Origin of the sequence: Pseudomonas sp. Pdm06, from assembly GCF_014851795.1 — a bacterium.
Lineage (GTDB): Bacteria > Pseudomonadota > Gammaproteobacteria > Pseudomonadales > Pseudomonadaceae > Aquipseudomonas > Aquipseudomonas fluorescens_AA.
Map to the genome: position 1 here is coordinate 110895 of NZ_JACVAH010000015.1, position 55312 is coordinate 166206.

At 62.2% G+C, this 55312-nt stretch carries 55 protein-coding genes, 1 other RNA gene and 1 pseudogene (2 of these 57 only partly in view); 32 read left to right on the top strand and 25 right to left on the bottom strand.

Annotated elements, in window-relative coordinates; all coding sequences use genetic code 11:
* Together IB266_RS22850 and IB266_RS22855 are read left to right on the top strand one after the other, a co-directional pair.
* A protein-coding gene (locus IB266_RS22850) for a cytochrome c/FTR1 family iron permease (protein ID WP_192262560.1) crosses the window boundary here: on the top strand, positions 1-474 show its final stretch. It extends 1425 nt beyond the left edge of the window; the window shows 474 of its 1899 coding nt (coding positions 1426-1899); its start codon lies beyond the left edge, outside the window; the stop codon is at positions 472-474.
* Between the two features lie 109 nt (positions 475-583).
* Entirely contained in the window at positions 584-1039 is a 456-nt protein-coding gene (locus tag IB266_RS22855) for a YaiI/YqxD family protein (RefSeq protein ID WP_192262562.1), read from the top strand.
* 123 nt (positions 1040-1162) lie between these two features.
* Here the strand turns inward: IB266_RS22855 and elbB are convergent, their stop codons facing one another.
* Entirely contained in the window at positions 1163-1831 is a 669-nt protein-coding gene (gene elbB, locus IB266_RS22860; RefSeq protein ID WP_192262564.1) for an isoprenoid biosynthesis glyoxalase ElbB, read from the bottom strand.
* Positions 1832-1954: 123 nt separating this feature from the next.
* Between elbB and IB266_RS22865 the strand changes: the two genes are divergently transcribed.
* On the top strand, positions 1955-3190 hold the full coding sequence (locus tag IB266_RS22865) for a sterol desaturase family protein (RefSeq protein WP_192262566.1): 1236 nt from the start codon (positions 1955-1957) through the stop codon (positions 3188-3190).
* Here the strand turns inward: IB266_RS22865 and IB266_RS22870 are convergent.
* The gene (locus IB266_RS22870; protein ID WP_072405987.1) at positions 3171-3794 is read right to left on the bottom strand and encodes a DedA family protein; all 624 of its coding nucleotides are present in this window, start codon (positions 3792-3794) and stop codon (positions 3171-3173) included. The two genes, IB266_RS22865 and IB266_RS22870, sit on opposite strands and share 20 nt — an antisense overlap.
* Before the next feature lie 204 nt (positions 3795-3998).
* Between IB266_RS22870 and hemB the strand changes: the two genes are divergently transcribed.
* Complete coding sequence (hemB, locus tag IB266_RS22875) at positions 3999-5012, top strand: porphobilinogen synthase (protein ID WP_072405986.1); 1014 nt, start codon at positions 3999-4001, stop codon at positions 5010-5012.
* A 17-nt stretch (positions 5013-5029) separates the two neighbouring features.
* Positions 5030-7246 (top strand): polyphosphate kinase 1, encoded by a 2217-nt coding sequence (gene ppk1, locus IB266_RS22880; protein ID WP_060740118.1) that lies wholly within the window; start codon positions 5030-5032, stop codon positions 7244-7246.
* Positions 7247-7324: 78 nt separating this feature from the next.
* Here the strand turns inward: ppk1 and ppx are convergent, their stop codons facing one another.
* The 5 genes from ppx to IB266_RS22905 all read right to left on the bottom strand — a co-directional run bounded on the left by ppx (position 7325) and on the right by IB266_RS22905 (position 11949).
* Positions 7325-8827, bottom strand: a complete 1503-nt coding sequence (gene ppx / locus IB266_RS22885) for an exopolyphosphatase (protein ID WP_192262567.1) — start codon at positions 8825-8827, stop codon at positions 7325-7327.
* Between the two features lie 278 nt (positions 8828-9105).
* A complete protein-coding gene (locus IB266_RS22890) occupies positions 9106-9840 on the bottom strand; it encodes an amino acid ABC transporter ATP-binding protein (RefSeq protein ID WP_192262569.1) in 735 nt (244 codons plus the stop codon).
* On the bottom strand, positions 9827-10477 hold the full coding sequence (locus IB266_RS22895; protein ID WP_053126442.1) for an amino acid ABC transporter permease: 651 nt from the start codon (positions 10475-10477) through the stop codon (positions 9827-9829). The genes IB266_RS22890 and IB266_RS22895 overlap by 14 nt, the downstream gene beginning before the upstream one ends.
* Positions 10474-11142, bottom strand: coding sequence for an amino acid ABC transporter permease (locus IB266_RS22900; RefSeq protein WP_192262571.1), 669 nt, complete (start codon positions 11140-11142; stop codon positions 10474-10476). Before IB266_RS22900 ends, IB266_RS22895 begins: the two co-directional genes overlap by 4 nt.
* Positions 11143-11163: 21 nt before the next feature.
* A complete protein-coding gene (locus IB266_RS22905) occupies positions 11164-11949 on the bottom strand; it encodes a transporter substrate-binding domain-containing protein (RefSeq protein WP_060740122.1) in 786 nt (261 codons plus the stop codon).
* 255 nt (positions 11950-12204) lie between these two features.
* Here IB266_RS22905 and IB266_RS22910 point away from each other — a divergent pair, with 255 nt between their 5' ends.
* The 6 genes from IB266_RS22910 (at position 12205) to IB266_RS22935 (ending at position 18416) form a co-directional block, all read left to right on the top strand.
* Positions 12205-12912, top strand: a complete 708-nt coding sequence (locus IB266_RS22910; RefSeq protein WP_192262573.1) for a FadR/GntR family transcriptional regulator — start codon at positions 12205-12207, stop codon at positions 12910-12912.
* Between the two features lie 121 nt (positions 12913-13033).
* Positions 13034-13363: a thioredoxin TrxA gene (trxA, locus tag IB266_RS22915; protein ID WP_003206727.1), complete on the top strand. Its 330-nt coding sequence runs from the start codon at positions 13034-13036 to the stop codon at positions 13361-13363.
* A gap of 241 nt (positions 13364-13604) precedes the next feature.
* Entirely contained in the window at positions 13605-14864 is a 1260-nt protein-coding gene (gene rho, locus IB266_RS22920) for a transcription termination factor Rho (protein WP_003206716.1), read from the top strand.
* Positions 14865-14988: 124 nt separating this feature from the next.
* Positions 14989-16455, top strand: a complete 1467-nt coding sequence (ubiD, locus tag IB266_RS22925; protein ID WP_024619800.1) for a 4-hydroxy-3-polyprenylbenzoate decarboxylase — start codon at positions 14989-14991, stop codon at positions 16453-16455.
* The gene (locus IB266_RS22930; RefSeq protein WP_060740125.1) at positions 16455-17423 is read left to right on the top strand and encodes a CDP-6-deoxy-delta-3,4-glucoseen reductase; all 969 of its coding nucleotides are present in this window, start codon (positions 16455-16457) and stop codon (positions 17421-17423) included. Before ubiD ends, IB266_RS22930 begins: the two co-directional genes overlap by 1 nt.
* 324 nt (positions 17424-17747) lie before the next feature.
* Entirely contained in the window at positions 17748-18416 is a 669-nt protein-coding gene (locus tag IB266_RS22935) for a gamma-glutamylcyclotransferase (RefSeq protein WP_192262575.1), read from the top strand.
* Here IB266_RS22935 and glpT read toward each other — a convergent pair.
* Positions 18392-19741, bottom strand: coding sequence for a glycerol-3-phosphate transporter (glpT, locus tag IB266_RS22940; RefSeq protein ID WP_192262577.1), 1350 nt, complete (start codon positions 19739-19741; stop codon positions 18392-18394). The genes IB266_RS22935 and glpT overlap by 25 nt on opposite strands.
* A gap of 216 nt (positions 19742-19957) precedes the next feature.
* On the bottom strand, positions 19958-20935 hold the full coding sequence (locus IB266_RS22945; RefSeq protein WP_192262579.1) for an NADPH:quinone oxidoreductase family protein: 978 nt from the start codon (positions 20933-20935) through the stop codon (positions 19958-19960).
* 150 nt (positions 20936-21085) lie between these two features.
* Here IB266_RS22945 and IB266_RS22950 point away from each other — a divergent pair, with 150 nt between their 5' ends.
* Positions 21086-21502, top strand: coding sequence for a flagellar basal body-associated protein FliL (locus tag IB266_RS22950; protein ID WP_060743112.1), 417 nt, complete (start codon positions 21086-21088; stop codon positions 21500-21502).
* A gap of 62 nt (positions 21503-21564) precedes the next feature.
* Here the strand turns inward: IB266_RS22950 and IB266_RS22955 are convergent, their stop codons facing one another.
* The 4 genes from IB266_RS22955 to IB266_RS22970 all read right to left on the bottom strand — a co-directional run bounded on the left by IB266_RS22955 (position 21565) and on the right by IB266_RS22970 (position 26901).
* Positions 21565-22683 (bottom strand): ABC transporter permease, encoded by a 1119-nt coding sequence (locus IB266_RS22955; RefSeq protein WP_192262581.1) that lies wholly within the window; start codon positions 22681-22683, stop codon positions 21565-21567.
* The gene (gene rbbA, locus IB266_RS22960) at positions 22683-25409 is read right to left on the bottom strand and encodes a ribosome-associated ATPase/putative transporter RbbA (RefSeq protein ID WP_192262583.1); all 2727 of its coding nucleotides are present in this window, start codon (positions 25407-25409) and stop codon (positions 22683-22685) included. Before rbbA ends, IB266_RS22955 begins: the two co-directional genes overlap by 1 nt.
* On the bottom strand, positions 25406-26371 hold the full coding sequence (locus IB266_RS22965; protein ID WP_192262585.1) for an HlyD family secretion protein: 966 nt from the start codon (positions 26369-26371) through the stop codon (positions 25406-25408). Before IB266_RS22965 ends, rbbA begins: the two co-directional genes overlap by 4 nt.
* A gap of 80 nt (positions 26372-26451) precedes the next feature.
* Positions 26452-26901, bottom strand: coding sequence for an EVE domain-containing protein (locus IB266_RS22970; protein WP_192262592.1), 450 nt, complete (start codon positions 26899-26901; stop codon positions 26452-26454).
* Between the two features lie 194 nt (positions 26902-27095).
* Here IB266_RS22970 and IB266_RS22975 point away from each other — a divergent pair, with 194 nt between their 5' ends.
* Positions 27096-27242, top strand: coding sequence for a hypothetical protein (locus IB266_RS22975; RefSeq protein WP_192262594.1), 147 nt, complete (start codon positions 27096-27098; stop codon positions 27240-27242).
* Positions 27243-27265: 23 nt separating this feature from the next.
* Here IB266_RS22975 and IB266_RS22980 read toward each other — a convergent pair whose 3' ends face one another.
* From IB266_RS22980 to IB266_RS22995, 4 genes are all read right to left on the bottom strand, one after another.
* Positions 27266-27883, bottom strand: coding sequence for a 5-formyltetrahydrofolate cyclo-ligase (locus tag IB266_RS22980; protein ID WP_103309018.1), 618 nt, complete (start codon positions 27881-27883; stop codon positions 27266-27268).
* Between the two features lie 117 nt (positions 27884-28000).
* A non-coding RNA gene (gene ssrS / locus IB266_RS22985) (6S RNA) lies at positions 28001-28180 on the bottom strand.
* Positions 28181-28210: 30 nt separating this feature from the next.
* Positions 28211-28528 carry a cell division protein ZapA gene (locus IB266_RS22990; RefSeq protein ID WP_039590276.1) on the bottom strand — a complete coding sequence of 106 codons (318 nt, stop codon included), beginning with the start codon at positions 28526-28528 and terminating at the stop codon, positions 28211-28213.
* The gene (locus IB266_RS22995; RefSeq protein WP_003177365.1) at positions 28525-28734 is read right to left on the bottom strand and encodes a TIGR02449 family protein; all 210 of its coding nucleotides are present in this window, start codon (positions 28732-28734) and stop codon (positions 28525-28527) included. Before IB266_RS22995 ends, IB266_RS22990 begins: the two co-directional genes overlap by 4 nt.
* Before the next feature lie 130 nt (positions 28735-28864).
* On the opposite strand from IB266_RS22995, the gene IB266_RS23000 reads away from it, so the two are divergent.
* The 8 genes from IB266_RS23000 to gcvH all read left to right on the top strand — a co-directional run bounded on the left by IB266_RS23000 (position 28865) and on the right by gcvH (position 37860).
* Complete coding sequence (locus IB266_RS23000; RefSeq protein ID WP_060740134.1) at positions 28865-29419, top strand: YecA family protein; 555 nt, start codon at positions 28865-28867, stop codon at positions 29417-29419.
* A gap of 25 nt (positions 29420-29444) precedes the next feature.
* Positions 29445-30779 (top strand): Xaa-Pro aminopeptidase, encoded by a 1335-nt coding sequence (gene pepP / locus IB266_RS23005; RefSeq protein ID WP_192262596.1) that lies wholly within the window; start codon positions 29445-29447, stop codon positions 30777-30779.
* Positions 30776-31963 carry a 2-octaprenyl-6-methoxyphenyl hydroxylase gene (ubiH, locus tag IB266_RS23010; protein WP_192262598.1) on the top strand — a complete coding sequence of 396 codons (1188 nt, stop codon included), beginning with the start codon at positions 30776-30778 and terminating at the stop codon, positions 31961-31963. The genes pepP and ubiH overlap by 4 nt, the downstream gene beginning before the upstream one ends.
* 67 nt (positions 31964-32030) lie before the next feature.
* Positions 32031-33248, top strand: coding sequence for a 2-octaprenyl-3-methyl-6-methoxy-1,4-benzoquinol hydroxylase (locus IB266_RS23015; protein ID WP_192262650.1), 1218 nt, complete (start codon positions 32031-32033; stop codon positions 33246-33248).
* 228 nt (positions 33249-33476) lie between these two features.
* Positions 33477-34481, top strand: a complete 1005-nt coding sequence (locus IB266_RS23020) for an extracellular solute-binding protein (RefSeq protein ID WP_192262600.1) — start codon at positions 33477-33479, stop codon at positions 34479-34481.
* Positions 34482-34569: 88 nt separating this feature from the next.
* Positions 34570-36186: an ABC transporter permease gene (locus tag IB266_RS23025; RefSeq protein WP_192262602.1), complete on the top strand. Its 1617-nt coding sequence runs from the start codon at positions 34570-34572 to the stop codon at positions 36184-36186.
* A 155-nt stretch (positions 36187-36341) separates the two neighbouring features.
* The gene (gene gcvT, locus IB266_RS23030; RefSeq protein ID WP_192262604.1) at positions 36342-37424 is read left to right on the top strand and encodes a glycine cleavage system aminomethyltransferase GcvT; all 1083 of its coding nucleotides are present in this window, start codon (positions 36342-36344) and stop codon (positions 37422-37424) included.
* Between the two features lie 52 nt (positions 37425-37476).
* Positions 37477-37860, top strand: a complete 384-nt coding sequence (gene gcvH, locus IB266_RS23035) for a glycine cleavage system protein GcvH (protein ID WP_103311393.1) — start codon at positions 37477-37479, stop codon at positions 37858-37860.
* Positions 37861-38025: 165 nt separating this feature from the next.
* Here gcvH and IB266_RS23040 read toward each other — a convergent pair whose 3' ends face one another.
* From IB266_RS23040 to IB266_RS23060, 5 genes are all read right to left on the bottom strand, one after another.
* On the bottom strand, positions 38026-38346 hold the full coding sequence (locus tag IB266_RS23040; RefSeq protein ID WP_170846005.1) for a DUF2388 domain-containing protein: 321 nt from the start codon (positions 38344-38346) through the stop codon (positions 38026-38028).
* A gap of 65 nt (positions 38347-38411) precedes the next feature.
* Positions 38412-38861: an NfeD family protein gene (locus tag IB266_RS23045; RefSeq protein WP_192262606.1), complete on the bottom strand. Its 450-nt coding sequence runs from the start codon at positions 38859-38861 to the stop codon at positions 38412-38414.
* Between the two features lie 9 nt (positions 38862-38870).
* Positions 38871-39791 carry an SPFH domain-containing protein gene (locus IB266_RS23050; protein ID WP_014340768.1) on the bottom strand — a complete coding sequence of 307 codons (921 nt, stop codon included), beginning with the start codon at positions 39789-39791 and terminating at the stop codon, positions 38871-38873.
* Positions 39792-39965: 174 nt separating this feature from the next.
* Positions 39966-41750 (bottom strand): GspE/PulE family protein, encoded by a 1785-nt coding sequence (locus IB266_RS23055; protein ID WP_060740144.1) that lies wholly within the window; start codon positions 41748-41750, stop codon positions 39966-39968.
* A gap of 145 nt (positions 41751-41895) precedes the next feature.
* Positions 41896-42234 carry a hypothetical protein gene (locus IB266_RS23060; RefSeq protein WP_060740145.1) on the bottom strand — a complete coding sequence of 113 codons (339 nt, stop codon included), beginning with the start codon at positions 42232-42234 and terminating at the stop codon, positions 41896-41898.
* Between the two features lie 126 nt (positions 42235-42360).
* Here IB266_RS23060 and IB266_RS23065 point away from each other — a divergent pair, with 126 nt between their 5' ends.
* A complete protein-coding gene (locus IB266_RS23065) occupies positions 42361-42831 on the top strand; it encodes an Lrp/AsnC family transcriptional regulator (protein ID WP_060743113.1) in 471 nt (156 codons plus the stop codon).
* Positions 42832-42962: 131 nt separating this feature from the next.
* Here IB266_RS23065 and IB266_RS23070 read toward each other — a convergent pair whose 3' ends face one another.
* On the bottom strand, positions 42963-44330 hold the full coding sequence (locus IB266_RS23070; RefSeq protein ID WP_192262652.1) for an inorganic triphosphatase: 1368 nt from the start codon (positions 44328-44330) through the stop codon (positions 42963-42965).
* A 158-nt stretch (positions 44331-44488) separates the two neighbouring features.
* Here IB266_RS23070 and argE point away from each other — a divergent pair, with 158 nt between their 5' ends.
* The 3 genes from argE (at position 44489) to IB266_RS23085 (ending at position 48870) form a co-directional block, all read left to right on the top strand.
* Positions 44489-45646: an acetylornithine deacetylase gene (gene argE / locus IB266_RS23075; RefSeq protein ID WP_192262608.1), complete on the top strand. Its 1158-nt coding sequence runs from the start codon at positions 44489-44491 to the stop codon at positions 45644-45646.
* A gap of 137 nt (positions 45647-45783) precedes the next feature.
* Positions 45784-47082, top strand: coding sequence for an amino-acid N-acetyltransferase (gene argA, locus IB266_RS23080; protein ID WP_053126389.1), 1299 nt, complete (start codon positions 45784-45786; stop codon positions 47080-47082).
* A gap of 465 nt (positions 47083-47547) precedes the next feature.
* On the top strand, positions 47548-48870 hold the full coding sequence (locus tag IB266_RS23085) for an OprD family porin (RefSeq protein ID WP_063323888.1): 1323 nt from the start codon (positions 47548-47550) through the stop codon (positions 48868-48870).
* A gap of 83 nt (positions 48871-48953) precedes the next feature.
* On the opposite strand, the pseudogene IB266_RS30790 reads toward IB266_RS23085, so the two are convergent.
* Together IB266_RS30790 and mntA are read right to left on the bottom strand one after the other, a co-directional pair.
* Positions 48954-49081, bottom strand: a pseudogene (locus IB266_RS30790) (toxin-antitoxin antitoxin component); the annotation flags it as partial.
* Entirely contained in the window at positions 49071-49466 is a 396-nt protein-coding gene (mntA, locus tag IB266_RS23090; protein ID WP_192262610.1) for a type VII toxin-antitoxin system MntA family adenylyltransferase antitoxin, read from the bottom strand. The gene mntA and the pseudogene IB266_RS30790, both read right to left, overlap by 11 nt.
* A 335-nt stretch (positions 49467-49801) precedes the next feature.
* On the opposite strand from mntA, the gene IB266_RS23095 reads away from it, so the two are divergent.
* The 7 genes from IB266_RS23095 to IB266_RS23125 form a co-directional block, all read left to right on the top strand.
* A complete protein-coding gene (locus tag IB266_RS23095) occupies positions 49802-50440 on the top strand; it encodes a peroxiredoxin (RefSeq protein ID WP_024617266.1) in 639 nt (212 codons plus the stop codon).
* A gap of 296 nt (positions 50441-50736) precedes the next feature.
* Complete coding sequence (ssuE, locus tag IB266_RS23100; protein ID WP_092203163.1) at positions 50737-51330, top strand: NADPH-dependent FMN reductase; 594 nt, start codon at positions 50737-50739, stop codon at positions 51328-51330.
* Positions 51331-51420: 90 nt separating this feature from the next.
* Entirely contained in the window at positions 51421-52386 is a 966-nt protein-coding gene (locus IB266_RS23105; RefSeq protein ID WP_060740149.1) for a sulfonate ABC transporter substrate-binding protein, read from the top strand.
* A gap of 25 nt (positions 52387-52411) precedes the next feature.
* A complete protein-coding gene (gene ssuD, locus IB266_RS23110) occupies positions 52412-53560 on the top strand; it encodes an FMNH2-dependent alkanesulfonate monooxygenase (RefSeq protein WP_060740150.1) in 1149 nt (382 codons plus the stop codon).
* A gap of 7 nt (positions 53561-53567) precedes the next feature.
* Complete coding sequence (gene ssuC / locus IB266_RS23115; RefSeq protein ID WP_060740151.1) at positions 53568-54350, top strand: aliphatic sulfonate ABC transporter permease SsuC; 783 nt, start codon at positions 53568-53570, stop codon at positions 54348-54350.
* The gene (gene ssuB, locus IB266_RS23120; protein WP_060740152.1) at positions 54347-55153 is read left to right on the top strand and encodes an aliphatic sulfonates ABC transporter ATP-binding protein; all 807 of its coding nucleotides are present in this window, start codon (positions 54347-54349) and stop codon (positions 55151-55153) included. Before ssuC ends, ssuB begins: the two co-directional genes overlap by 4 nt.
* A 25-nt stretch (positions 55154-55178) precedes the next feature.
* A protein-coding gene (locus IB266_RS23125) for a TOBE domain-containing protein (protein WP_003177394.1) crosses the window boundary here: on the top strand, positions 55179-55312 show its 5' portion. It continues 82 nt past the right edge of the window; the window shows 134 of its 216 coding nt (coding positions 1-134); it begins with the start codon at positions 55179-55181; its stop codon lies beyond the right edge, outside the window.

Genomic DNA, 55312 nt, shown 5'->3' on the forward strand with positions numbered 1-55312 from the left:
ATCAAGAGCAGCTTGGTGGGCGGCGGTGGTCGGTTTGGTTTTGCGATCCTGGCGTTCTTCTCGGTCTATCGCGAACTGTTCGAAGTGATCCTGTTCTACGAAACCCTGTGGTTGCAAGCGGGTCCTGCCGGGCATGACGCAGTGCTGGCCGGCGGCGCGACGGCGCTGGTGTTGCTGGTGGGGCTGGCCTGGGTGATCCTGCGCGGCTCGGCGAAACTGCCGCTGGCGCTGTTCTTCAGCATCAACGCCGCGTTGCTGTGCGCACTGTCGGTGGTGTTTGCCGGCCATGGCGTGAAGGCGTTGCAGGAAGCCGGGATCTTCGGCACCCACCCGGTGGCGTTCTTCGACTTCGACTGGCTGGGCATTCATGCCGATGCCTATTCGCTGGCCGCTCAAGTGGTGGCGATCCTGGCGATCGTGGTGCTGTATGGGCGCAGTTGGGTGGCGGAGAAGCGTCGGGTCCAGGTTTCCTGATAAACATTCGCTGCGCTCATAGTCGCGGGCAAGCCTTGCTCCCACAGGTAATTGCTGGCTGTGGGAGCAAGGCTTGCCCGCGATGCTCTTATTTGGAGGAAACAACACAATGCGCGTATGGATCGACGCCGATGCCTGCCCCAAGGCGGCGAAGGAACTGGTGGTCAAGTTCGCCCTGAAGCGCCGGTTCGAGGTGGTGCTGGTGGCCGGTCAACCGCAGATCAAGCCGGCCCTGGCCTGTGTGAAATTGATCGTGGTGCCCAGCGGCCCCGACGCGGCGGACGACTACCTGGTGGAACACGCCGTGCCGGGTGAGTTGGTGATCTGCAGCGACGTGCCCCTGGCCGACCGGTTGGTGAAGAAGGGTGTCGCGGCCCTGGACCCGCGAGGCAAGGAGTTCGATGCGCAAAATATGGGCGAGCGACTGGCGGTGCGAAACCTGTTCACCGACTTGCGCGAACAGGGCCATATGGGCGGCGGCCCGGCGGCGTACAGCGAGCGGGACAAGCAGGGGTTTGCCAATGCTTTGGACCGGATATTGACGCGCTTGGCCCGAGCCTCTTAAATCTTGCCTGGAGCCCCTTGTGGGAGCGGGCTTGCTCGCGAAGGCGGTGTGTCAGCCGACAGAGATGCCAACTGAACCGACGCCTTCGCGAGCAAGCCCGCTCCCACAAGGATGGCGCTGGTGTCAGGCGTCATTCTCGTGCGTCAGCTCCAGCACCCGGTCCACTAGCTTGTTGATGCCTGAGGCCGCTTCGCTGATGTTCTGGGCCAGCATGTAGGCCGGGGTGCTGACCAATTTGCGCGCGCGGTCTTCGACGATGTCGGTGACTGCGCAGTCTTCGTGAGTGCCACCCATTTTGCCCACGGCTGCCGCCGTGTCCGGGTCGTTGCCGATGGTGCACGTCACCCCCGGGCCATAGATTTTGGCCGCCAGGGCCGGGGAGATGCAGATCAGCCCGACCGGTTTACCCGCCTCGGCAAAGGCCTCGGTCAAGGCCAGGACCTCTGGCTGGACGGTGCAGCCGGCGCCTTCGACGGCAAAGTTGGAGAGGTTTTTCGCCGAGCCAAAACCACCGGGTACGATCAAGGCGTCGAAATCCTCGGCCCTGGCTTCACGCAAATCCTTTACGTTGCCCCGGGCGATCCGCGCCGACTCCACCAACACGTTGCGGCTCTCGGGCATTTCCTCGCCGGTCAGGTGATTGATCACATGCAACTGGGCAATGTTGGGGGCGAAGCACTGGACCTGCGCCCCGCGCTGGTCGAGACGCAGCAAGGTGATCACGCTTTCGTGGATCTCGGCGCCGTCATAGACGCCACAGCCGGAAAGGATCACTGCAATTTTTTTGCTCATGGGCTTTTCTCCAGATTCATGGCGTTAAATGTCTACTAATTTGTCACTCGTTGCCATAGGGGGATCGGGCAGCTACACCTAATCTGCCGACTATCTCCTTGCCTCGCGTGCCTGGGTTGCGTCATGAACTTCATCCTGTATGCCGTGCCGTTCTTCTTCGTGCTGATCGCCGTCGAGTTGCTGGCCGATCGCTGGCGGGGTGTGAGCCACTACCGCGTGGCGGACGCGATCAACAGCTTGAGCACCGGCGTGCTGTCGACCACCACGGGGCTGTTGACCAAAGGCGTGGGGCTGCTGACCTATGCCTTTGCGCTGAAACACCTGGCCGTTATCGAACTGCCTGCCGACCGGGTCTGGACCTGGGTGTTCGCGTTCGTGCTCTACGACCTCTGTTACTACTGGCTGCACCGCATGGGCCATGAGCGCAACATCCTCTGGGCCGCCCATTCGGTTCACCACCAAAGCGAGGACTACAACCTGTCCACCGCGTTGCGCCAGACCAGCACCGGGTTCCTGTTGAGCTGGGTCTTCTACGTCCCGCTCGCCGTGCTGGGCGTGCCGCTGGTGGTCTTCGTCAGCGTCGCGGCGTTGAATCTGCTGTACCAGTTCTGGGTCCACACCCAGCACATTCCCAAGCTCGGCTGGCTGGAGTGGTGCTTCGTGACGCCGTCCAATCATCGTGCCCACCATGCACAGAACCCTCTCTACATGGATCGCAACTACGGCGGGGTGTTCATTATTTGGGACCGTCTATTTGGCACCTTCCAAGAAGAAGACGATAACGAACCGGTGATTTTTGGCGTGACCACGCCGCTGGCGAGTTGGAATCCGTTGTGGGCCAACCTGCAGTTCTATGCACAGCTGTGGGCCGATGCGCGGCGGACCGGGCGCTGGTGGGACAAGCTGCGGATCTGGTTCATGCCCACCGGCTGGCGTCCGGCGGACGTCGCGGCCCAGTACCCGCTGAACAAGCCGGACCTGAGCCAGTTCCGCAAATTCACCGTGCCGCTGGACCCGCGCCAGCAGTGGTACGTGGGGCTGCAGTTCTGCGTCTACATTGCCTTGGGCAGTTATTTGATGAACCTTGAAAGCAGCCTGCCGGTCGCCGCCCTGGTGCTGGGGTGGGGCGCGGTGGCGTTCGGTCTGTTCGTGTTGGGCGTGGCCCTGGAGAATCGCCCGTGGGCGCTGAAACTGGAGCTGTTGCGGCTGGCCTCGAACCTGCCGCTGGTGTGGCTGGCGCCCTTGGCCGGGTTGTGGCCGGCCAGCGCTGTGGCCTGGGTCGGGCTGCTCAGCTACAGCCTGCTCAGTGGCATCGGGCTGTATTGCTGCCGCAGCCGGTTTACTCGGTTGGCGTCGTAGGTGCGTCGGACCTGGCTTGTTCCAGGCGTTCGGCTTCGAGGACTTTCCTGGCCAGCCGCGCATTCTTGATGCGTCGGCGCAACCACAGGACCAGGCCCAGCACCAGCAACGCGCCGAGTACCCACAGCTCATATTTCTTGATGCTGCCCAACATGCCTTCCAGCACGGCGCCGAAGTGGTACGCGGCAGCGGCCAGGGCCGTGGCCCAGATCGCCGCACCGATGCCGTTGAGCAACAGGTAGCGGCCCGGCGGGTAGCCTGACAGGCCGATCGCTACCGGCATCACCGTGCGCAGGCCATAGACGAAGCGGAAGCTCAGCACCCAGATGTCTGGATGCCGGCGGATGTGCTCCAGCGCGCGATCTCCCATCAACTGCCAACGCGGCTTGCGCGCCAGGAGCTTGCGGCCGTGCTTGCGTCCCAGGAAATACCACAGCTGATCGCCCGCGTAGCTGCCGCAGAAAGCCACGACCACTACCAGGTTGATGTCCATATAGCCACGGAACGCCAGGAAACCTGCGAGCACGAGGATGGTTTCGCCTTCGAAGAACGTGCCGATAAACAAGGCCAAGTAGCCGAAGTCATGCAGAAATTGTTGGAGCATTGTCTGGGTGCTGGCGAAATGAACGCGCAGCCTAACCCTTCAGGCACATTCAGGAAAGTATCGAAATGTGTCTCGACGTGAACAATTCCTACAGAAGACAATGACTGCGACTACCGGTCGCGCCTTAGCACAACTGTCACACGTTCGTCATAATGTCCGCTTATAACTGTCACGCTCGCCCGTCTGCGGGCTCAGGAGTCTGCCGTGAGCTTTACCCCCGCCAATCGTCTGTTCCCTGCTACCCGCCTGCGTCGCAATCGCCGTGATGAGTTCTCTCGTCGGCTGGTGCGTGAAAACGTGCTGACCACCGATGACCTGATCCTGCCGGTATTCGTGCTGGACGGTGAGAACCGTCGCGAAGCGGTGGCGTCGATGCCCGGGGTGGAACGCCTGACCATCGACCTGCTGCTCGAAGAAGCCGCCCATTGGGTCGAGCTGGGCATTCCGGCGCTGGCCCTGTTCCCGGTCACGCCACCGGCGCTCAAGTCCCTGGACGCCGCCGAAGCCTGGAACCCGGAGGGCATCGCCCAACGTGCGACGCGTGCCCTGCGTGCGCGTTTCCCGGAGCTGGGGGTGATCACCGACGTGGCGCTGGACCCGTTCACCACCCACGGGCAGGACGGTATCCTCGATGAAGAGGGCTACGTGCAGAACGACATTACCGTCGATGCACTGGTCAGGCAGGCGCTGTCCCACGCCGAGGCCGGTGCCCAGGTGGTGGCCCCCTCGGACATGATGGACGGGCGCATCCAGGCGATCCGCGAAGCCCTCGAGGTGGCCGGTCACGTCAACGTGCGGATCATGGCCTATTCGGCCAAGTACGCCAGCGCCTATTACGGCCCGTTCCGCGATGCGGTCGGCTCGGCCCTGAACCTGGGCAAGGCCAACAAGGCCTCTTATCAGATGGACCCGGCCAACAGTCAGGAAGCCTTGCACGAAGTGGCGGCTGACTTGTCAGAGGGTGCAGACATGGTCATGGTCAAGCCTGGCATGCCCTACCTCGACATTCTTTGCCGGGTCAAAGACGAATTCAAGGTGCCGACCTTTGTTTATCAGGTCAGCGGCGAGTACGCCATGCACATGGCCGCGATCCAGAACGGTTGGTTGGGCGAAGGGGTGATTCTGGAGTCCTTGACCGCTTTCAAACGCGCAGGTGCCGATGGCATCCTGACTTACTTTGCCGTGCGCGCCGCCCAATTGTTACGAGAGCAGAAATAGCCTCCCAGGAACTTGCGATGAATACCGAAGGACTCTCCGAAGTTGCCGTAAAAGACGCTCAACCCGTGGTCGAGCAAGTTGCCGAAACACCGCCGGAGCTGGAGCCCGCTCCCCCGGCCGTCATCGAGCCCGCCCCGGCGCCGGCGATTGCCATTCCGAACCTGGATGACAGCAGCCTGTACATCCATCGCGAGCTGTCGCAACTGCAGTTCAACATCCGCGTGCTGGAGCAGGCGCTGGACGAGTCCTATCCGCTGTTGGAACGGCTGAAATTCCTGCTGATCTTTTCCAGCAACCTGGATGAGTTCTTCGAAATCCGCGTGGCCGGCCTGAAGAAGCAGATCACCTTCGCCCGTGAACAGGCGGGTGCCGACGGCTTGCAACCGCACCAGGCCCTGGCCCGCATCAGCGAGCTGGTCCACGGCCATGTGGACCGGCAATACGCGATCCTCAACGACATCCTGTTGCCGGAGCTGGAAAAGCACCAGGTGCGCTTCATCCGCCGGCGCTACTGGAACACCAAGATCAAGACCTGGGTGCGCCGCTATTTCCGCGACGAGATCGCGCCGATCATCACGCCGATCGGTCTCGATCCGACGCACCCGTTCCCGCTGCTGGTCAACAAGAGCCTGAACTTCATCGTTGAACTGGAAGGGATCGACGCCTTCGGTCGCGATTCCGGCCTGGCGATCATTCCAGCGCCGCGCCTGTTGCCGCGCATCATCCGTGTGCCGGAAGATGTCGGTGGCCCCGGCGACAACTATGTGTTCCTGTCGTCGATGATCCACGCCCACGCCGATGACTTGTTCCAGGGCATGAAGGTGAAGGGTTGCTACCAGTTCCGCCTGACGCGTAACGCCGACCTGTCGGTGGACACCGAGGACGTCGAAGACCTGGCCCGCGCCCTGCGCGGCGAGTTGTTCTCCCGTCGCTACGGCGATGCGGTGCGCCTGGAGGTGGCCGACACCTGCCCGAAACACCTGTCCGACTACTTGCTCAAGCAGTTCAACCTGCACGAGACCGAGCTGTATCAGGTCAACGGTCCGGTCAACCTGACCCGACTGTTCAGCATTACCGGCCTGGACAGCCACCCGGAACTGCAATACCTGCCGTTCACGCCGCAGATCCCGAAACTGCTGCAAAACAGCGAGAACATTTTCAGCGTGATCAGCAAGCAGGACATCCTGCTGTTGCACCCGTTCGAGTCGTTCACGCCGGTGGTCGACCTGCTGCGCCAGGCCGCCAAGGACCCTCATGTCCTGGCGGTGCGCCAGACCCTGTACCGCAGCGGCGCCAATTCGGAAATCGTCGATGCCCTGGTGGACGCGGCGCGAAACGGCAAGGAAGTCACGGCGGTGATCGAATTGCGCGCCCGTTTCGACGAAGAATCCAACCTGCAACTGGCCAGCCGCCTGCAAGCGGCCGGCGCGGTGGTGATCTATGGCGTGGTCGGCTTCAAGACGCACGCCAAGATGATGCTCATCCTGCGCCGCGAGGCCGGTGAGATCGTGCGTTACGCCCACTTGGGCACCGGCAACTACCACGCCGCCAACGCCCGCCTGTACACCGACTACAGCCTGCTGACCTCCGACGATGCCTTGTGCGAAGACGTCGGCAAGCTGTTCAGCCAGTTGATCGGCATGGGCAAGACCCTGCGCATGAAGAAACTGCTGCACGCGCCGTTCACCTTGAAAAAGGGCATGCTCGACATGATCGCCCGGGAGACGCAGTTCGCCCTGGACGGCAAGCCGGCCCACATCATTGCCAAGTTCAACTCGCTGACCGATCCGAAGATCATCCGTGCGTTGTACAAGGCCAGCCAGTCGGGCGTGCGCATCGACCTGGTGGTGCGGGGCATGTGCTGCCTGCGGCCGGGCATCCCGGGGGTGTCCCACAACATCCATGTACGCTCGATCATCGGGCGGTTCCTGGAGCATACCCGGGTGTTCTACTTCCTCAACGGCGGGGAGGAGCAGATGTTCCTGTCCAGCGCCGACTGGATGGAGCGCAACCTCGACAAGCGGGTCGAGACCTGCTTCCCGGTGGAAGGCAAGAAGCTGATCCTGCGGGTCAAGAAGGAATTGGAAAGCTACCTCACCGACAACACCCATAGCTGGAGCCTGCAGTCGGATGGCCGTTACATCCGCAACACGCCGACCGGCAACCAGAACCCGCGCAGCGCCCAGGCGACGTTGCTGGAGCGCTTGAGCAGCCCGGTGTTGGCGGTTCGTTAAAAAACAGGGGAGGCAGGCTTGGTTTGTGTGGCGAGGGAGCTTGCTCCCTCGCCACAGAGATCTGTGTTGTGGCGGGGCTCAGTGAATGTTCAGCACAATCCCGACCCGGGTCAGCCACTCGGCTTCCTGGGCGAAGTCGGCCTGGGTCAGCTGGTTTTCTTCCAGCCATCCGTCGGGGAACATCACGTCCAGTTGATCGCCGTCGGCATGCAGGGCGACCTGGGGCATTTCCTGGGTGCCACGGATGTGGTGGAACAGGATCGCAAAGCGCAGCAGCACGCACAGGCGAATCAGCTTGATGCCGTCATCGCCGAACTCGGCGAATTTATCCTTGGGAATGTTGCGCCGATGGCCGCGCACCAATAGCGCGAGCATCTGCTGGTCTTCCCGGGAGAAGCCCGCCAGGTCCGAGTGCTCGATCAGGTAGGCGCCATGCTTGTGGTAGTGATAGTGGGCAATGTCCAGGCCCACTTCATGGACCTTGGCGGCCCAGCCCAGCAGTTCGCGCCAGACCCCGTCGTTCAAGTCCCAGTCATCGGCCACCTGGTCGAAGGCATGCAGTGCCTTGCGTTCGACTCGTGCGGCCTGCTCCAGGTCGACGTGATAACGCTCCATGAGCGAGCCCAGGGTGCGCTCACGCACGTCTTCGTGATGATGACGCCCCAACAGGTCGTAGAGCACGCCTTCGCGCAGAGCGCCCTCGCAGTGGTCCATGCGTTGCAGTTCGAGGGCGTCGAAAATCGCTTCGAGGATCGCCAGGCCCGCCGGGAAAATCGCCCGGCGGTCGGGCTTGATGCCTTCGAAATCGATCTTGTCCGCTTCACCGAGCTTGAACACCCTGCGCTTGAGCCAGGCCAGGCCCTCGGCGTTGACCTCGCCAGTACCGTGGCCGCCAGCCTTGAGCGCCAGGCCGATGGCGCGAATGGTCCCGGAGGAGCCGATGGCTTCGTCCCAGGTCAGGCGGTGCAGGGCGTGTTCGATGCTCATGATTTCCAGGCGCGCCGCAGTGTAGGCCTGGGCGTAGCGGGCCGGGGTGATCTTGCCGTCGCGGAAATAACGCTGGGTGTAGCTGACGCAGCCCATCTGCAGGCTTTCGCGCAACAGCGGTTCGAAGCGCTGGCCGATGATGAATTCGGTACTGCCACCACCGATGTCCGCCACCAGGCGCTTGCCCGGGGTGTCGGCCAGGGTGTGGGAGACGCCAAGGTAGATCAGGCGGGCTTCTTCACGGCCGGAGATGACTTCCACCGGATGGCCGAGGATCTCTTCGGCGCGACGGATGAATTCGCCACGGTTGCGCGCCTCGCGCAGGGCGTTGGTGCCGACGATCCGCACCGCGCCCAGGGGCATACCGTTGATCAGTTGGGCAAACCGCTTGAGGCAATCGAGCCCGCGCTGGATGGATTCTTCGCTGAGCTTGCGTTCTTCGTCGATGCCGGCGGCCAGTTGGACCTTCTCGCCGAGCCGCTCAAGAATGCGGATTTCCCCGTTCTGGGCCTTGGCGACGACCATGTGGAAGCTGTTGGAGCCCAGGTCGATGGCGGCGATCAGGGACAGATTCTTGGCTTGGGATTGCGGCATGGTCAAAAAGTCTCGGTCGATAACCTCGCCATCCTGCCACGATCGACCGCTTACGCCAACGCACCTGAACCAAACCCTTGAGCCAGAGCAGTTCCCGTGGCGAGGGAGCTTGCTCCCGCTGGGCCCGTAGGAGCTGCCGAGCGAAGCGAGGCTGCGATCTTTCCCCAGACGCTTGAGTCTCAAGCGGAAGTTCAAAAGATCGCAGCCTTCGGCAGCTCCTACAGTGCAGCCGAGCGGGAGCAAGCTCCCTCGCCACAAGAGCTCTTTGGCCGCGAGCATCAGGCCGGCTCGACGGTCCCGATGAAATTCGCCAGCTCCGCGGTCTGCGGATCGGCGAACAGCACCTTGGGGTCGCCCACCTCATGCACCTTGCCCTGGTGCATGAACACCAGTTTGTCGCCCACTTCCCGGGCGAAACGCATTTCGTGGGTGACCATGATCAGGGTCATGCCTTCCTTGGCCAGTTGCCGCACCACGCTGAGCACTTCATTGACCAGTTCCGGGTCCAGGGCCGAGGTGATTTCGTCGCACAGCAGCACTTTCGGCGACATCGCCAGCGCGCGGGCAATCGCCACCCGTTGCTGCTGGCCGCCGGACAGCCGGTCGGGGAAGGCATCGAATTTCTCCCCAAGCCCGACCCGCTCCAGCATCTGCCGCGCCAGCTCGGCCGCCTTGGCCTTGGGCACTTTTTGAACAACTTGCGGCGCGAGCATCACGTTCTCGCCCACCGTCAGGTGCGGGAACAGGTTGAATTGCTGGAACACCATTCCGACTTTCTGCCGCAGGCTGCGCAGGTCGGCGCGGGCGGCATCGAGGTATTCGCCGTCGACTTCGATCACGCCGTCGTTGATCGACTCCAGGCCATTGAGGGTGCGCAGCAAGGTGGATTTGCCCGAGCCGCTACGGCCGATGATCGCCACCACCTGGCCTTCCTCGACGGTCAGGTCGATGCCTTTGAGCACGTGATGATCGCCGTAGTATTTATGCAGGGCGGTAATTCTAAGCAGAGGCATGCAGTCTCCTTTCCAGGTAGCGCGCACTGAGGGACAAGGGGTAGCAGAGCAGGAAGTAACCGAGGGCGACCAGGCCATAGACCATGAACGGCTCGAACGTGGCGTTGGCGAGCATGCCGCCGGTCTTGGTCAGTTCGGTAAAGCCAATGATCGAAGTCACGGCTGTGCCTTTGACCACCTGCACGGAAAAGCCCACGGTCGGCGCCACGGCGATGCGCAGGGCCTGGGGCAGGATCACGTAGCGCAACTGCTCCAGCGGGTTGAGGGCCAGGCTCGCCGAGGCTTCCCACTGGCCGTTGGAAATCGAGTCGACACAACCGCGCCAGATCTCCGCCAGGTAGGCACTGGTAAACAGCGTCAGGGCAATGGCCGCCGCCATCCACGGAGAAATCTCTACTCCGGCCAGGGCCACGCCGAAGAACACCAGGAACAGTTGCATCAACAGCGGCGTGCCCTGGAACAGCTCGATGTAGGTGCGGGCGATGTTGCGGGGCAGGGCGCTTTTGGAGATGCGCAGCACCATCACCAGCAGGCCGATTACGCCGCCGCCGATAAACGCCACCAGCGACAGCGCCAGGGTCCATTGCAGGCCGGTGAGCAGGTTGCGCACCACGTCCCAGAAAGTGAAATCGCTCATTGGCCGCTCCTGGCAATGTAGCGGCGCCCCACCCAGTTCAGGAACTGGCGGATCAGCAGCGCCATGCACAAATAGATCAGCGTGGTCAGTGCGTAGGTTTCAAAGGCGCGGAAGTTGCGCGACTGAATGAAGTTGGCGGCAAAGCTCAACTCTTCGGTGGCGATCTGCGAACAGACCGCCGAGCCGAGCATCACGATGATGATCTGGCTGCTCAGGGCCGGCCAGACCTTGCCCAATGCCGGCAGCAGCACCACGTGGCGGAAGGCCTCGAAGCGGCTCATGGCCAGGGCCGCAGCCGCTTCCAATTGCCCCCGAGGGATCGCCTGGATACCGGCGCGGATGATCTCGGTGGAGTAGGCGCCGAGGTTGATCACCATCGCCAGCACCGCCGCCTGCCATTCGGAAATCTGCAGGCCCAGGGACGGCAAGCCGAAGAAGATGAAAAACAACTGCACCAGGAACGGTGTGTTGCGGATCAATTCCACGTACACACCGAAGATCGCCGCGAACGGACGAATGTTCCACGCCCGCACCACGGCCCCGACGATGCCCAGGCCGACCCCGAGCAACGTACCGATGGCCGTCAGTTCCAGGGTGAACAGCGCACCGCGCAGCAGCAGATCGGTGTTTTGCACCACCGGCAGAAAATCGAACTGATAAGCCATGCTCAGCCTCTCAAGCGACGGTCAGAGATCGGCCGGCAGCGGCTGCTTGAGCCAGGTCTGGGAATTCTTCTCCAGGCTGCCATCGGTCTTGGCGGTGGCCAGGATCTGGTTGACCTTGTCCAGCAGCGCCGGCTCGTTCTTGTTCACGCCCACGTACACCGGCGAGTCCTTGAGTTTCACCTTCAGCGCCGGAACACGCTTGGGGTTGCGTTCGCTGATGGCGACCATCACCACGTTGCCGCTGGCGATCAGGTCCACCTGGCCGGCCAGGTAGGCGGCGATGGTCGAGTTGTTGTCTTCGAAGCGCTTGATGGTGGTGCCTTCGGGGGCGACCTTGGTCAGCTCGATGTCTTCGATGGCGCCACGGGTGACGCTGATGGTCTTGCCCTTGAGGTCGTCCAGGGTGCTGATGGCGGCATCAGGCGGGCCGAACACGGCCAGGTAGAACGGCGCATAGGCACTGGAGAAGTCGATGACTTTTTCCCGTTCCGGGTTCTTGCCCAGGCTGGAAATCACCAGGTCGACCTTGCCAGTGGTCAGGAAGGGGATGCGGTTGGTGCTGTTGACCGGCGTCAGTTCAAGCTTGACCTTGAGCTGGTCGGCCAGCAATTTTGCGGTGTCGATATCCAGGCCGCGGGGTTTCATGTCCGGGCCGACCGAACCGAATGGCGGGAAGTCCTGGGGCACGGCGACCTTGAGGGTGCCACGCTTGACCACGTCTTCCAGGCCATCGGCGTGGGCGGGCAACTGACAAAGCATCAGGCTGGCAAACAGGGCTGTGAGCAGGACACTGCAACGCTGAATCATGGCGAATCTCCGCAATCGGTGATGTGATTTCTGCGTTCGGACAGAGCACAGGCCATGCCAAGGCGACTTTTAATTGGCCAAAGCCACGGTTTTGCTGGTGGGCAGCGGTCTTACTGGTCTGAACAGTTGCATCGTGTTTCGCACCGTTATCGGGCGTCGGCATTTGTCGCCGAACCCTGCTGGGGCACGACTTGCCGGGCGCGGCGAATAGCTTTACAACTAGCCGCTCACTGGCCCGGTTCGTCTGAAAAAATCATGAATTCCATCGCTCGTGCCGTTCCTGAAGTGGCTCTGCAAGCCATCCGCAAACTGATCGTCGATGAAGGCTTCGGCCCAGGCGATGCGTTGCCGTCGCAACGGGACCTGGCGCTGCAACTGGGCGTGAGCCGGGCGTCGTTGCGCGAAGCGCTGTCCTCCCTGAGTGCCTTGGGCATGATCAGCGTGCAGCCGGGCAAGGGGGTGTTCGTGCAGGCGCCGGTAGAGTCCCCGCGCACCGAGTCGGCGCCGGGCTGGCCGTTCGCGGCCCAGGCTTCGCCGGTGGACATCTTCCAGTTGCGCTACGCCCTGGAGGGCTTTGCGGCGGGGTTGGCGGCGGTGACGCTCAGCGCCGATGAACTCGACCGGTTGCAAGACAATGTCGAAGCCATGCGCCGGGAGTTGAAGGTCGGCGATTTTGACGCCGCCGCGCGGCTGGATTTCGAATTCCATCGGCGAATCCTGCTGGCCAGCGGCAACCAGGCGATGCTGAGCATCCTTACCGCCAGCGCCGATATATTCCTGGAAAGCCAGAAACTACCGTTCATCCGGGCGGAGCGGGCGATGGAAACCTGGCAAGAGCACCGCAAGATCCTTCGCGCCCTGGCCCGTCGGGCTTCTGCTGCCGCGCAAAAAGCCATGCAGGAACATGTACGTAACGCTGCGCTGCGTACCGGGATTTCGTTCGTCGCGCCCACGGCTTCATGAGCCGGGTCATACTCAAATACATCTTGCGCCATAGCGAGACTCAATCAACTGCGGCTTCCTGAACCCGGGAAGGGCCGCTATGATGGGCCACGTTTTTTTGCTGATGACCCCGGAGATTTCCATGAGCAGCGATCTGATCAAACACGTTAGCGACGCTAGCTTCGAAGCTGACGTACTCAAGGCCGAAGGCGCGGTACTGGTCGACTATTGGGCTGAGTGGTGCGGTCCCTGCAAAATGATCGCCCCAGTCCTGGACGAGATTGCCGAGACCTACAAGGGCAAGCTGACCGTTGCCAAGCTGAACATCGACGAAAACCAGGAGACTCCGGCCAAGCACGGCGTGCGTGGTATCCCGACCCTGATGCTGTTCAAGAATGGCAACGTCGAAGCCACCAAGGTCGGTGCGTTGTCGAAGTCGCAACTGGCTGCTTTCCTCGACGCCAACATCTAAGCGCCGAATGCCACTGAAAAAGCCCCGCAAATCGCGGGGCTTTTTCGTTATCCGGGGCTAGACGCTTGCAAACCCAGGTGTTACATTCGGCCCCGCACTGGTTTCTCCATTGCCCCCTGCAAGCCGTCGCCGACGCTCTCCTTTCGAATAAGTACGCGATCCTGTCGCCTTCTCTGCGGCGCGGCCTCATTAAGCCAAAAGCTTAATTTCCCCCCTCCATAAATGATTACGTCATTCCTATATGAATCTGACTGAACTCAAGCAAAAGCCGATTACCGAACTGCTCGAATTGGCCGAACAGATGGGCATAGAAAATATGGCCCGTTCGCGCAAGCAGGACGTGATTTTCTCCCTGCTCAAGAAGCACGCGAAAAGCGGCGAGGAAATCTCCGGTGATGGCGTGCTGGAGATTCTCCAGGACGGCTTCGGCTTCCTTCGCTCCGCAGACGCTTCCTATCTCGCCGGTCCAGACGATATCTACGTCTCGCCGAGCCAGATCCGTCGCTTCAACTTGCGCACCGGTGACACCATCGTTGGCAAGATCCGCCCTCCGAAGGAAGGCGAACGTTATTTCGCCCTGCTCAAGGTCGACACGATCAACTTTGACCGTCCGGAAAACGCGAAAAACAAGATTCTCTTCGAGAACCTGACCCCGCTGTTCCCGACCGTGCGCATGAAGATGGAAGCCGGCAACGGTTCCACCGAAGACCTCACCGGTCGTGTCATCGACCTGTGCGCACCCATCGGCAAGGGCCAGCGTGGCCTGATCGTGGCGCCGCCGAAAGCGGGCAAGACGATCATGCTGCAGAACATCGCGGCCAACATCGCCCGTAACAACCCTGAAGTTCACCTGATCGTGTTGCTGATCGACGAACGTCCGGAAGAAGTGACCGAGATGCAGCGCACCGTGCGCGGCGAAGTGGTCGCCTCGACGTTCGACGAGCCGCCAACCCGCCACGTGCAGGTTGCCGAAATGGTGATCGAGAAGGCCAAGCGCCTGGTCGAACACAAGAAAGACGTGGTGATCCTGCTGGACTCCATCACCCGTCTGGCCCGTGCCTACAACACCGTGATCCCGAGCTCCGGCAAGGTGCTGACCGGTGGTGTCGATGCCCATGCGCTGGAAAAACCGAAGCGTTTCTTCGGCGCCGCGCGGAACATCGAGGAAGGCGGTTCGCTGACCATCATCGCCACCGCGCTGGTTGAAACCGGTTCGAAGATGGACGAAGTGATCTACGAGGAATTCAAGGGCACCGGCAACATGGAGCTGCCTCTGGATCGTCGTATCGCCGAGAAGCGTGTCTTCCCGGCCATCAACATCAACCGTTCCGGCACGCGCCGCGAAGAGTTGCTGACCGCCGACGATGAGTTGCAGCGCATGTGGATCCTGCGCAAGCTGCTGCATCCGATGGATGAAGTCGCCGCCATCGAGTTCCTGGTCGACAAGCTGAAGACGACCAAGACCAACGATGAGTTCTTCCTGTCGATGAAACGCAAGTAAATCGCCAAGACAGGCCAGCAAGAGCCGGGGAAACCCGGCTTTTTGCTATCTGTGCATTCACTATTCTGGACGGGCGGCGTTAAACTCGGGCCCCCGAACGCCACGGCCACCATGAGGCTTTTGCATGCAGTATCGCGACTTGCGCGACTTTATCAGCGGGCTGGAACAGCGCGGCGAACTCAAGCGCATCCAGGTGCCGGTGTCTCCTGTCCTGGAAATGACCGAGGTCTGCGACCGCACCCTGCGCGCAAAAGGCCCGGCGCTGTTGTTCGAAAACCCGACGGGTTATGACATTCCGGTGCTGGGGAACCTGTTCGGCACGCCGGAGCGCGTGGCCCTGGGCATGGGTGCCGAAGCCGTCAGCGAATTGCGCGAGATCGGCAAGCTGCTGGCCTTCCTCAAGGAGCCCGAGCCGCCGAAAGGCCTGAAGGATGCTTGGTCCAAGCTGCCGATTTTCCGCAAGATCATTGCCATGGCGCCGAAAGTCGTCAAGGACGCGATCTGCCAGGAAGTGGTCATCGAGGGCGACGACGTCGACCTGGCCATGCTCCCGGTGCAGACCTGCTGGCCGGGCGACGTGGGGCCGCTGATCACCTGGGGCCTGACCGTCACCAAAGGCCCGAACAAGGACCGCCAGAACCTGGGCATCTACCGTCAGCAGGTGATTGGCCGCAACAAGGTCATCATGCGCTGGCTGAGTCATCGCGGCGGTGCATTGGACTACCGTGAGTGGTGTGAGAAACACCCCGGCCAGCCCTTCCCGGTGTCGGTGGCCCTGGGCGCGGACCCGGCGACCATCCTCGGCGCCGTCACGCCCGTGCCCGACAGCCTTTCCGAATACGCGTTCGCCGGCCTGTTGCGGGGCAACCGTACCGAGCTGGTGAAATGCCGTGGCAACGACTTGCAAGTGCCGGCCACCGCCGAGATCATTCTTGAAGGTGTGATCCATCCCGGCGAAATGGCCGATGAAGGTCCGTACGGCGACCACACCGGCTACTACAACGAAGTGGACAGCTTCCCCGTGTTCACCGTCGAGCGCATCACCCATCGGGTCAAGCCGATCTACCACAGCACCTACACCGGCCGTCCACCCGATGAGCCGGCCATTCTCGGGGTGGCGCTGAACGAAGTGTTCGTGCCGATCCTGCAGAAGCAGTTTCCGGAAATCACCGACTTCTACCTGCCGCCGGAAGGTTGTTCGTATCGCATGGCCGTGGTGACCATGAAGAAGTCGTATCCGGGGCATGCCAAGCGCGTGATGCTCGGGGTCTGGTCGTTTTTGCGACAGTTCATGTACACCAAGTTCGTTATCGTCACTGACGACGATATCAACGCACGGGACTGGAACGACGTGATCTGGGCCATCACCACGCGCATGGACCCCAAGCGCGACACGGTGATGATCGAGAATACGCCGATCGACTACCTCGACTTCGCCTCGCCGGTGTCTGGCCTGGGGTCGAAGATGGGACTCGATGCCACGCATAAATGGCCCGGTGAGACCACTCGCGAGTGGGGCCGGGTTATCGTCAAGGATGAAGCCGTTACCCAACGGATCGATGCCATCTGGAATCAGTTAGGAATAGATTGATGCGTGTAACCTTGCAGCCTTCCGGGGCGGTGCTGGAGATACGGCCCGCCGAGCGGATTCTCGATGGCGCGCGGCGCCTGGGCTATGAATGCCCGCAAAGCTGCCGCAACGGCAACTGCCACGTCTGTGGTGCGTTGTTGGTGGAAGGCCGTGTGGAACAGGCGGGCGAGGTGCGCGACCACGGTGAGATCTTCACGTGCATCGCCGAGCCGTTGGAGGATTGCGTGGTGTTGTGGGATGGCGTGCTGTCGCCGGGCGAGCTACCGGTACGCAACCTGGCGTGCCAGGTGATCGAGTGCGCCGACGTGGGCGGCGATGTCTGGCGAGTGCGCCTGCGGGCGCCAGCGGGCAAGCCACCGCGCTATCACGCCGGGCAGTACCTGATGATCGAACGGGAAAACGGCGAAAAATCGGCGTTCTCCCTGGCCTCGGCGCCGCATTCCGGGCGCGAGCTGCAGCTGCATGTGTTGGTGCGCGAAAGCAGTGCACAGGCGCTGCTGGAACAACTGCAACGCAACCCCAGCGTGCGCATCGAAATGCCTTTTGGCGACACGCATTTGTCCGAGTTGCCGGACGGACCGTTGGTGCTGATCGCCGCCGGAACCGGCATGGCGCAGATGCACAGCCTGATCGAGCATTGCCGTGCTGCGGGCTTCAAGCACCCGGTGCACCTGTACTGGGGCGTGCGGCGGCCGGACGATTTCTATGAAATCGAGCATTGGGACGAATGGAAAAAACTGCCGAACCTGTTCCTGCACAAAGTCGTCAGCGACTTGTGCGGCTGGGAAGGTCGCTGCGGGATGCTCCATGAAGCGGTGTGCGAGGACCTCAGCGATCTTTCCGGCGTGCACGTCTACGCCAGCGGCTCGCCGGCCATGATCTACGCCACGCTCGATGCATTGGTCGAAGCCGGCATGGATGCCCACCAGATGCGCGCCGATGTGTTTGCCTATGCGCCGCGGGCTTAGCGGCTGACCTGAAATCTGGATTCATGCGCTTTTGTGATCTGGATCGTGCGCTTTTTGTGGCGAGGGCGCTTGCTCCCGCTCGGTTGCGCAGCAACCGCCTCCTATGCAGTCCAGCGGGAGCAAGCGCCCTCGCGACACAACAGCCCATGTCGACCCATCGATATAACTGCATATATTTCGTTTCGATATTTAGTCTCAAGGCTAGATACCGATAACGTATATAGGGAGTGGATGGCATTTAACTTGCCTTGATCCCTGTGAACGTCAACCCCATGACGAACCCCATTCACTTTCCGACTCGCGAGGAGCCAACCGCTACCGGCCATGACCGCTATCGAATCCGCCATTACCTGTGCCTTGTACCCGCCACGACTCGAGCTGGGGCCGCAGCTGACCCGTGAGCAATTGCTCGCCTCGATGCAATTGACCATGAGTCTCCACCAGGGCGGTCCGGTCTGGCTGTTCGCGTACGGTTCATTGATCTGGCGGCCGGAATGCACGGCGGTGCAGCGCATGCGCGGTCGGGTCCATGGTTATCATCGCGGTTTGTACCTGTGGTCCCATGAGCACCGCGGCACCCCGGAGTTGCCGGGGCTGGTGTTCGGGCTGGATCGCGGCGGTTCGTGCAGCGGGTTCGCCTACCGATTGCCGGAAGAGAATCTCGAGGACTCGCTGTTTGCCCTGTGGCAGCGCGAGATGCCGGTCCCGTCCTATCGTCCGCACTGGCTCAGTTGCCGTCTCGAGGATGGCAGCCGGGTACAAGCCTTGGGTTTTGTGCTGGAGCGGCACCTGCCCAGCTATGCCGGCAACGTGCCGGACCATGTGCTGAGCCAGGTGTTCGAAAGCGCCTGTGGGCGTTACGGCACCACTCGCGATTACGTCGAGCAGACCGTCCACGCCCTGCGCAGCCACGCCATGCCAGACCGGAATCTGGAGGCGCGGCTCAAGCGCTGCAAATCAGCGCTGGATCAGGCGACCGCTTCGCGGCTCTGACTGGCTATTTGCTTGTGCCACAGCGTGGGCGCGAGGAATGCCATTGCCAGCAGGCAGGCGCCGATCAGCAGCACAAAGCCACCGTCCCAGCCGAAATGGTCCACGGTGTAGCCCATGGCGGCGCTGGCCGCGACCGAGCCACCCAGGTAACCAAACAGACCAGTGAAGCCGGCAGCTGTACCGGCGGCTTTCTTCGGTGCCAGTTCCAATGCCTGCAAACCGATCAACATCACCGGGCCGTAGATCAGGAAGCCGATGGAAACCAGGGCGATCATGTCGACGGTCGGGTTGCCGGCCGGGTTCAGCCAGTACACCAGCGTGGCCACGGTCACCAGGGCCATGAACACCATGCCGGTCAGGCCACGGTTGCCACGGAAGATCTTGTCCGACATCCAGCCACACAGCAGCGTGCCGGGAATGCCCGCCCACTCGTAGAAGAAATAGGCCCAGGAACTCTTGTCCACCGTGAAGCCCTTGGCTTCCTTGAGGTAGGTCGGCGCCCAGTCCAGCACGCCGTAGCGCAGCAGGTAGACGAAGACGTTGGCCATGGCGATGTACCAGAGCATTTTGTTGCGCAGCACGTATTTGACGAAAATTTCCTTGGCGCTGAATTCGTTCTCGTGGCTCGCGTCGTAGCCTTCGGGGTAGTCGTTCTTGTATTTCTCGATGGGCGGCAGGCCCACGGATTGCGGCGTGTCACGCATGGTCACGAAGGCAAACACCGCAACGACGAGCGCTACGGCAGCGGGCACATAGAATGCCGCGTGCCAGTCGTTGAACCAACCCATTCCCAGCAGGAACAGCGGGCCGATCAGGCCGCCGCCGACGTTGTGCGCCACGTTCCACACCGAAACCACGCCGCCACGCTCCTTCTGCGACCACCAGTGCACCATGGTCCGTCCGCTTGGCGGCCAACCCATGCCCTGGGCCCAGCCGTTGATGAACAGCAGGATGAACATCATGGTCACGCTGGAGGTTGCCCAGGGTGCGAAACCGAACACGAACATCACCCCCGCCGATACCAACAAGCCGAAGGGCAGGAAGTAGCGCGGGTTGGAGCGGTCGGACACCAGGCCCATCAGGAACTTCGACAGCCCGTAGGCAATGGCGATGGCCGACATGGCCAGGCCCAACTGGCCACGGGTATAGCCCTCGTCGATCAGGTACGGCATGGCCAGGGAGAAGTTCTTGCGCAGCAGGTAATACCCTGCGTAGCCAATGAATATCCCGGCGAAGATCTGCCAGCGAAGGCATCGGTAGGTGCTGTCTATTTTTTCTTCAGGCAATGGGGCCTGATGGGCGGCGGGGCGAAAGAAAGCAAACATTCAAGAGCTCCAGATTTCTTGTTTTGACTGCGGATGCGAATGTTACAGTTTCGTTACCGAAAATAGCATCGGTTCGCATCAACAAAAAAGCAGGAATGTTGGAGATACGGTGTTCTTTTATGAACATGTCGCTCAGGTATAAATGAAGGGCGGTATGGGGATGGCGAAACCGGGTCGCAGGGTTACGGCCCGGTATGAAACAGTTTGGGTAAGCAATCAGCGAACCTGAACCACCACTTTTCCGACTGCCTTGCGTTGGCCAAGATCATTGATGGCTTGTGCCGCGTTGCTCAGCGGGTATACCTGCGACACCAGCGGCTTGAGCTTGCCTTCGGCGAACCAGCCGAACAATTGCTGGAAGTTGGCGGCGTTGTCCTGGGGTTGGCGTTGGGCGAAGGAGCCCCAGAATACGCCCACCACGGCGGCGCCCTTGAGCAGCGCCAGGTTCACCGGCAGTTCGGGGATGCGTCCGCTGGCGAAGCCCACCACCAGCAGCCGGCCGTTCCAGGCGATGGCGCGGATGGCCTGGTCGAACAGGTCGCCACCCACCGGGTCGTAGATCACATCGGCGCCCTGGCCGTCGGTAAGGCGCTTGATTTCATCCTTCAGGCTGGTTTCGCTGTAGTTGATCAGTTCGTCGGCGCCGGCTGCCTTGGCTACGGCAAGTTTCTCCGCTCTGCTGGCGGCGGCGATGACCCGGGCGCCCATGGCCTTGCCGATTTCCACGGCCGCCAGGCCAACGCCACCGGAGGCGCCGAGCACCAGCAAGGTTTCGCCGGGTTGCAGGTTGGCCCGTTGCTTGAGGGCGTGCATCGAGGTGCCATACGTCATGCTGAAGGCGGCGGCGGTGTTGAAGTCCATGGACGCGGGAATCGGCAACACGTTGTAGCCTGGCACCGCCACTTGTTCGGCAAAGCTGCCCCAGCCGGTCAGCGCCATCACCCGGTCGCCGACCTTCAAGTGGCTGACTTTCTCACCCACCTCGCTGACCACGCCCGCCGCTTCGCCACCGGGGGAAAACGGGAAGGGGGGCTTGAATTGATATTTGCCCTCGATGATCAGTGTGTCAGGGAAATTCACCCCGGCGGCGTGCACGTCCAGCAGCACTTCGTTCTTCTTGGCGACGGGGCTGGCGACGTCTTCCAGCACCAGCGATTCGGCGGGGCCGAATTCTTTGCACAGCACGGCTTTCATCAGGGCTATTCCTTTGGGAGTGATGGCCGATAAGTGTAGGTGTGAGAGACAACGGGTCAACGAGCATGCCCCGCCCTGATAGCCGGCCATAAGCTTGTGCTTGAACGGTGGGGCGGTATGCTGGGCCGCAAACCGGATGAGGAGTCAATTGTGAAAGCGCGGATCATGTTGATGCTGGCCCTGTCGTTGCCTGTGGCGGCAATGGCCGAAGAGGCCAAGGAAGCGAAAGAGGGCGAGGCACCGAAAGTCAGTTACATCACCCTCAGCCCGCCATTCGTGGGCAACTATGGCTTGGACGGCACGGCGAAGCTGAAGGTCTACAAGGCCGATGTGGCCCTGCGCGTGACCGGTGACGCGGCCGCTGCGGCGGTCAAGGCCAACGAGCCGCTGATTCGTAACCAATTGGTGGCGTTGTTCGCCCAGCAAACCACCGAGACGATGAACAACCTCGAAGCCAAGGAAAAGCTGCGTCAGGAAGCCTTGAAGCAGACCCAGCAGGTGATGAACGACGAGACCGGCAAGCCGATGGTGGATGATCTGTTGTTCAACAACCTGATCATTCAATAAGTGCTGGCACACAGCCTTGGACAGGGCCTGGGTTTCCAGGGCCTGCCCAAGGCTTTTTTTTATCAAGAGGCCAGGCTTTTACGAAAACGCCCCAGGGCGATAGCGAAGAACGACAGCCCGATGACCGCCAGTGCCAACAGGTCTGGCCAGACCACGCCAACCCCTGCGTCACGGAACAGGATCGCCGCGCTGAGGCTGACGAAATGGGTCGAAGGCGAGCCTTGCATCACCCATTGCAGCCATTGCGGCATGCTGTCCAGCGGAGTGCTGCCGCCGGACAACAACAGCATCGGGATGATCACCGGGATCGACAGCAAGCCGAACTGCGGTGTCGAGCGCGCCAGGGTGGCGAGAAAGATACCCAGGGCGGTGCTGGCGAACAGGTAGAGCGCCGTCACCAGCAGGAACAGCAACATGGAACCGGCCAGCGGCACACCCAGGGCGAACTTGACGATGATCTCCAGCGACACCCAGGTGCACAGCACGACCACCAGCATGTTGCTCCAGATTTTCGCCAGCATGATCTCCAGCGCCGTCAGTGGCAGCACCAGCAAGTGATCGAGGGTGCCGTGCTCGCGCTCGCGCAGCAGTGCGGTTCCGGTCAGGATGATGGCCAGGATGGTGATGTTGTTGACGATCTGGATTACCGCCAGAAACCATCCACCCTCAAGGTTGGTGTTGAACAGCGCGCGGGTGGTCAGCTTCACCGGCGTTTGTTCGCTCGCTTGCGCCTGGCCGCTGTAGGTCAGCAATTCCTGTTGGAAAATCCGCCCAATGTAGCCGGCGCCCATGAATGCCTGGCTCATCGCCGTGGCATCGACGTTGAGCTGCAACGCCGGTTCGCGTCCGGCGAGGAGGTCGGCCTGGAAGTTGGCGGGCACGTTGATGACAAAGGTGTAGCGCCCACTGTCCATGACCTTGTCCAGTTCGGCATAGGGCAGCGCGACCGGGGTTTGAAATTCCGGCGGTTGCAGCACCTGGGCCAGCTGGCGCGAGAGATGGCTCTGGTCTTCATCCACCACCGCCACGCTGGCGTTGTGAACGCCAATCACTGAGCCTGCGGCCGGCATATAGATCGCCACGGTGAAAGCGTAAGCCAAAAACAGCAGCAGGACAGAGTCGTACCGCAAGCTGGTCAGTTCCTTGAGGCCCAGGCGCCAGATGTGTGAAAGCGTGCGCATCAGGCCTCCTGCTTCTTCAGCATGACCAGGCTGAGCCCGGTGAACCCCAGGAAGAACCCGAACAACGCCAGGCATTGCGGCCATAGCTGGCGCAGATCCAGGGCCTTGGTGAAGGTGCCGACGGCGATGTCCAGGAAATGGCCGGCGGGGAACAACTGGCCCATCACTGACGCTGCGCCTTCCAGGGACGAGCGCGGCACGATCAGCCCGGAGAACTGGATGGTCGGCAGGCTGGTGATGATCATGGTGCCGAGGATCGCGGCGATCTGGGTGCGGGTGAACGCCGAGATCAACAAGCCCATGCTGGTGGTCGCCAGCACGTAGAGCAGGCCGCCCAGTGCCAGCGTCAGGCCGCTGCCCTTGAACGGCACGCCGAACAGCCAGCGATTCATGGCCGTCAGCAGGGCCAGGTTGACCAGGCTGATGACCAGGTAGGGGGCCTGTTTACCCAGCAGGAACTCCAGGCGGGTCAGCGGCGTGGCATAGAAGTTGGTGATCGATCCCAGTTCTTTCTCCCGCACGATGCCCAGGGCCGTCAACATGGCGGGAATGAACGCGAGGATCAGTGCCATGACCCCCGGCCCGATGGCATTCACACTGACCACGTCCTGGTTGTAGCGAAACCGGGTTTCCAGCTTGGCCGCGGTGTGCGGGGGGCGCGCCGGGCTGCTCTGTTCGGCCCATTGTTCGAGGTTGGCCAGGTGCACGGCCTCGACGTAGTTGCGACTGGTCTCGGCGCGGAACGGCATGCCGCCGTCCAACCAGGCGCCGACGGTGGGTTGCCGGCCGGCGTACAGGTCGCGACCGAAACCGGGCGGTATTTCCAGGGCCAGCTTGATTTCCGAGCGTTGCAGGCGTCGATGCAGTTCGTTGGCGTCGCGGATAGCCGGTTGCTCTTCGAAATAGCGCGAGCTGCGAAAAGCCTCCAGGTAGGTGCGACTTTGTGGGCTCTGATCCTGGTCGAACACGGCGAAGGCGAGTTTTTCCACGTCCAGGGAGATGCCGTAGCCGAAGATCACCATCATGAACAGGGCACCGAGCAGGGCGAATGCCATTCGCACTTTGTCCCGCAACAGTTCCTTGCCTTCTCGGCTGGCGACGGCCAACAGGCGACCCAGGCTGAGGCCGTGCCGGTCCCGCGGGGTGTCGGCCTGGTCGAGGGCCACGGGGGTGGCGTCTTGCTGTGCCTCGCCCTGGGCCTGTTCCAGGCAGGTGACGAACGCGGCTTCCAGGGTCTGGCCGTTGAACTGCGCCTGCAGGGCCGCTGGCGTGTCGCAGGCCAGGACTTTGCCGGCGTGCATCAGCGAAATACGGTCACAGCGCTGGGCTTCGTTCATGAAGTGCGTGGAGAGGAAAATCGTCACGCCCTGTTCGCGAGACAACTCGATCAGCAGGCGCCAGAAGTCATCCCGGGCGGCCGGATCGACGCCGGAGGTCGGCTCGTCGAGGATCAGCACTTCCGGGCGATGCAGCACCGCCACCGCCAGGGACAAACGCTGGCGCAGGCCCAGGGGCAATGCCCCGGAAGGCTGGTCGGCGAGGTCCTGCAACTTGAAACGTTGGATCAAGTCTTCGATGCGGCTGGTGCTTTCGGTCTTGGGCAGGTCGAACAGTTTCGCGTGCAAGGTCAGGTTCTGGCGCACGCTCAGCTCGCCATACAGCGAGAAGCTCTGGGACATGAAGCCTACCCGTTTGCGAGTGGCGAGGTCCTTGGCGTTGACCGGGTTGCCCAGCAGGCGGGCGCTGCCTTCGCTGGCAGGCATCAGCCCGGTCAGCACTTTCATGGTGGTGGTCTTGCCGCAACCGTTGGAGCCCAGGAAACCGAAAATCTCACCACGACCAATCGCGAAGCTGACGTGATCGACCGCGGTGAAATCACCGAAGCGCAAGGTGAGGTCATGGGCTTCGATGGCAATGTCGGCGGTGCCGTCGCCCCTGGGAGGGATCGTCAGCGGTTCGGCGTCGTGACCGCTGTCGCCCTGGAAATGGGTGAAGGCCGAGTCGAGCTTGCCGTCCGGCGTGACAGCGGCCAGGTCCGCGCTCAATCCCTGGGCGATCAAGCGACCGTTATCGAGCATCAGGCAATGCTCGAATTGTTCGGCTTCTTCCATGTAGGCCGTGGCGACCAGCAGGGTCAGTTGCGGTCGTTGGCGGCGCACGTCTTCTATCAGTTCCCAGAAGCGTCGCCGCGACAGCGGGTCCACGCCAGTGGTGGGTTCGTCGAGAATCAGCAGATCCGGCTCGTGGATCAGTGCGCAACACAGGCCGAGCTTCTGTTTCATGCCGCCGGACAACTTGCCCGCCGGGCGGTCGGCAAAACGCTGCAGGTCGGTCGCCAGCAGCAGCGTGCCCATGCGTTGTTCGCATTCCGCCCGCGATAGTCCGAACAGCGTGCCGAAAAACCGGATGTTCTCGCGTATCGACAGATCAGGATAAAGGTTGCCCCCCAGTCCTTGAGGCATGAAGGCGATACGTCGGTAGAGGGTGTTGCGATGATGCCGGTCCTCGATCGATGCACCCAGTACGTCCAGTTCGCCGTGCTGGAGCTTCTTCACCCCGGCAATCAATCCCAGCAGGCTCGACTTGCCGGCCCCGTCCGGGCCGATCAGGCCGCAGCGAGTACCGGCGGGCAGATGGAAAGCGATGTCGTCCAGGGCGGCATGGGCGCCGTAGCGGTGCTTGAGGCCCGAGGCGCGCAGCGCCGGTTCGCCGCCGCCGGCGTTCATTGCAGGTTGGCCGGCCAGTCGATGGGGGCCGTGCGCAGGTAGCCGGCACCCGGCATGCCGGGTTTGGCCTGGGGCACCTCGCCGGGCCGGGTCAGGCGTACCTTGACGCGGAACACCAGCTTCTGGCGTTCGTCACGGGTTTCGACTTCCTTGGGGGTGAATTGGGATTTTGCCGCGACGAAGCTGATCGTGGCCGGCAGCGGTCGCTCGGGCAGGGCGTCGAGCAGCACGCGTGCTTCGTCGCCGACCGCCAGTTTCCCGGCCACGGAGGCCGGCAGGTAGAGGTTCATGTACTGGTCGTTCGGATCGATCATCAGCAGCACCCGTCCGCCAGCACCCAGCACTTCGCCCGGCTCGGCCAGGCGCAGTTGGATCACGCCGTCGATGGGCGCGCGCAAGCGGCTGTCGTCGATTTCGCTGGTCAGTTGGGCCACCTGGGCGAGGGTCGCGCCGATGGCGGCGTTTGCCGCCGATACCTGGGCCCGGGCCGCATTGACCGCGGCGTTGGCAGTGTCCATGCGGGCCTGCTGTTGGTCGATGACCTGGCCGCTGGCAAAACCACGCTTGAACAGTTCCCGGGTCCGCTGGAGTTCCTGGTGGGCGAGCAATTGTTCGCTCTGGCGCAGCTGTACATTGGCCTCGGTGGCCGCGAGATTTTCCCGGGCCCGCAGTACTTCGGCTTCGGCCTGGTTGCGCTGGGCTTCCAGGGTACGGGTGTCCATGCGCGCCAGTAGCTGGCCTTTGACGACCTTGTCGCCCTCATTGGCAAGCACTTCGGCCAGGCGACCGGGGGTCTTGCTGGCGATCTGAACTTCGGTGGCTTCGAGGCGCCCGTTGCCCATGCTCAGGCCTTCCGGCAGGCGGTCATGTCGGGACTTCCAGTAGCCGAACCCGCCGGCGGCCAACAGGACCGCCAGCAGGGCGAGGGCGAAGAAACGAGAGGTATGAGGGGGCGTCGACATGTCCGGCATCCTGCGGCTGTAGCGTCCAGTTTGCTGGATCCGCTACCGCCCCAGCTTGATATCCATCAATACATGGATGTTCAGCGCAGGGCAATCACTGCCGCCCACTGCTCGGCGGTCACCGGCATCACCGAAAGCCGCGAGCCTTTCTGCACCAGCGGCATTTCCGCCAGGGCGGTCTGTTGCTTGAGGTAGTCGAGCTTGAGGACACGGGGGAAGGTCTCGACATGCGCCACGTCGATCGCGGTCCAGGGGTTTTTATCCGGGCCGGCCTTGGGGTCGAAGTAGGGGCTGTCGGGGTCCAGGGCCGTTGGGTCGGGATAGGCCGCCTGGATGATTTTGCCAATCCCGGCGATGCCTGGCTCGGGGCAACTGGAGTGGTAGAAAAAGAACGTGTCACCCACCGCCATGGCCCGCAGGAAATTGCGCGCCTGGTAGTTGCGAACGCCGTCCCAGCGGGCCTGGCCGAGCTTTTCCAGGCCCTGGATGGACAGTTCGTCGGGCTCGGATTTCATCAGCCAATAGGCCATGATTGCTACTCCTTGGCGGTGTTGAAAAAATAGTTCAGCGATTTTATGACAAACCGACGGTCGGTTGACGCCAGCATTTGCGTGTCGGGGCCGGTTGCCGCAAAATGCCGGCCTTCCAAGCTTGACGCTGCTGCACGGCCAATAAGAAAACCGCTGCTGTCATCGTGTGTGATATGCCTTGAGGGGGGCAATCGATGAAACGCAAACCGGATTTGTTGTGGATCTTGGTCATTCTGTTCGGACTGGGTGTCGTGACCACGGGTTACGCCCAGAGCCTGTGGGCCAACAAGACCGATGCGCCGGTGGATATCACCCAGCCCGCGCCATCGCTCAAACGCTGAACCTGCTTTCCAGGCGCCGCTGATTACCGCGGCGTCAACCCCGCGATATACCATTGCCTGTCGCTGACCGTTCCCTGTAGCGGCACGTCCCAGCTTGCCTGCGCCAATCGTTCGACCTTCTGGCATTCATGGGCCAGCCCCAGCAGCGTTGGCTTGCGCCACTGCTTGCGTCGCGCCAGGTACGCCAGGCTGCGGTCGTAAAAGCCGCCGCCCATGCCCAGTCGACCTCCCGCATCGTCAAACCCCACCAATGGCAACAACACCAGGTCCAACGTCCAGACCTTGCGTTGCCGGGCGATGTTCTTGCGTGGCTCGGGGATGCGAAACCGGTTGGGCTGCATTTTTTCGCCGGGGTGGATGCGCTGGAACACCATCTTGGTCTGCGGCCACGGGCTGAGCACCGGCAGATAGGTGGCCTTGCCCCGGCGCTGGGCCGCGCGCAGCAGCAGGCGCGGGTCGATCTCGCCATCGTTGGGCAGGTACAGGGCGATGTGCTTCGCACGGCGGAACAACGGATGCTGGGCCAGTTGTTTGTACAGCCCGCGGGCGGCTTGCCGTTGCTGGGCGGGCGTCAGGGCGCGACGGGCCTGGCGCAGCAGGCGGCGAAGTTGCGGGCGGGGCAGCAGCGCGGGTTCAGTCATGTCGAGGCTTCACGCAGTGGCGATGCCGTACAGCGTAACCGCAAAACAGGACGCTCAGAAATGCCTGCGCCCGGAAACGACAATGCCAGTCCACATGGACTGGCATTGTCTGGAGTCAGGCTCCCCGGATGAACCGCTGTCGGCTTAGCCCTTGAACCCGAAAGTTCAAGGTGGAAGTTGCAGGAGGCGTTAAGGCTTTCCGTCAAGCGGACATGCACACCGGCCCCAACGTGCAACCCCCGTGGTTGTGCGTATCGGCTCAGGGACATCACCAACTGGCAAGCACCCCAGGGAGTGAGGCGAGTATACCCCAGGCAGCCTCGCGAATCAGCCCTTGCTGACGTCTGGATCGGTGGCGAGCACCAGATCCACCCGATCGAGCAGGTCGCGTACCTGCTCACGGGTCGAGCCACTGACCTGTACGTCCGGCGTATCCTGGCGATGCAGCAGGTCGTGGGTGATGTTCAAGGCGGCCATCACGGCGATGCGGTCGGCGCCGATGACTTTGCCACTGCTGCGGATCTCGCGCATCTTGCCGTCCAGGTAACGGGCGGCGCTCACCAGGTTGCTGCGCTCTTCCTGGGGGCAGATGATCGAATATTCTTTGTCGAGGATCTGCACGGTAACGCTATTGCTTGAACTCATGAGTCTTGCTCCAGGGCCTTGAGGCGCGAAATCATCGATTCGACCTTACGCCGGGCGATTTCGTTTTTTTCAATGAGGTGCGCGCGTTCCTCGCGCCAGGTCTTTTCCTGAGCTAATAGGAGTCCGTTTTGGCTCTTAAGTTGCTCGACCCGGTCAATTAGCAGTTCGAGTCTGGCCATCAGCGCTTGCAGGTCGGTGTCTTCCATTGTGTCCACTGAAGAATGTGTCTGATGGGGGGATGTGGGTCGCACAGCCTCTGATAGTCTTGGCGAGTCTGTCGATGTAGGATACAAGGCCTCCATTCTAGACATAGCGCCGTCTGGCGCCTAGCTGCCCATGCCCATTCAGAATTCCCCGTATCAAGCATTCGCCACCCTGCTGAGCACCAGCGGTCACCCTGTATCGCCTGCCGAACTGCATGGCCTGTTGCTCGGCCGCAGTTGCGCCGGCGCCGGTTTCGATGCCGACGGCTGGTTGGCCGACGCCGCCGAGCTGCTGGAAGGCGAGCCGGCGGACAACGTCCGTAACGCGCTGATCGGCCTGCAGGAAATGGTCAAGGGCGAGTTGACCAGCGACGACATGACCGTCGTCCTGCTGCTGCCCACCGACGACGCCCCCCTGGCCGAACGTGCCGCGGCGCTGGGCCAGTGGTGCCAGGGCTTCCTTGCCGGCTTCGGCCTGACCCGCCGCGAATACGCGCTGAGCGAAGAGGCCAAGGAAGTGCTGCAGGACTTGGCCGCGATCTCCCAGGTCCAGGATGCCCTGGAAGAGTCCGATGACGGCGAAAGCGACTACATGGAAGTGATGGAGTACCTGCGGGTCGCACCATTGCTACTGTTCACAGAGACCAAGAAAACCGATGCAGCGGCCCCCAAGCCGTCCTTGCATTGAATTTCAGAGGGAACCCCGTCTGCCCATGATTCATATCCCGAAATCGGAATACAGCCGTCGCCGCAAGGCCCTGATGGCGCAGATGGAACCCAACAGCATCGCAATCCTGCCCGCCGCCGCCGTTGCGATCCGCAACCGCGACGTCGAACATGTCTACCGCCAGGACAGTGACTTCCAGTACCTCAGCGGCTTCCCCGAGCCGCAAGCGGTGCTGGTGCTGATGCCCGGCCGCGCCCATGGCGAATACATCCTCTTTTGCCGCGAGCGCAACGCCGAACGTGAGTTGTGGGACGGCCTGCGCGCCGGCCAGGAAGGGGCGATCCGTGACTTCGGCGCCGACGACGCGTTTCCCATCACCGACATCGACGACATCCTGCCGGGCCTGATCGAAGGCCGCGACCGGGTGTATTCGGCCATGGGCAGCAACCCTGAATTCGACCGGCACCTGATGGAGTGGATCAACGTGATTCGCTCCAAGGCCCACCTCGGCGCCCAGCCGCCGAACGAATTCGTTGCCCTGGATCACTTGCTGCACGATATGCGCCTGTATAAATCGGCGGCGGAACTGAAGGTCATGCGCGAAGCGGCGCGGATTTCCGCCCAGGCGCACATCCGGGCGATGCAGGCGGCGCGCCCGGGGTTGCACGAGTTCAGCCTGGAGGCCGAGCTCGATTATGAATTCCGCAAGGGCGGGGCGAAGATGCCGGCCTATGGCTCGATCGTCGCGGCGGGGCGCAACAGCTGCATCCTGCACTACCAGCAGAACGATGCGCTGCTCAAGGACGGCGACCTGGTGTTGATCGATGCCGGCTGTGAAATCGACTGCTACGCCAGCGATATCACCCGTACCTGGCCGGTCAGCGGCAAGTTTTCGCCCGAGCAGAAGGCGATCTACGAAGTGGTGCTGGCCGCCCAGGAAGCCGCGTTTGCCCAGATCGCACCGGACAAGCACTGGAACCAGGCCCACGAAGCGACGGTCCGGGTCATAACCGAAGGGTTGGTGCACCTGGGGCTGCTGGAGGGTGAGGTGGACGAGTTGATTGCCAGCGAGGCCTACCGGGCGTTCTACATGCACCGCGCCGGCCATTGGCTGGGCATGGACGTGCATGATGTGGGCGAATACCGGGTTGGCGGCGAGTGGCGGGTCCTGGAAATCGGCATGACGCTGACGGTGGAGCCGGGCATCTATATCAGCCCGAACAACCGCAGCGTCGCGAAAAAATGGCGCGGCATTGGCGTGCGCATCGAGGATGACGTGGTAGTGACCAAAACCGGTTGTGAAATCCTGAGCCGAGGCGTGCCGAAAACGGTCGCCGACATCGAGGCCCTGATGGCCGCCGCCCGGACGCAAGCGGCATGAGCCGGGTCAATCTGGCGATCATTGGTGGTGGCCTGGTCGGCGCGAGCCTGGCGCTGGCCCTGCAGGCCGGTGCCAAGGCCCGGGGCTGGAGGATCATCCTGATCGAGCCCTTCGCCCCCGGCGACGCCTGGCAGCCAAGCTACGATGCCCGGTCTTCGGCGTTGTCCTACGGTGCCCGGCAGATTTATCAACGCTTGGGTGTCTGGCAGGAGATTTCCCGTCGTGCCGAACCGATCAAGCAGATCCATGTGTCCGATCGCGGACGGTTTTCCACGGCGCGGCTGTCGGCCATGGAAGAGGGCGTGCCGGCGCTGGGCTACGTGGTGGAAAACGCCTGGCTCGGCCAGTGCCTGTGGCAAGGCCTGGACCCGGAGGTGGTCAGTTGGCGCTGCCCGGCGCAGGTTACGCGTATGGAGCCACTGGTCGGCGGTTATCGCCTGGCCCTCGACGACGAAACCACCCTGGAGTGCGACCTTGCCGTTCTGGCCGATGGTGGTCGCTCCAGCCTGCGCGAGCAGTTGGGGGTCGGCGTACGCAGTCGTCCCTATGACCAGAGCGCCTTGATCGCCAACATCACCCCCAGCGAAGCCCACAATGGCATGGCCTTCGAACGCTTCACCGATGACGGCCCGATGGCCTTGTTGCCGCTGCCGGAGAATCGTTGCGCGCTGGTCTGGACCCGCCAGGGCATGGACGCGCAACGGCTGGCGGCCCTCGACGAGCGCAGCTTCCTCGCCGAATTGCAGGGTGTGTTCGGTTATCGCCTGGGGACGCTGAAGCAGGTGGGTGTACGGCACCTGTACCCGTTGGCGCTGGTGGAGGCCGAAGAGCAGGTCCGTCCGCACCTGGCGATCCTGGGCAATGCCGCCCACAGCCTGCATCCGATTGCCGGGCAGGGGTTCAACCTGTCCCTGCGCGATGCCCAGGCCCTGGCCGATGCCTTGCTCGACAGCGATCGCGAGCCGGGGGATTTTGCCGTGTTGCAAGCCTACCGCGAGAGCCAGCGCATGGACCAGGCCCTGACCGTGGGCTTCTCCGACCAGGTCACGCGGCTGTTCGGCAGCACCCTGCCGTTGGTGTCCCTGGGCCGCAACCTCGGCTTGCTGGGCCTCGACCTGCTGCCGCCGGCCAAGCGCTGGTTCGCCCGCCAGGCCATGGGGCTGGGGACGCGTCCCGATGCTTGAGGCTGGGGTGGTCATTTCTTTTCATGGGCGACTCATGTCGCCAGCAAAACAGGCTTAGAGCATGGAATTGCGTGCAGATCTGCTGATTGTCGGCGCCGGTATGGTCGGCAGCGCCCTGGCGCTGGCGTTGCAGGGCAGTGGCCTGCAAGTGTTGTTGCTCGACGGCAGCCCGATGAGCGTCAAGCCCTTCGATCCCCAGGCCGCGTTCGAGCCCCGGGTCAGTGCCTTGTCGACGGCCAGCCAGCGGATCCTCGATCGCCTGGGCGTCTGGGAGGGCATCACCACCCGGCGTGCCAGCCCTTACACCGACATGCACGTCTGGGACGGCAGTGGCACCGGGCAGATCCATTTTTCCGCGGCCAGCCTGCATGCCGAGACGCTTGGGCACATCGTTGAAAATCGCGTGGTGCAGGATGCCCTGCTGGACCGCCTGCATGACTGCGACCTGGGCTTGTTGGCCAACGCCCGGCTGGAGCAGATGCGTCGTTCCGGTGACGACTGGCTGCTGACCCTGGCCGATGGCCGCACGTTGCGGGCGCCCCTGGTCATTGCCGCTGATGGCGCGAATTCCGCTGTGCGCCGCCTCACCGGCGTGGCGACGCGCGAATGGGATTACCTGCACCACGCCATCGTCACCAGCGTGCGCAGCACCCGGCCGCATCGGATGACGGCATGGCAGCGCTTCACCGACAACGGCCCACTGGCGTTCCTGCCCCTTGAGCGTGACGGCCAGCACGACTGGTGCTCGATTGTCTGGTCCACCACCCCCGAAGAAGCGCAGCGCTTGATGGCGCTCGATGACAGCGAATTTTGCAACGAATTGGAACGCGCCTTCGAAGGCCAGCTTGGCCCGGTATTGAGCGCCGACCCGCGCCTGTGCGTGCCGCTGCGCCAGCGACATGCCAAGCGCTATGTGGCCGAAGGGCTGGCGTTGATCGGCGACGCGGCCCATACCATCCATCCATTGGCCGGGCAGGGGGTGAACCTGGGCTTCCTCGACGCCGCCGTGCTGGCCGAAGTGCTGTTGCACGCGGCCGGCCGTGGCGAGCGGTTGGCGGACGTGAAGGTGTTGAGCCGCTACGAGCGCCGACGCATGCCCCACAATCTGGCGCTGATGGCGGCGATGGAGGGCTTCGAGCGGTTGTTCCAGGCCGATCCGCTGCCGGTGCGCTGGTTGCGCAACACCGGGCTGAAGCTGGTGGACCGCCTGCCTGAGGCCAAGGCCTTGTTCGTGCGCGAGGCGCTGGGGTTGAGTGGGGATTTGCCGGATTTGGCCAAGGCCTGAGATGTGGGTTGGGGCTTATGGCCTCATCGCGGGCAAGCCTTGCTCCCACAGGTGTGCAATTTGGGACGAGCTTTTGTGGGAGCAAGGCTTGCCCGCGATGGCGGACGCAAAAACACCGCGCATCTCAAAGTTGCAACATTTGGAAATGTGTCCGCCCACTGTTCGATTGAGAAGCCAAATGTGAGTCCTTATCATTTGCGCCTCTTTCGCCATTCAGAGACCGCTATCATGTTGGCAACCAAGCGCCTGCTGTCCGTCCTCGCCTTGACCCTGATCGGCACCACTGCCGCCCAGGCCGCCGATGAGGTGGTGGTCTACTCCTCGCGTATCGATGAACTGATCAAGCCGGTCTTCGATGCCTACACCAAGAAAACCGGCGTCTCGGTAAAGTTCATCACCGACAAGGAAGCGCCGTTGATGCAGCGGATCAAGGCCGAAGGCGAGAACGCCACCGCCGACCTGCTGCTCACCGTCGATGCCGGCAACCTCTGGCAGGCCGAGCAGATGGGCATTCTCCAGCCGTTCACCTCCCCGGTGATCGACGCCAACATCCCGTCCCAATACCGCGCCTCGTCCCACGCCTGGACCGGCTTGAGCTTGCGGGCGCGGACCATTGTCTATTCCACCGACCGGGTTAAACCGGGCGAATTGACCACCTATGAAGCGCTGGCCGGCAAAGAGTGGGAAGGCCGTCTGTGCCTGAGGACCTCGAAAAAGGTCTATAACCAGTCCCTGACCGCCACGCTGATCGAAACCCACGGTGCGGAAAAAACCGAGGAAATCCTCAAGGGCTGGGTCAGGAACCTGTCCACCGACGTGTTCTCCGATGACACCGCATTGCTTGAAGCGATCAATGCTGGCCAGTGCGATGTCGGTATCGTCAACACCTACTACTACGGCCGCCTGCACCAGCAGAAGCCGGACCTGAAGGTGAAGCTGTTCTGGCCGAACCAGGCTGATCGCGGCGTGCACATCAACCTCTCGGGCATTGGCTTGACCAAGCATGCACCGCATCCGGACGCCGCCAAGAAACTGGTGGAGTGGATGACCACGCCAGAAGCGCAAAGCATCTTCGCCGACGTGAACCAGGAATTCCCGGCCAACCCGAAGGTCGAGCCGTCCAAGGAAGTGGCGGCCTGGGGCTCGTTCAAGGCCGACACCTTGCCGGTGGAAGTCGCGGGTAAACGCCAGGCCGAAGCCATTCGCATGATGGATCGCGCTGGCTGGAATTAACCCCAAGCCAGACACGATTCCCTGTGGTGGTTATAAAATAGATGCCCGCGCCAATGCGCGGGCATCATCATTTGAACGAGAGCTCCCCTTGGCCCACCCCGCCCAACGCCGCTGGTACCCCCTGGTCTTCGCCGTCGCTGCGCTGGTCCTGTTGCCCTTGAGTGTCTTGCTGCTGTCCTGGCAGAGCATCGACCAGCAAATCTGGTCCCACTTGTGGGATACGCAGATGCCGCGCTTGTTGGGCAACACCCTCACCTTGATCATTGGCGTGGGTGTCGGAGTGACCTTGCTGGGTGTCAGCCTCGCCTGGCTCACCAGCCTGTGTGAGTTTCCGGGACGTCGCTGGCTCGATTGGGCGTTGATGCTGCCGTTCGCGATTCCGGCCTATGTGTTGGCGTTCGTTTTCGTTGGCCTGCTGGATTTCGCCGGTCCCGTGCAGACGCTGATGCGTGAATGGTTCGGCAGCGGCCTGCGCCTGCCCCGGGTTCGTTCCACCGGCGGGGTGATCCTGGTGCTGGTGCTGGTCTTTTACCCTTATGTCTATTTGTTGGCGCGCAGTGCCTTCCTGGCCCAGGGCAAGGGCTTGATGGAAGCTGCCCGGGTGCTGGGGCAGTCGCCATGGCAGGCGTTCTGGCGCGTGGCGCTGCCAATGGCCCGGCCAGCCATCGGTGCGGGCGTGGCGCTGGCGCTGATGGAAACCCTGGCGGATTTCGGTGCGGTGTCGGTGTTCAACTTCGACACTTTCACCACCGCCATCTACAAGACCTGGTACGGCTTCTTCAGCCTTTCCAGCGCTGCCCAACTGGCCAGCCTGCTGTTGCTGGCGGTGATGTTGGTGCTCTACGGCGAACGCCGGGCCCGCGGCGCTCACCGGGCCAGTAACGAGCGGCCCCGGGTCAAGGCGCTGTACACGTTGCGCGGCCTCAAGGCCGTGGCGGCCAGTGGCTGGTGCTTCCTGGTATTTGCCTGCGCGTTTGTCATCCCGGTGCTGCAGTTGGTGGTGTGGTTCTGGCAACGCGGTCGTTTCGACCTGGATGAGCGTTATGCCGGGCTGATCGTCCACACCCTCTATCTGGGCGGCCTGGCGGCGCTGGTCACCGTCTGTGTGGCCTTGCTGCTGGCGTTCGCCCGGCGGCTGGCGCCGACCCGTCCGATTCGTGCCGGTGTCGGCCTGGCAAACCTGGGGTATGCCTTGCCCGGTTCGGTGCTGGCGGTGTCGATCATGCTTGCGTTCAGCTACCTGGACCGTGAGCTGGTCATCCCGCTGTCGACCTGGCTCGGCGGTGCAGGCAAGCCATTGTTGCTGGGCAGCCTGTCGGCGCTGTTGCTGGCGTATCTGGTGCGTTTCCTGGCCGTGGCCTACGGGCCGTTGGAGAGCAGCCTGGCGCGCATTCGTCCGTCCTTGCCCGAAGCGGCACGCAGCCTTGGGGTCAGTGGCCCACGACTGTTTTTCAAAGTGTATCTGCCGTTGCTGTTGCCCGGCACCTTGAGCGCGGCGTTGCTGGTGTTCGTCGATGTACTCAAGGAAATGCCCGCGACGTTGCTGATGCGCCCGTTCGGCTGGGACACGCTGGCGGTGCGGATCTTCGAGATGACCAGCGAAGGGGAGTGGGCCCGGGCCGCGTTACCGGCGCTGACGTTGGTATTGGTGGGGCTGTTGCCGGTCATCGGATTGATACGACGTTCGGCCCATCGAAACAGCTAGGTGCCAGTCCTACCTCATGCGGCTACAATGCGCGGCATTCGGTGCGGTCCGTCTGTCGGACCGGGCAACTGAGAGCGTCAGAAAACTCCTTTTTTCAGACGTTCGCGCTACGCAGTGTCCGTCCGCACCTTCGCCAAGCCCGGAAGGAGAAACCCATGGGACAGCGTACGCCTCTGTATGACCTTCATCTCGCCCTTGGCGCGAAGATGGTCGATTTTGGCGGTTGGGATATGCCTTTGCATTACGGCTCGCAGGTCGAAGAACACCATCAGGTGCGTCGCGACTGCGGTGTGTTCGATGTATCCCACATGACCGTGATCGACGTCGCCGGCCACCAGGCCAAGGTCTGGCTGCAGCGCTTGCTGGCCAATGACGTCGACCGCTTGCAAGACACAGGCAGTGCCTTGTACAGCGCGATGCTCAATGAGCGCGGCGGCATCGTCGACGACATGATCATCTACCGTGTCGAAGACGGTTATCGCCTGGTCTTCAACGCCTCGACCCGCGATCAGGACCTGGCCTGGATGCAGGCACAACTCGGTGACTACGACGCGCAACTGCATGAGCGCCCCGAGCTGGCGATGCTGGCGATCCAGGGCCCCCACGCCCGGCAGAAGATTGCCGAGCTGGTCACGCAATCCCGTGGGCAAATCATCCAGCAACTCAAGCCTTTCGAAGGGCGCGCCGACGGCGAATGGTTCATCGCCCGGACCGGCTACACCGGCGAAGATGGCCTGGAAATCGTCCTGCCCGCCCAGGAGGCCCCGAGTTTCTTCAACGACCTGGTCGGCGCTGGCATTTCGCCCATCGGCCTCGGCGCCCGCGACACCTTGCGCCTGGAGGCCGGCATGAACCTCTACGGCCAGGATATCCACCAGGATGTTTCACCGCTGGCCTCGAACATGGCCTGGAGTATCGCCTGGGAACCGGCGAGCCGTCAGTTCATCGGGCGCAGTGCGCTGGAGGCCGAGCTGGCCAGCGGTGTGCAGCACAAACTGGTCGGGCTGGTGCTGGAGGAGCGGGGTGTTTTGCGCGCCCATCAGGTGGTTCGCATCGCCAATGTTGGCGAAGGGGAGATCACCAGTGGTAGTTTTTCTCCTACGCTTAGCAAGTCGATCGCCCTGGCACGTGTTCCGATGGCAACCGCCGACCGTGCCGAGGTGGAAATTCGCGGCAAGTGGTACCCGGTACGGGTGGTCAAACCGACCTTCGTCCGCCATGGCAAAACCCTGATCTAACCTTTTGCGGCGGGCCGCTGGCCGCTGACACTTTCTATTGAGGACACAGAATATGAGCGATATCCCTGCCGAACTGCGTTTTGCCGAAAGCCATGAGTGGGCGCGTCTGGAGGCCGACGGCTCCGTTACCGTGGGTATCAGCGACCACGCGCAGGAAGCCTTGGGCGATGTGGTGTTTGTCGAACTGACCGAGGTCGGCACAGTCTTTGAAGCGGGCGCCCAGGCCGGCGTGGTGGAGTCGGTCAAGGCCGCTTCCGATATCTATTCCCCGATCGCAGGTGAAGTGATCGCGGTCAATGAGGAGTTGGGCGGTTCGCCTGAGCTGCTGAACTCCGATCCGTACGGCGCCTGGATCTTCAAGCTCAAGCCAAGCAACACGGCTGAGCTGGACAAGTTGCTGGACGCGGCGGGTTACAAGGCTGCCATCGGCGAATAAGGACGACTGCACCTGTGGGAGCGAGCTTGCTCGCGATAGCGGTGGATCAGCGGCATTGATGTGGGCTGACACTCCGCTATCGCGAGCAAGCTCGCTCCCACAGGGGGGATTTTCACCGGGCAAAAAAATGCCGCTCATCGAGCGGCATTTTTTATTGGCCGGGCATCAGTCCTGGGCGACGGCGTTTTTCGCCAGGATCGCGTTGGCCAGTTCCATGTCGGTGGCTTGCAGGCCTGGGTTGTCGGCACGCACTTTCTGCATCGCCGCTTCCAGATAAGGGCCACGGATGCCGCCATCGCTGGCGACGAAGCTACCAGCATCGTCCTGGGCGGCGACGATCAGTTTGTGATCCTTGAAGGTCAGGTAGGTGGAACCGGTGGTCGCACCGGACGAGATGACGTTACGCCAAAACGTGTCGGCCATTGCCGAGCCAACAGGAAGAGACAGCAAGGCTAGGGTAGCGACAGCAAGTTTGAGACGCATGATAGGTGACTCCACTGGGTTAACTATGACGTTGGATTACCTGCGTCTCGATTCAGTTCCATGACTTGTCAGTCAACCCGTTCCACCTGCAGCACCGCGCCCTCCTGCGCCACCACCCTGACCCGCGTGCCAACGGACGACTCGGGCCCCTTGGCCAGCCAGACACTGTCGGCCACCTTGATCTTGCCACGGCCATCGACAATCGCTTCATGCACCAGGAAGACCTTACCGATCAGTTCCTGCCCGCGCAGGTTCAGGTGCGGCTGATCGCTTTGGCGCACGGCGCTGCGCTGGCGTCGCCACCAGTACAGTGCCGTGGCGATGGCGAACAGGCCGAACAACAGGAACTGCAGCTCCCACGGCATCTGCGGCAGGAAGAACGTGAGCACGCCGACTGCCGCGGCGGCCATGCCGATCCACAGCAGGTAACCACCGGCGCCGAACACTTCAAGGATCAGCAGGATGACGCCCAGCGCCAGCCAGTCCCAGTACGACATGTGTTGCAGGAACCCCCACATACGCGCGCCTCAGGCTTTCTTGCTGTCGAAGGTGGCCCTGACGATCTCGCCGATGCCACCGACCGCACCGATGACCTGGCTGGCTTCCAGCGGCATCAGGATCACCTTGCTGTTGTTGGCCGACGCCAGTTTGCCCAGTGCATCGATGTATTTCTGCGCGACGAAGTAGTTCACGGCCTGGACGTTACCGTCGGCAATGGCCTGGGACACCACCTGTGTGGCCAACGCTTCGGCTTGCGCCTGGCGCTCGCGGGCCTCGGATTCCAGGAACGCCGCCTGGCGGCTGCCCTCGGCCTCGAGGATCTGCGCCTGCTTCTTGCCTTCGGCGGTGAGAATCGCCGATGCGCGCAGGCCCTCGGCTTCGAGGATCTGGGCACGCTTGATACGTTCGGCTTTCATTTGCCCGGACATGGCGGCCATCAGGTCCGCCGGGGGGCTGATGTCCTTGATCTCGATCCGGGTGATCTTGATGCCCCACGGTGCCGTGGCTTCATCGACGGTGCGCAGCAATTTTTCGTTGATGCCGTCGCGCTGGCTCAGCATCGCGTCCAGCTCCATGGACCCCAGCACGGTGCGGATATTGGTTTGCAGCAGGTTGCGGATGGCGTGTTCGAGGTTGTTGACTTCGTAGGCCGCCTGGGCCGTATTGACTACCTGGAAGAAGCACACGGCGTCGATCTGTACCGTGGCGTTGTCGGCGGTGATGACTTCCTGGGGCGGGATGTCCAGCACGCTTTCCATGACATTTATCTTGCGCCCGATGCGATCCATCACCGGGATGATGATGTTCAGGCCCGGCTTGAGGGTGTTGGTGTAGCGGCCGAACCGCTCGACTGTCCATTGGTAGCCTTGGGGCACGACCTTGAAGCCCATGAAGAGAATGGCGACCACTAGGCCGATGAAAAGTAAAAGTACGCTACCGATCTGCATGACGGTTCCCTGTGCGAGTTGAGATGGACCTGCGAGCCCTGAGTGTAGGGCAAGCGGTCATTATCATCACTCTGTGGAAGCAAAGCTTGCTCGCGATGCAGGCGCCTTGCTTCCCCGGGAGACCGCCTCATTTTCATCGCGGGCAAGCCTTGCTCCCACAGCCTCTCGTCACAGCTACTTCTGTTCGCTCTGCGGTGTCACGCGCAGGACTTCCTCAACGGTGGTCAAGCCCGCCGCCACCTTTTGCGCTCCCGACAGCCTCAAGCTGCGCATCCCTTCCTTGAAGGCCTGGCGGCGTACCGCCAGCAGGTCGGTGTCGGGGTGGATCAAGGCCTTGATGCTGTCGGTCAGTTGCATGATTTCGTAGACACCGGCGCGGCCGCGGTAACCGGTGTCGCGGCACTCCAGGCAGCCGACGGCTTGTTGGGCATTGCTCGGCAACGGTGCCTGCCAGGGCCGCGTCAGGGTCTGCCAGTCGTCTTCGTCCAGGGCCAGCGGGGCCTTGCATTGCGGGCACAGGGTGCGCACCAGCCGTTGGGCCATGACCCCGAGCACGGTGGCCTTGATCAGGTAATGGGGCACACCCAGCTCCAGCAGGCGGCTGATGGCGCTCGGCGCGTCGTTGGTGTGCAGCGTCGACAGCACCAGGTGCCCGGTCAGCGCCGCCTGGATCGCCATTTCAGCGGTTTCCAGGTCACGGATCTCACCGATCATGATGATGTCCGGGTCTTGCCGCATCAGTGCCCGTACCCCGGCGGCGAAGGTCAGGTCGATGTTGTGCTGGACCTGCATCTGGTTGAAGGACGCCTCGACCATTTCAATCGGGTCCTCGATGGTGCAGAGGTTCACTTCCGGCGTCGCCAGTTTCTTGAGCGTGGTGTAGAGGGTGGTGGTCTTGCCGGAACCGGTAGGTCCGGTCACCAGGATGATGCCATTGGGCTGGCGGGTCATGTCCTGCCAGCGGCGCAGGTCATCGGCGGAGAAACCGAGCTGGTCGAAATCCTTGAGCAGCACTTCCGGGTCGAAGATCCGCATGACCATTTTTTCGCCGAACGCCGTGGGTAAGGTCGACAGGCGCAATTCCACTTCGCCGCCGTCCGGGGTCTTGGTCTTGACCCGGCCGTCCTGGGGTTTGCGTTTTTCCGCGACGTTCATCCGCCCCAGGCTCTTGAGGCGGCTGACGATCGCCATCGTGACCTGCGGCGGGAATTGATAGACGGTGTGCAGCACCCCGTCGATGCGAAACCTTACGGTGCCCTGCTCGCGGCGCGGTTCGATGTGGATATCGCTGGCCCGCTGTTGGAAGGCGTATTGGAACAACCAGTCGACGATATTGACGATGTGAGCGTCGTTGGCGTCCGGTTCCTGGTCACTGGCCCCCAGGTTGAGCAACTGTTCGAAATTGCTCAGGTTGCTCGGTTGCTGGTCGGTCGTGGTGGCGCCGCTGACCGATTTGGCCAGGCGATAGAACTCCACGCTCAAGCGCTGGATATCCACCGGGTTGGCGACCACCCGCTTGATCGGCAGCTTGAGCACGTGGGTCAGGTCGGCTTCCCAACTGCTGACGTAGGGTTGTGCGCTGGCAACGGTGACGGCGTCACGATCGACCGCTACCGCAAGGATCTTGTGGCGCTGGGCAAAGGCATAGGACATCAAGGGCGTCACGGCCGCTACGTTGATTTTCAGCGGGTCGATGCGCATGTAGGGTTGGCCGGCCTGCTGGGACAACCACAGGGTCAGGTTCTCCAGGTCCAGGCGCTTGCCGGGTCGACTGAGGTCGTCCAGGTGTTGGTTGGCAATGAACTCCAGCGGATGCAGCTGGCTATTGGCGCTGTGGCGTCGGCGGGCGTTGAGCGCGGTTTCGGCTGAATCCTGGCTGATGAAGCCCTGGGTGACCAGTTGGCGCAGCAGATCATTGAGGTCCAGCCAGCGGTCCTGAGTGGCGTGTTTGGTGGACATGCGGGTTCCTATTGGACAATTGCAGCAAAGCCGCGATACAGACGCTTCGGCGTCCTCGCTCGGTCTGCAAAAGAATAGTCCCGACCCTGTGGTCCGTTGGGCCACTACCCGACCAATGCGTTACCAGGTCTTGCCCGTGGGGCGCTCAGCCGGCCGCCTGGGTCGGCTCAACCCTCGTAAATTCAGCGCTTTGCAGGTCCACCGAGCACATGCCGATCAGGTTACGTAGTTTTTCAGCGATCACCTGGGCTCGGTGCCAACTCAGCCCATCCAGGCCGATGTCCAGCGACAGCAGATCGTCGAGGCGCTCGACGCGCACGTGCCGTGGCGTCAGGCCCTGCAAGGCAAACAGGTTCAACGCCCGGCACAGCAGATCCGGCTCGGCCTCGGCCAGCATCTGGTACTGCACTCGGCAATGGGCATTGGCGGCGTGCCAGACGTCGGCGCGGGTCGTGGTTGTGGCAACGGCTTCGAGTGGGGGCATGGGTGGTCTCCTGGGATGCGGGAGAAATATTTACATGTGTCGCGGGGTATTTCTTATCTAAGATGAGTGGTTCTGGCGATTTTTCGAATCGCTTGATTCTCCAAATCATTATTTATGGGTTTGTTTATGCAAAGCGAGCTGGATGGCTACGACCGCCGGATACTGGCGCTGCTGCAAGAGGATGCCTCGCTGTCCAGTGCGCAAATCGCCGAGCAGGTCGGCTTGTCTCAATCGCCGTGCTGGCGGCGGATCCAGCGGATGAAGGAGGAGGGCATCATCCGTGCTCAGGTGACGTTGCTGGATCGCAAGAAAATCGGCCTCAACACGCAGATCTTCGCCGAAGTGAAACTCAACGCCCATGGCCGTTCGAACTTCACCGAGTTCACCGAGGCGATTCGCGGCTTTCCCGAAGTGCTGGAGTGTTATGTGTTGATGGGGGCGGTGGATTTTCTGCTGCGCATCGTCACGGCGGACATCGAGGCGTATGAGCGATTCTTTTTTGAAAAGCTGTCGATGGTGCCGGGGATCCAGGAAGTGAATTCGATCGTGGCGCTGTCGGAGATCAAGTCGACGACGAGTTTGCCGGTGGTGCGCTGAAGCTTGTTTCCAGGGTGTTTGTGCTGGCCTCATCGCGAGCAAGCTCGCTCCCACAGTTGATCTTCAGCGGCCACTAGATGTGGTTACAACGCTGAACCCCTGTGGGAGCGAGCTTGCTCGCGATGGCGGCATCACAGGCGCAGCAAAGTCTTCCAAGCCCGATTCTGGTACACCGCAATCGCCTGCTGCTTGCGCGCATCCAGCGTTTCGTCGGTGATGGGTTGGTTGGCCAGTTGCGCCAGCTTGTTCAGCTCGCCATAAAGGCGATCCATTTCCGGGATCTCCAGCACATGACGGGCGTGGTGCAGCCAGGCCTGGATGCGTTCGATACGCGGCAGTTGCTCGGCGAGGTCTTCCGGCTGTTGCTGATAGCGTTGCAATTGCAGGGACGAGGATTCTTCCCCCAGCAGACGCGGCAGCCAGCTGCCCAGTTGCGCCGCGCCCTGGCGATTGCCACGGGTGTTGCGCTCGGCGGTCCAGCTGCGGGCCAGCAGCCAGCGTGAAGTGTTGAGGGAGAACAGGCCCCAGCGCGGGTCTTGCAGCTCTTCAAGGAACTGTTCCGGCGCGGCCTTGCGCACGTCTTCGTCGTCCAGGCCAGCCTGGACCAGCGGACGCCAGTCTTCCAGCAACGCGTCCAGGGCCAGGCGCAGGTCGTGGGTCGATTGGCGTGGCGCGGCCTGGCCGAGGCTGCTGAGCAGGGCACGCAGTTCGGCGAGGTTTTCCACCCAGTCCTGCAGCAGGCGCCAGTGGCCGTTGAAACGGTATTGTTCGGCCAGGCGCTGGCTGCTGCCGAGCAAATGCCAGCTCAGCGCGGCGAAGGCGTCATCCAGCGGCGTTTCGGCGGTCAACTGCGGGGCCGGCAGGCTCAAGGCATAGCTGCCCGCGTCATGCAGGCGATAGCCACGCTCGGCCTTGCTGATGTCGCAGGGCATCAAGGGCAGGGTCGCGGCCAGCTCGGCGGCCAGTTCCAGCAGGGCGGCGGGCTCGCCTTCGCGCAATTCCAGCTCCAGTTCGCAGATTTCTTCCTTCTGCTTGCCCACCACGACGTGGCCCAGGTCCAGGGCGGCTTCGATGACCACCTTGCTTTTGCCACGGCCCCAGGCGATTTCAGCACGCTCGCGGACGAAATCGGTGGTGAAGATGGCCTTGAGGGTTTTTTTGTCCAGTTCGGCCAGGGCCTCGGGCCAGCACTCGCCGTCGAGCTTCTTCAGGTCGAGCTTGGCCTTGGGCAGGTGCCAGTCGTACTCATTGCGTTCGGACAGGCCGGCGACGCTCTGGCCACGGGTCTTGAGGGTCTGGATCACCTCTTCACCGTCGCGCCGCAGGCGCAGGGCGACCTTGGCCCGGGCCAGGTCGCGCTCTGGCGTGTCGAAATACTGGTTCATCAATTCGTGGCGTTCCCAGCCACTCTTGTTGCGTTTTTTCAGCAGCGGATGCTCGCGCAAGGCTGCCAGGGTCTCGCGGCTGACGCGGAGTTTGATTTCGGTTTCTTTCTGCATGGCCGGAAAATCCAGGGATCGGGTGCGCAGCCGGGGGAAGGTGTGGCTGCCAAGGCCGTGCAGTGTACAGGACTCGCTCATCCTACGCGCCGCGACGGTTTATTCCTTGCGCCGGATGGTTCTATGATGGACGTCAATCTGTAAGCCTGGAGTCAGCGATGCCTTTGCCGTCCATGAAAGATCAATTCGCTGCCCTGATCGCCACGCCTTCGGTCAGCTGTACCCAACCTGGGCTCGACCAGTCCAACAGTGCCGTGATCGAGCTGCTGGCAGGCTGGCTCACCGAGCTGGGGTTCTCCTGCGATGTCCAGCAGGTCAGCCCCGGCAAATTCAATTTGCTGGCCAGTTTCGGCAGTGGCCCCGGCGGCCTGGTGTTGGCTGGCCACAGCGACACGGTGCCGTTCGACGGTGCGTTATGGCAGACCGATCCATTGAAACTCACCGAGGTCGATGGTCGTTGGGTGGGCCTGGGCAGTTGCGACATGAAGGGTTTTTTCGCCTTGGCCATCGAAGCGGTCAAGCCGCTGCTGGACCAACCGTTCAAGCAACCGCTGCTGATCCTCGCGACCTGTGACGAAGAAAGCTCCATGGCCGGCGCCCGGGCCCTGGCCGATGCCGGCCGACCGTTGGGGCGCGCGGCGGTGATCGGCGAGCCGACCGGCCTGCGACCGATTCGCCTGCACAAAGGCGTGATGATGGAACGCATCGATATTCTCGGGCGCAGCGGCCACTCCTCCGACCCAAGCCTGGGCCGCAGCGCCCTGGAAGCCATGCACGATGCCATGGGCGAATTGCGTGGCCTGCGCCTGCAATGGCAGCGTGAATTCCGTAATCCGCAGTTCAGCGTGCCACAACCGACCCTGAACTTCGGTTGCATCCACGGTGGCGACAATCCCAACCGGATCTGCGGCCAATGCTCCATGGAATTCGACCTGCGCCCGTTACCGGGCATGGACCCGCAAGTGCTGCGGGCGGCGATCCGGCAGAAGCTCCAGCCGATTGCCGAGCGACACCAGGTCAAGATCGACTATGCGCCGCTGTTCCCCGAAGTGCCGCCGTTCGAGCAGGCCGAGGACGCCGAGTTGGTCCGCGTGGCCGAACGACTGACCGGCCATCGCGCCGAAGCAGTGGCGTTCGGCACCGAAGCGCCTTATCTTCAGCGCCTTGGCTGCGAAACCCTGGTGCTCGGTCCTGGCGATATCGCCTGTGCCCACCAACCGGGCGAGTACCTTGAAATGTCACGTTTGCAACCTACCGTACAGCTGTTGCGGCAGTTGATCGGCCATTACTGCCTGACGCCGGCCACGGCCGGTTAAATTGCGCCCTTGCGGGCCCGTATTCATCACATGAGGAGAGCGCGCGTGTCGCCAAGCCTGTTCCGACGATAACCACCAGCCCGTTGTGCGTTCTGTTTCGTCTTTTTTTGGCTGTTATTTATTACAGGTCCAGGTTCATGCCCGAATACGTCAATTGGCTTCGTCACGCTTCGCCCTACATCAACGCCCACCGCGATTGCACCTTCATCGTCATGCTGCCCGGCGACGGGGTGGAACACCCTAATTTCGGCAACATCGTCCATGACCTGGTGCTGCTGCACAGCCTCGGCGTGCGCCTGGTGCTGGTCCATGGTTCGCGCCCGCAGATCGAGACCCGCCTCGCGGCACGGGGCCTGACGCCCCATTACCACCACGGCATGCGCATCACCGATGCGGCGACCCTGGAGTGCGTGATCGACGCGGTCGGCCAGTTGCGCATCGCCATCGAGGCACGCCTGTCCATGGACATGGCCTCCTCGCCCATGCAGGGCTCGCGGCTGCGGGTCGCCAGCGGCAACCTGGTCACCGCGCGTCCCATCGGCGTGCTCGAAGGCGTGGATTATCACCACACCGGTGAAGTGCGCCGGGTCGATCGCAAGGGCATCAATCGCCTGCTGGACGAGCGCTCCATCGTGTTGCTGTCGCCGTTGGGTTATTCGCCCACTGGGGAGATCTTCAACCTGGCCTGTGAAGACGTCGCCACCCGGGCGGCCATCGACCTGGCGGCCGACAAGCTGTTGCTGTTCGGCGCCGAGCAAGGGCTTATCGGCGAGGATGGACGGCTGGTTCGGGAATTGCGCCCGCAACAGGTCCCGGGCCACATGCAACGCCTGGGCAGCGACTATCAGGCCGAACTGCTGGATGCGGCGGCCCAGGCCTGTCGTGGCGGCGTCGCGCGCAGCCATATCGTCAGCTATGCCGAGGATGGCGCGCTGCTGGCTGAACTGTTCACCCGCGATGGCAGCGGTACGCTGGTGGCCCAGGAGCAATTCGAGGTGGTGCGCGAAGCGGCCATCGAAGATGTTGGCGGCCTGCTGGACCTGATCAGCCCACTGGAAGAGCAGGGGATTCTGGTGCGTCGCTCCCGCGAAGTGCTGGAACGCGAGATCGAACAGTTCAGCGTGGTCGAGCGCGAAGGCATGATCATCGCCTGCGCGGCGCTGTACCAGATCGCCGACTCGGATGCCGGGGAACTGGCCTGCCTGGCGGTGAACCCGGAATACCGCCACGGTGGCCGGGGCGATGAACTGCTGGAACGAATCGAAACCCGGGCCCGCGCCCAAGGGCTCAAGACGCTGTTCGTACTGACGACCCGGACCGCCCACTGGTTCCGCGAACGTGGTTTCGAGCCCAGCAGCGTCGACCGTCTGCCGGCAGCGCGGGCGTCACTCTACAACTATCAGCGTAATTCGAAGATATTCGAAAAAGCCCTGTAGAGCCGTCCTGAATCCTTGCGCGACCGCGATCTTGATTTCAGACAATGAGCGGCTAGTCTGGAACGCTCAAGATCGCACCGTGCGCGAGCCGTCGTGATCATGATCGAAGCCATGGGAAGCGCCGGAGCCTATTTCGCCGCAGGATGAGCGGCCCTCGCAAAAGCCCGATAAAACACCATTCAGTAATCCTCAACGTCGCCGATAAGCCTTGTCACGGCTTGATGACACTTCGATGGCAACCATATGTCGAAACGAGCTGAAAACTAACGAAACAATTCTTTTTGGATTTATAGAGAATCCATTATCCTGCGGGCCGGTGTCGCAGGGTTAGACCATGGTCGTAGTCACAAATGGTTACGATTGACTTGTTAGTCACGGTCTGGCGCTAATCGCGCATCCGCGGATTCCGGGCGTTCGATCCGGAACCAAAGACACACAAGAATTAGAAAACGAGAGGAGCGAAGCATGAACAAGTCCACCTTGGCCCTGGCTGTGGCCGTTGGGGTTTTGGCGCAGCAGGCAGGCGCCGCCGGTTTTATCGAAGACAGCAAGGCTACCTTGGGTCTGCGTAACTTCTACATCAACACGGATAACCGTGATTCGGCTGCTACAACGAACAAGTCTGAAGAATGGGGCCAAGGTTTCGACCTGCGCTTCACTTCCGGCTACACCCAAGGCACCGTCGGCTTCGGTATCGATGCCATCGGCCTGCTGGGTATCAGGCTGGATTCGGGCGGCGGTACCAACGGTGCCTCCAATAACAGCTACGGCGGCACGGTCTTCCCGAGCAAGTCCAACGGCGAAGCGGTGGATAACTTCTCCAGCCTGGGCCTGACCGCCAAGGCGAAGATCTCCCAGACCGAGCTGAAGCTGGGCACCCTGCAGCCAAAACTGCCGGTCATCGTGACCAACGATGGTCGTCTGCTGCCGCAAACCTTCCAGGGTGGCCAGATCACCTCGAACGAGATCAAGGACCTGACGCTCGTCGGCGGCCAGATCGAGCACGCCAAGGGTCGTAACTCCAGCAACAACGAGGAGTTGTCCATTGCCGGTGCGAACGGTCGTACCGCCAGCGGTCGCGACAGCAACAAGTTCATCTACGGTGGCGGTGACTACAAAATCACCAAGGACCTGACTGCCCAGTACTACTACGGCAACCTGGAAGACTTCTACAAGCAACACTTCCTGGGCCTGATCCACAACTGGGCCATCGGCCCGGGTGTACTGAAGTCCGACCTGCGTTATTTCAACAGCCGCAGCGACGGCGCCAATGGTCATGACTCCACCTACTACACCACTGGCTACTATGGCGGCAGCGTCACCAAGGGCAAGGTCGACAACAACCTGTACAGCGGCCTGTTCCTGTACACCGTTGCCGGTCACACCTTTGGTGGTGGTTACCAGGCGAGCAACGGCGACAGCGATTTCCCTTGGCTGAACCAGGGCGACGGTTCGTCGGCTTACCTGACCACCGACATGCAAATCGCCAAGTTCGCCCGTGCCGGTGAACGTACCTGGCAGGGTCGCTACTCGTACGACTTCGCCAAGCTCGGCGTTCCTGGCTTGACCGCTGGCGTCATCTACCTGCGCGGCGACAACATCGACCACGCCACCGGTGACAAGACCGAGTGGGAACGTGACATCACTGTTGGCTACGTCGTACCGGAAGGTGCGCTGAAGAACGTTGGCGTGATGTGGAAAAACGCTACCTGGCGCAACGACATCCCAGGTCAGCGCGACCAGGATGAAAACCGCCTGATCGTCAGCTACTCGATCCCGCTGCTGTAAGCAACGCGCTCACCTGACGAAAAAAAGCCCCGCCCGGCATCACGCCGGGCGGGGCTTTACGTTTTTGAGTCAGGAGTCGTTATCAGGATGGCCGAATCCTGGCGAGTGAAATCAGTCGCGAAGGTAGCGGGATCCTTCTCGTATCCTCCCGCACCCTGGCGACGCAACGCTCGATACTCGCTGCTTTGTTGATCAGTACGTCATCGGTCATACACGACGCCTTCCTTGTAAATATCTTCGAGCAAGCTTGCCCTAGCCTCGTCGAGAGCGGTCTTTTCGCTGAGAATAAAACACTCGAACAACCCGGCCTGTACGTCTCTGGCCCAGAGTCTCTGGCCTCGGGTCACGATCTGATATTGCATGACGGTGGTTGCCGCACGTAGGTCAATCAGATCCACCGGACTGCCAGCGATATCCGCCAAATCCCCTGAAAGCTGCCATAACGACACAGGGTCAACCTCGCCGGACAAGAGCACAGCCAAATCGACATCACTGTCAGGCCCGGCGGTGCCCTGTGCATGGCTACCAAAGAGGTAAACCGCCAGCAGACCAGGGAGTTGGTTTTGCAGATGAGTCAACAAGGCTTGAGTGTTCATGTTGCCTATCCTAGCCGCTCGTCCTGAAATCGCGTCAATAATTTCCGTAGTGTGGGTACAAAACAAAAAAAGCCCCGCCCGGCATCACGCCGGGCGGGGCTTTACGTTTTTCGAGTCGGGCCCACCCCTGTAGCCTTCCTCGAAACTTCTCCTCTTTCAGCAACTCGAGGCCTTCTCGAACCTCGATGACGATCTTGGGCCGGTAGGCGGAATGGCGCCAGTGAACAGTTTTTTATATTCACTAATGATCTAGATAAATGGATATTTATTCTTTTTAAATCAATCGAAATCGGTGCAAAGTTGGGCTCACGACAACCTCATCCAGGAGCCGCACCATGAGCCTCAGACTTGGCGACATCGCCCCCGACTTCGAACAGGATTCCAGCGCCGGCAAGATTCGCTTCCATGAATGGCTCGGCGATAGCTGGGGTGTGCTGTTTTCCCACCCGGCGGACTTCACACCGGTATGCACCACCGAGTTGGGCCTCACCGCCAAGCTCAAGGACGAGTTCGCCCAGCGCGGGGTCAAGGCCATTGCCCTTTCGGTGGACCCGGTGGACTCGCACCACAAGTGGATCGAGGACATCAACGAGACTCAGAACGCCGTGGTCAATTTTCCGATCCTGGCCGATGCCGACCGCAAGGTGTCGGACCTGTACGACCTGATCCACCCCAACGCCAGCGACACCTTGACCGTGCGCTCACTGTTCGTGATCGACCCGAACAAGAAGATTCGCCTGACCATCACCTATCCGGCCAGCACCGGGCGCAATTTCAACGAGATCCTGCGGGTGATCGATTCCCTGCAGCTGACCGACAACTACAAAGTCGCCACCCCGGCCAACTGGCAGGACGGTGATGAAGTGGTGATCGTGCCGTCGCTCAAGGATGAAGAGGAACTCAAGCAGCGCTTTCCCAAGGGTTACCGCGCCGTGAAGCCCTACCTGCGCCTCACCCCGCAACCCAATCGCTGACGTGTGGGAGCGAGCTTGCTCGCGATAGCGGTGTATCAGCCGACATCGACGCTGGCAGATCCGACACCATCGCGAGCAAGCTCGCTCCCACAGGTTGGTCTTTCTGTGCACCAAGGGTTTTGGCCGTTTCGACGGCCTTTTTTTATTGCGCCAAGGAAAGGATATTGAATATATCTATATTGCATAACCAAATGAATAAATATGATTTAAAGATATATGAATCCCCTGTTATGGTTTGACCCATGCAGCGAGATCGCCCGCCGCGAATCGCACGTGACAGTTAAGGAAGGGTAGGCATGTTGGTCGTCTCACTCGGTGGCAGTCCCAGCCAACGCTCCCGCTCAGGGGTGCTGCTGGAACGTTCGCAACGCTGGTTGCAGCAGCAAGGTGTGGAAGTGGTGAGTTATCAGGTACGCGACTTCCCGGCCGAAGATCTGCTCCATGCCCGTTTCGACAGCCCGAAGGTGGTCGACCTGCTCCAGCAGATCGAAAACGCTGATGGCCTGTTGATCGCCACGCCGGTGTACAAGGCGTCTTTTTCCGGCGCGCTGAAGACTGTGCTGGACCTGCTGCCTGAGCGCGCCCTGGCCCATAAAGTGGTGTTGCCGATGGCAACCGGCGGCAGCATCGCCCACATGCTGGCGGTGGACTACGCCCTCAAGCCGGTGTTGTCGGCGCTCAAGGCCCAGGAAATGCTCCACGGGATCTTTGCCGAAGACAGCCAGATCGCTTACGGCGAGGGCAGCGCCCAGGCGCAATTGACGCCGGCCCTGCAGCAGCGTCTGGACGAGGCGCTGGAACAGTTTTTCAGTGCCATGGCCCGTCGGCCCAGGCCGCTGGACCCCAATGTATTGAACGAACGTTTGCTGAGTGCTCGCTGGAGCATTTAAACCCCGAACACCCTGATTCAACTCACCTTACTCAGCCGCCAACGGCCCAGCAGGTGCAGCCAAAACCCCACAGCAAAAAGGAGAGGCGCCATGCGCACTGTCATTTTGCGTCGCGGGCTGGTCGCTCTGTTTGCTGCGGCTGTGTCCCTCGGCGTCATCGCTCAAGCTCAAGCCGAGACCTTGCGGATCGGTTATCAGAAATACGGCACGCTGGTGCTGCTCAAGGCCAAGGGGTCGTTGGAGAAGCGCCTCGCCGCCCAAGGCGTGGACGTGCAATGGACCGAGTTCCCCGGCGGCCCGCAGCTGCTGGAAGGCTTGAACGTCGGTTCCATCGACTTTGGCGTGACCGGTGAAACCCCGCCGGTGTTTGCCCAGGCCGCGGGCGCCGATCTGCTCTATGTCGCCTACGAACCACCGGCACCCACCAGCGAAGCCATCCTCGTGCCCAAGGGCTCGGCCATCCAGTCGGTGCAAGACCTGAAGGGCAAGAAGGTCGCGCTGAACAAAGGCTCCAACGTCCACTACCTGCTGGTGCGGGCGCTGGAAGACGCCGGCCTCAAGTATTCCGATATCCAGACTGTGTTCCTGCCGCCGGCCGACGCCCGTGCCGCGTTCGAACGGGGCAGCGTGGACGCCTGGGTGATCTGGGACCCGTACCAGGCTGCCGCCGAGCAACAGTTGCAGGCACGCACCCTGCGTGACGGCAAAGGCATCGTCGACAACCACCAGTTCTACCTCGCCACCAAACCCTATGCGCAGAAGCACCCGCAGGTCATCACGACCCTGGTGGAGGAAGTGCGCGCAGTCGGCGAGTGGTCCAAGGCCAACCCTGAAGACGTGACCAAGCAGGTCTCGCCGCTGCTCGGCCTGCCGGCGGACATCACCCTGACGTCGGTGAAGCGCCAAGGCTACGGGGCGCTGTTCCTCACGCCGGAAGTGGTGGCGGCACAACAGAAAATCGCCGACAGCTTCTACCAGCTCAAATTGATTCCCAAGCCCTTGAGCATCAAGGACGTGATCTGGACGCCGCCGGCGGCCGTCGCGAACGCGCAGTAATTCGATTCCTTTAGGAGACCACTCCATGAGCCTCAATATTTTCTGGTTCCTGCCTACCCACGGCGACGGCCATTACCTTGGCACTGCCGAAGGCGCCCGCGCCGTCGATCACGGTTACCTGCAGCAGGTCGCCCAGGCGGCGGATCGACTGGGCTTCGGCGGTGTGCTGATCCCCACCGGGCGTTCCTGCGAGGACTCCTGGCTGGTGGCCGCTTCGTTGATTCCCGTGACCCAGCGCCTGAAATTCCTGGTGGCCCTGCGCCCCGGGATCATTTCCCCGACGGTGGCGGCGCGTCAGGCCGCGACCCTCGACCGGTTGTCCGGCGGGCGGGCGTTGTTCAACCTGGTGACCGGCGGTGACCCGGACGAACTCGCCGGCGATGGCCTGTTCCTCGACCACGAGCAACGCTACCAGGCATCAGTGGAGTTCACCCGTATCTGGCGCCGGGTGCTGGAAGGCGAGACCGTGGATTACGACGGCGAGCACATCAGTGTGAAGGGCGCCAAGCTGCTCTATCCACCGATCCAGCAACCGCGTCCGCCGCTGTATTTCGGCGGCTCGTCGGAAGCCGCCCAGGACCTGGCGGCCGAGCAGGTGGAAATGGTGCTGACCTGGGGCGAGCCGCCCGCGGCCGTGGCGGAAAAAATCGCCCAGGTACGGGCCAAGGCGGCGAAGCTGGGCCGTACCGTGCGCTTCGGTATTCGCCTGCATGTGATCGTGCGGGAAACCAACGCCGAAGCCTGGCAGGCGGCCGACCGGCTGATCTCCCACCTGGACGATGACACCATCGCCCGTGCCCAGGCCTCCCTGGCGCGCTTCGATTCGGTGGGCCAACAACGCATGGCTGCCCTGCACGGTGGCCGTCGCGACAAGCTGGAAGTCAGCCCCAACCTCTGGGCCGGTGTCGGTCTGGTTCGCGGCGGTGCCGGTACGGCGCTGGTGGGCGATGGCCCGACCGTGGCGGCGCGGGTCAAGGAGTACGCTGACCTGGGCATCGACACCTTTATCTTCTCCGGTTATCCACACCTGGAAGAGTCCTATCGCGTGGCGGAACTGTTGTTCCCGCACCTGGACGTGGAGCGCCCTGAGCTACCGAAAAGCCAAGGTTATGTGAGCCCGTTCGGTGAAATGGTCGCCAACGACATTCTGCCCAAAGCCGCGTCCCAGAGCTGAGGCGGCCATGAAGAAAATCATCCACAACCTTGCGCCCTGGGCGGTGCCGCTGCTGTTGCTGGCGGTCTGGCAACTGTCGGTATCGGCTGGCTGGTTGTCCACGCGGATCCTGCCGGCACCGGTGGCGGTGATCGAAGCCGGGGTCAACCTGGTGCGCAGCGGCGAAATCTGGACACACCTGGCGATCAGCGGTTGGCGCGCAGCGGTCGGTTTTCTGATCGGCGGCGGCATCGGCCTGACCCTGGGCTTCATCACCGGGTTGTCGAAATGGGGCGAACGCCTGCTGGACAGCTCCGTGCAAATGGTCAGGAACGTCCCGCACCTGGCGCTGATTCCGCTGGTGATCCTGTGGTTCGGCATCGACGAGTCGGCGAAGATTTTCCTGGTGGCCCTGGGCACGTTGTTCCCCATCTACCTCAACACCTACCACGGGATTCGCAACGTCGACCCGGCGCTGGTGGAAATGTCCCGCAGCTACGGCTTGTCCGGCTTCAGCCTGTTTCGCCAGGTGATCCTGCCGGGTGCCTTGCCTTCGATCCTGGTGGGCGTGCGCTTTGCCCTGGGTTTCATGTGGCTGACGCTGATCGTGGCGGAAACCATCTCGGCCAGCTCCGGCATCGGTTACCTGGCGATGAATGCCCGGGAGTTCCTGCAGACCGATGTGGTGGTGCTGGCGATTCTCCTGTACGCCGTGCTGGGCAAATTGGCCGACCTGGCCGCTCGCGGGCTTGAGCGGGTCTGGCTGCGCTGGCACCCGGCGTACCAAGTGAACAAGGGAGGTGTGGCATGACCGCCCAACAACCTCCGCATCTGCTGCGTGGCATCCCGCTGGCGGTGCGCAAGCTGCAAAAAACCTTCGGCACGCGCCAGGTCTTGCGCGATATCGATCTGCATATTCCGGCCGGTCAGTTCGTGGCCGTGGTGGGTCGCAGTGGCTGTGGCAAAAGTACCTTGCTGCGTTTATTGGCTGGCCTCGATCAGCCCACCGGTGGACAGCTGTTGGCCGGTTCGGCGTCGTTGAGCGATGCGCGGGAAGATACGCGGCTGATGTTCCAGGAGGCACGTTTGCTGCCCTGGAAAAAAATCATCGATAACGTCGGCCTCGGCCTCAAGGGCAATTGGCGCCCGCAAGCGTTGCAGGCACTGGAAGCGGTGGGCCTGGCCGACCGCGCCCATGAGTGGCCGGCGGCGCTGTCCGGCGGCCAGAAGCAACGGGTGGCCCTGGCCCGCGCATTGATTCATAAGCCCCGGCTGTTGCTGCTCGACGAACCCTTGGGAGCGCTGGACGCCCTGACCCGTATCGAGATGCAGCAACTGATCGAAAACCTCTGGCGGCAGCACGGCTTCACGGTGTTGCTGGTGACCCACGACGTCAGCGAAGCGGTGGCGATTGCCGATCGGGTGATCCTGATCGAGGACGGCCAGATCGGCCTCGACCTGGCCATCGACCTGCCGCGTCCACGGGCTCGCGGCTCTCATCGCCTGGCGAGCCTGGAAACCGAAGTCCTCAACCGTGTGCTGTCCTTGCCCGGCCAACCGCCGGACCCCGAACCCGTTTCACCCTTGCCCACGCAGTTGCGTTGGGCGCAATAACTTCATCCAGACAGGAATCGACACCATGACTATCAAAGCCATCAACGTACGCAACCAGTTCAAAGGCACCATCAAGGAAATCGTCGAAGGCGACGTACTGTCGGAAATCGACGTGCAGACCGCTTCCGGCATCGTCACGTCGGTCATCACCACCCGCTC

What these genes read in the sequence shown, in the direction of transcription:
- rho (WP_003206716.1), top strand. Translation starts at nt 13,605, where the DNA reads ATGAATCTGACTGAACTCAAGCAAAAGCCGATTACCGAACTGCTCGAA.
- ppx (WP_192262567.1), bottom strand. Translation starts at nt 8,827, where the DNA reads ATGCCGCAATCCCAAGCCAAGAATCTGTCCCTGATCGCCGCCATCGAC.
- ssuB (WP_060740152.1), top strand. Translation starts at nt 54,347, where the DNA reads ATGACCGCCCAACAACCTCCGCATCTGCTGCGTGGCATCCCGCTGGCG.
- elbB (WP_192262564.1), bottom strand. Translation starts at nt 1,831, where the DNA reads ATGAGCAAAAAAATTGCAGTGATCCTTTCCGGCTGTGGCGTCTATGAC.
- IB266_RS22975 (WP_192262594.1), top strand. Translation starts at nt 27,096, where the DNA reads ATGAAACGCAAACCGGATTTGTTGTGGATCTTGGTCATTCTGTTCGGA.
- IB266_RS22945 (WP_192262579.1), bottom strand. Translation starts at nt 20,935, where the DNA reads ATGAAAGCCGTGCTGTGCAAAGAATTCGGCCCCGCCGAATCGCTGGTG.
- IB266_RS23050 (WP_014340768.1), bottom strand. Translation starts at nt 39,791, where the DNA reads ATGCAGATCGGTAGCGTACTTTTACTTTTCATCGGCCTAGTGGTCGCC.
- ppk1 (WP_060740118.1), top strand. Translation starts at nt 5,030, where the DNA reads ATGAATACCGAAGGACTCTCCGAAGTTGCCGTAAAAGACGCTCAACCC.
- IB266_RS22910 (WP_192262573.1), top strand. Translation starts at nt 12,205, where the DNA reads ATGAATTCCATCGCTCGTGCCGTTCCTGAAGTGGCTCTGCAAGCCATC.
- IB266_RS23000 (WP_060740134.1), top strand. Translation starts at nt 28,865, where the DNA reads ATGCCCATTCAGAATTCCCCGTATCAAGCATTCGCCACCCTGCTGAGC.
- mntA (WP_192262610.1), bottom strand. Translation starts at nt 49,466, where the DNA reads ATGAACACTCAAGCCTTGTTGACTCATCTGCAAAACCAACTCCCTGGT.
- IB266_RS23055 (WP_060740144.1), bottom strand. Translation starts at nt 41,750, where the DNA reads ATGTCCACCAAACACGCCACTCAGGACCGCTGGCTGGACCTCAATGAT.
- IB266_RS22855 (WP_192262562.1), top strand. Translation starts at nt 584, where the DNA reads ATGCGCGTATGGATCGACGCCGATGCCTGCCCCAAGGCGGCGAAGGAA.
- IB266_RS22995 (WP_003177365.1), bottom strand. Translation starts at nt 28,734, where the DNA reads ATGGAAGACACCGACCTGCAAGCGCTGATGGCCAGACTCGAACTGCTA.
- IB266_RS22990 (WP_039590276.1), bottom strand. Translation starts at nt 28,528, where the DNA reads ATGAGTTCAAGCAATAGCGTTACCGTGCAGATCCTCGACAAAGAATAT.
- trxA (WP_003206727.1), top strand. Translation starts at nt 13,034, where the DNA reads ATGAGCAGCGATCTGATCAAACACGTTAGCGACGCTAGCTTCGAAGCT.
- IB266_RS23105 (WP_060740149.1), top strand. Translation starts at nt 51,421, where the DNA reads ATGCGCACTGTCATTTTGCGTCGCGGGCTGGTCGCTCTGTTTGCTGCG.
- IB266_RS23065 (WP_060743113.1), top strand. Translation starts at nt 42,361, where the DNA reads ATGCAAAGCGAGCTGGATGGCTACGACCGCCGGATACTGGCGCTGCTG.
- argA (WP_053126389.1), top strand. Translation starts at nt 45,784, where the DNA reads ATGCCCGAATACGTCAATTGGCTTCGTCACGCTTCGCCCTACATCAAC.
- ssuD (WP_060740150.1), top strand. Translation starts at nt 52,412, where the DNA reads ATGAGCCTCAATATTTTCTGGTTCCTGCCTACCCACGGCGACGGCCAT.
- IB266_RS22965 (WP_192262585.1), bottom strand. Translation starts at nt 26,371, where the DNA reads ATGTCGACGCCCCCTCATACCTCTCGTTTCTTCGCCCTCGCCCTGCTG.
- ubiH (WP_192262598.1), top strand. Translation starts at nt 30,776, where the DNA reads ATGAGCCGGGTCAATCTGGCGATCATTGGTGGTGGCCTGGTCGGCGCG.
- glpT (WP_192262577.1), bottom strand. Translation starts at nt 19,741, where the DNA reads ATGTTTGCTTTCTTTCGCCCCGCCGCCCATCAGGCCCCATTGCCTGAA.
- IB266_RS22900 (WP_192262571.1), bottom strand. Translation starts at nt 11,142, where the DNA reads ATGGCTTATCAGTTCGATTTTCTGCCGGTGGTGCAAAACACCGATCTG.
- IB266_RS22905 (WP_060740122.1), bottom strand. Translation starts at nt 11,949, where the DNA reads ATGATTCAGCGTTGCAGTGTCCTGCTCACAGCCCTGTTTGCCAGCCTG.
- IB266_RS23070 (WP_192262652.1), bottom strand. Translation starts at nt 44,330, where the DNA reads ATGCAGAAAGAAACCGAAATCAAACTCCGCGTCAGCCGCGAGACCCTG.
- IB266_RS23060 (WP_060740145.1), bottom strand. Translation starts at nt 42,234, where the DNA reads ATGCCCCCACTCGAAGCCGTTGCCACAACCACGACCCGCGCCGACGTC.
- argE (WP_192262608.1), top strand. Translation starts at nt 44,489, where the DNA reads ATGCCTTTGCCGTCCATGAAAGATCAATTCGCTGCCCTGATCGCCACG.
- IB266_RS22955 (WP_192262581.1), bottom strand. Translation starts at nt 22,683, where the DNA reads ATGCGCACGCTTTCACACATCTGGCGCCTGGGCCTCAAGGAACTGACC.
- IB266_RS22865 (WP_192262566.1), top strand. Translation starts at nt 1,955, where the DNA reads ATGAACTTCATCCTGTATGCCGTGCCGTTCTTCTTCGTGCTGATCGCC.
- ssuC (WP_060740151.1), top strand. Translation starts at nt 53,568, where the DNA reads ATGAAGAAAATCATCCACAACCTTGCGCCCTGGGCGGTGCCGCTGCTG.
- IB266_RS22970 (WP_192262592.1), bottom strand. Translation starts at nt 26,901, where the DNA reads ATGGCCTATTGGCTGATGAAATCCGAGCCCGACGAACTGTCCATCCAG.
- IB266_RS22935 (WP_192262575.1), top strand. Translation starts at nt 17,748, where the DNA reads ATGACCGCTATCGAATCCGCCATTACCTGTGCCTTGTACCCGCCACGA.
- gcvT (WP_192262604.1), top strand. Translation starts at nt 36,342, where the DNA reads ATGGGACAGCGTACGCCTCTGTATGACCTTCATCTCGCCCTTGGCGCG.
- IB266_RS23020 (WP_192262600.1), top strand. Translation starts at nt 33,477, where the DNA reads ATGTTGGCAACCAAGCGCCTGCTGTCCGTCCTCGCCTTGACCCTGATC.
- IB266_RS22930 (WP_060740125.1), top strand. Translation starts at nt 16,455, where the DNA reads ATGCGTGTAACCTTGCAGCCTTCCGGGGCGGTGCTGGAGATACGGCCC.
- IB266_RS23045 (WP_192262606.1), bottom strand. Translation starts at nt 38,861, where the DNA reads ATGTGGGGGTTCCTGCAACACATGTCGTACTGGGACTGGCTGGCGCTG.
- IB266_RS22980 (WP_103309018.1), bottom strand. Translation starts at nt 27,883, where the DNA reads ATGACTGAACCCGCGCTGCTGCCCCGCCCGCAACTTCGCCGCCTGCTG.
- IB266_RS23095 (WP_024617266.1), top strand. Translation starts at nt 49,802, where the DNA reads ATGAGCCTCAGACTTGGCGACATCGCCCCCGACTTCGAACAGGATTCC.
- IB266_RS22870 (WP_072405987.1), bottom strand. Translation starts at nt 3,794, where the DNA reads ATGCTCCAACAATTTCTGCATGACTTCGGCTACTTGGCCTTGTTTATC.
- ssuE (WP_092203163.1), top strand. Translation starts at nt 50,737, where the DNA reads ATGTTGGTCGTCTCACTCGGTGGCAGTCCCAGCCAACGCTCCCGCTCA.
- IB266_RS22895 (WP_053126442.1), bottom strand. Translation starts at nt 10,477, where the DNA reads ATGAGCGATTTCACTTTCTGGGACGTGGTGCGCAACCTGCTCACCGGC.
- ubiD (WP_024619800.1), top strand. Translation starts at nt 14,989, where the DNA reads ATGCAGTATCGCGACTTGCGCGACTTTATCAGCGGGCTGGAACAGCGC.
- rbbA (WP_192262583.1), bottom strand. Translation starts at nt 25,409, where the DNA reads ATGAACGCCGGCGGCGGCGAACCGGCGCTGCGCGCCTCGGGCCTCAAG.
- IB266_RS23085 (WP_063323888.1), top strand. Translation starts at nt 47,548, where the DNA reads ATGAACAAGTCCACCTTGGCCCTGGCTGTGGCCGTTGGGGTTTTGGCG.
- gcvH (WP_103311393.1), top strand. Translation starts at nt 37,477, where the DNA reads ATGAGCGATATCCCTGCCGAACTGCGTTTTGCCGAAAGCCATGAGTGG.
- IB266_RS22890 (WP_192262569.1), bottom strand. Translation starts at nt 9,840, where the DNA reads ATGCCTCTGCTTAGAATTACCGCCCTGCATAAATACTACGGCGATCAT.
- pepP (WP_192262596.1), top strand. Translation starts at nt 29,445, where the DNA reads ATGATTCATATCCCGAAATCGGAATACAGCCGTCGCCGCAAGGCCCTG.